Annotated in this window: 57 protein-coding genes and 2 pseudogenes (2 of these 59 running past the window's edge); 26 read left to right on the top strand and 33 right to left on the bottom strand. The window is 70.5% G+C overall.

Annotated features, from left to right (window positions below; genetic code table 11):
- The 3 genes from JW613_RS23950 to JW613_RS35985 all read left to right on the top strand — a co-directional run.
- Nucleotides 1–152, top strand: partial view of an amino acid permease gene (locus JW613_RS23950; RefSeq protein WP_209213010.1) — the end only. It extends 1,405 nt beyond the left edge of the window; 152 of the gene's 1,557 nt are visible here — the last part of the coding sequence; its start codon lies beyond the left edge, outside the window; its stop codon occupies nt 150–152.
- Entirely contained in the window at nt 133–777 is a 645-nt protein-coding gene (locus tag JW613_RS23945) for a DUF1266 domain-containing protein (RefSeq protein ID WP_372447991.1), read from the top strand. Before JW613_RS23950 ends, JW613_RS23945 begins: the two co-directional genes overlap by 20 nt.
- A 213-nt stretch (nt 778–990) precedes the next feature.
- Nucleotides 991–1,122: a DUF6408 family protein gene (locus tag JW613_RS35985; protein WP_245226182.1), complete on the top strand. Its 132-nt coding sequence runs from the start codon at nt 991–993 to the stop codon at nt 1,120–1,122.
- Between the two features lie 71 nt (nt 1,123–1,193).
- Here JW613_RS35985 and JW613_RS23940 read toward each other — a convergent pair whose 3' ends face one another.
- Nucleotides 1,194–3,272, bottom strand: a complete 2,079-nt coding sequence (locus JW613_RS23940; protein WP_245226181.1) for a DUF2075 domain-containing protein — start codon at nt 3,270–3,272, stop codon at nt 1,194–1,196.
- A gap of 133 nt (nt 3,273–3,405) precedes the next feature.
- Nucleotides 3,406–5,295: a DUF2075 domain-containing protein gene (locus JW613_RS23935; protein ID WP_209213008.1), complete on the bottom strand. Its 1,890-nt coding sequence runs from the start codon at nt 5,293–5,295 to the stop codon at nt 3,406–3,408.
- Between the two features lie 279 nt (nt 5,296–5,574).
- Between JW613_RS23935 and JW613_RS23930 the strand changes: the two are divergent.
- From JW613_RS23930 to JW613_RS23915, 4 genes and pseudogenes are all read left to right on the top strand, one after another.
- A pseudogene (locus JW613_RS23930) lies at nt 5,575–5,792 on the top strand (NERD domain-containing protein); the annotation flags it as partial.
- 179 nt (nt 5,793–5,971) lie between these two features.
- Complete coding sequence (locus tag JW613_RS23925) at nt 5,972–6,736, top strand: response regulator transcription factor (RefSeq protein ID WP_280635221.1); 765 nt, start codon at nt 5,972–5,974, stop codon at nt 6,734–6,736.
- 23 nt (nt 6,737–6,759) lie between these two features.
- Nucleotides 6,760–8,316 (top strand): sensor histidine kinase, encoded by a 1,557-nt coding sequence (locus tag JW613_RS23920; RefSeq protein WP_209213006.1) that lies wholly within the window; start codon nt 6,760–6,762, stop codon nt 8,314–8,316.
- 26 nt (nt 8,317–8,342) lie between these two features.
- Nucleotides 8,343–9,608: a bifunctional glycosyltransferase family 2/GtrA family protein gene (locus JW613_RS23915; protein ID WP_209213005.1), complete on the top strand. Its 1,266-nt coding sequence runs from the start codon at nt 8,343–8,345 to the stop codon at nt 9,606–9,608.
- 276 nt (nt 9,609–9,884) lie between these two features.
- On the opposite strand, the gene JW613_RS23910 is transcribed toward JW613_RS23915, so the two are convergent.
- Nucleotides 9,885–10,376, bottom strand: a complete 492-nt coding sequence (locus tag JW613_RS23910; RefSeq protein ID WP_209213070.1) for a phospholipase — start codon at nt 10,374–10,376, stop codon at nt 9,885–9,887.
- A gap of 106 nt (nt 10,377–10,482) precedes the next feature.
- Nucleotides 10,483–11,766, bottom strand: a complete 1,284-nt coding sequence (locus tag JW613_RS23905; protein WP_280635223.1) for an acyltransferase family protein — start codon at nt 11,764–11,766, stop codon at nt 10,483–10,485.
- A gap of 722 nt (nt 11,767–12,488) precedes the next feature.
- Here JW613_RS23905 and JW613_RS23900 point away from each other — a divergent pair.
- Nucleotides 12,489–13,475: a sulfotransferase domain-containing protein gene (locus JW613_RS23900; protein ID WP_209213003.1), complete on the top strand. Its 987-nt coding sequence runs from the start codon at nt 12,489–12,491 to the stop codon at nt 13,473–13,475.
- Between the two features lie 170 nt (nt 13,476–13,645).
- On the opposite strand, the gene JW613_RS23895 is transcribed toward JW613_RS23900, so the two are convergent.
- Together JW613_RS23895 and JW613_RS23890 are read right to left on the bottom strand one after the other, a co-directional pair.
- On the bottom strand, nt 13,646–14,539 hold the full coding sequence (locus JW613_RS23895) for a maleylpyruvate isomerase family mycothiol-dependent enzyme (protein WP_209213002.1): 894 nt from the start codon (nt 14,537–14,539) through the stop codon (nt 13,646–13,648).
- Nucleotides 14,540–14,683: 144 nt separating this feature from the next.
- Complete coding sequence (locus JW613_RS23890; protein WP_209213001.1) at nt 14,684–15,334, bottom strand: TetR/AcrR family transcriptional regulator; 651 nt, start codon at nt 15,332–15,334, stop codon at nt 14,684–14,686.
- A 121-nt stretch (nt 15,335–15,455) separates the two neighbouring features.
- Between JW613_RS23890 and JW613_RS23885 the strand changes: the two genes are divergently transcribed.
- Both JW613_RS23885 and JW613_RS23880 read left to right on the top strand, forming a co-directional pair.
- A complete protein-coding gene (locus JW613_RS23885) occupies nt 15,456–16,481 on the top strand; it encodes a glycoside hydrolase family 113 protein (RefSeq protein WP_209213000.1) in 1,026 nt (341 codons plus the stop codon).
- Between the two features lie 200 nt (nt 16,482–16,681).
- Nucleotides 16,682–16,981, top strand: a complete 300-nt coding sequence (locus tag JW613_RS23880; protein ID WP_185018314.1) for a DUF6506 family protein — start codon at nt 16,682–16,684, stop codon at nt 16,979–16,981.
- Here JW613_RS23880 and JW613_RS23875 read toward each other — a convergent pair.
- Nucleotides 16,957–17,268 carry a hypothetical protein gene (locus tag JW613_RS23875; protein WP_209212999.1) on the bottom strand — a complete coding sequence of 104 codons (312 nt, stop codon included), beginning with the start codon at nt 17,266–17,268 and terminating at the stop codon, nt 16,957–16,959. The genes JW613_RS23880 and JW613_RS23875 overlap by 25 nt on opposite strands.
- A 410-nt stretch (nt 17,269–17,678) precedes the next feature.
- Here JW613_RS23875 and JW613_RS23870 point away from each other — a divergent pair, with 410 nt between their 5' ends.
- A complete protein-coding gene (locus JW613_RS23870) occupies nt 17,679–18,026 on the top strand; it encodes an ArsR/SmtB family transcription factor (RefSeq protein WP_209212998.1) in 348 nt (115 codons plus the stop codon).
- Complete coding sequence (locus JW613_RS23865; RefSeq protein ID WP_209212997.1) at nt 18,023–19,288, top strand: MFS transporter; 1,266 nt, start codon at nt 18,023–18,025, stop codon at nt 19,286–19,288. The genes JW613_RS23870 and JW613_RS23865 overlap by 4 nt, the downstream gene beginning before the upstream one ends.
- A 9-nt stretch (nt 19,289–19,297) precedes the next feature.
- Here the strand turns inward: JW613_RS23865 and JW613_RS23860 are convergent, their stop codons facing one another.
- Entirely contained in the window at nt 19,298–19,702 is a 405-nt protein-coding gene (locus tag JW613_RS23860) for a hypothetical protein (protein ID WP_209212996.1), read from the bottom strand.
- 423 nt (nt 19,703–20,125) lie between these two features.
- Between JW613_RS23860 and JW613_RS23855 the strand changes: the two genes are divergently transcribed.
- From JW613_RS23855 to JW613_RS35975, 3 genes are all read left to right on the top strand, one after another.
- Nucleotides 20,126–20,473: a VOC family protein gene (locus JW613_RS23855; protein WP_209212995.1), complete on the top strand. Its 348-nt coding sequence runs from the start codon at nt 20,126–20,128 to the stop codon at nt 20,471–20,473.
- An 88-nt stretch (nt 20,474–20,561) separates the two neighbouring features.
- Entirely contained in the window at nt 20,562–20,891 is a 330-nt protein-coding gene (locus JW613_RS23850; protein ID WP_245226206.1) for a TetR family transcriptional regulator C-terminal domain-containing protein, read from the top strand.
- Nucleotides 20,892–21,001: 110 nt separating this feature from the next.
- On the top strand, nt 21,002–21,133 hold the full coding sequence (locus tag JW613_RS35975) for a GAP family protein (RefSeq protein ID WP_245226180.1): 132 nt from the start codon (nt 21,002–21,004) through the stop codon (nt 21,131–21,133).
- A gap of 195 nt (nt 21,134–21,328) precedes the next feature.
- Here the strand turns inward: JW613_RS35975 and JW613_RS23845 are convergent, their stop codons facing one another.
- Both JW613_RS23845 and JW613_RS23840 read right to left on the bottom strand, forming a co-directional pair.
- Nucleotides 21,329–21,769, bottom strand: coding sequence for a nuclear transport factor 2 family protein (locus JW613_RS23845; RefSeq protein WP_209212994.1), 441 nt, complete (start codon nt 21,767–21,769; stop codon nt 21,329–21,331).
- Nucleotides 21,770–21,929: 160 nt separating this feature from the next.
- Complete coding sequence (locus tag JW613_RS23840; RefSeq protein ID WP_307866014.1) at nt 21,930–22,766, bottom strand: class I SAM-dependent methyltransferase; 837 nt, start codon at nt 22,764–22,766, stop codon at nt 21,930–21,932.
- Nucleotides 22,767–22,827: 61 nt separating this feature from the next.
- Between JW613_RS23840 and JW613_RS23835 the strand changes: the two genes are divergently transcribed.
- Nucleotides 22,828–23,463, top strand: a complete 636-nt coding sequence (locus JW613_RS23835; protein WP_209212993.1) for a TetR/AcrR family transcriptional regulator — start codon at nt 22,828–22,830, stop codon at nt 23,461–23,463.
- Between the two features lie 104 nt (nt 23,464–23,567).
- Here JW613_RS23835 and JW613_RS23830 read toward each other — a convergent pair whose 3' ends face one another.
- The 3 genes from JW613_RS23830 to JW613_RS23820 all read right to left on the bottom strand — a co-directional run bounded on the left by JW613_RS23830 (nt 23,568) and on the right by JW613_RS23820 (nt 25,775).
- The gene (locus JW613_RS23830) at nt 23,568–23,819 is read right to left on the bottom strand and encodes a helix-turn-helix domain-containing protein (protein ID WP_209212992.1); all 252 of its coding nucleotides are present in this window, start codon (nt 23,817–23,819) and stop codon (nt 23,568–23,570) included.
- Entirely contained in the window at nt 23,819–24,319 is a 501-nt protein-coding gene (locus tag JW613_RS23825; RefSeq protein ID WP_209212991.1) for a DUF2975 domain-containing protein, read from the bottom strand. The genes JW613_RS23830 and JW613_RS23825 overlap by 1 nt, the downstream gene beginning before the upstream one ends.
- Nucleotides 24,320–24,773: 454 nt before the next feature.
- Complete coding sequence (locus tag JW613_RS23820) at nt 24,774–25,775, bottom strand: GlxA family transcriptional regulator (protein WP_443742844.1); 1,002 nt, start codon at nt 25,773–25,775, stop codon at nt 24,774–24,776.
- A gap of 177 nt (nt 25,776–25,952) precedes the next feature.
- Here JW613_RS23820 and JW613_RS23815 point away from each other — a divergent pair, with 177 nt between their 5' ends.
- The 3 genes from JW613_RS23815 to JW613_RS23805 all read left to right on the top strand — a co-directional run bounded on the left by JW613_RS23815 (nt 25,953) and on the right by JW613_RS23805 (nt 28,045).
- A complete protein-coding gene (locus tag JW613_RS23815) occupies nt 25,953–26,837 on the top strand; it encodes an NAD(P)-dependent oxidoreductase (protein ID WP_209212989.1) in 885 nt (294 codons plus the stop codon).
- Nucleotides 26,834–27,460 (top strand): maleylpyruvate isomerase N-terminal domain-containing protein, encoded by a 627-nt coding sequence (locus JW613_RS23810; RefSeq protein ID WP_307866013.1) that lies wholly within the window; start codon nt 26,834–26,836, stop codon nt 27,458–27,460. The genes JW613_RS23815 and JW613_RS23810 overlap by 4 nt, the downstream gene beginning before the upstream one ends.
- 222 nt (nt 27,461–27,682) lie before the next feature.
- Complete coding sequence (locus JW613_RS23805) at nt 27,683–28,045, top strand: SH3 domain-containing protein (RefSeq protein WP_209212988.1); 363 nt, start codon at nt 27,683–27,685, stop codon at nt 28,043–28,045.
- 150 nt (nt 28,046–28,195) lie between these two features.
- Here JW613_RS23805 and JW613_RS23800 read toward each other — a convergent pair whose 3' ends face one another.
- From JW613_RS23800 to JW613_RS23785, 4 genes and pseudogenes are all read right to left on the bottom strand, one after another.
- Nucleotides 28,196–28,765 (bottom strand): GNAT family N-acetyltransferase, encoded by a 570-nt coding sequence (locus JW613_RS23800; RefSeq protein WP_209212987.1) that lies wholly within the window; start codon nt 28,763–28,765, stop codon nt 28,196–28,198.
- A 71-nt stretch (nt 28,766–28,836) separates the two neighbouring features.
- Nucleotides 28,837–29,736: pseudogene (locus JW613_RS23795) on the bottom strand (MerR family transcriptional regulator); the annotation flags it as partial.
- A 176-nt stretch (nt 29,737–29,912) separates the two neighbouring features.
- Entirely contained in the window at nt 29,913–31,280 is a 1,368-nt protein-coding gene (locus JW613_RS23790) for a class I SAM-dependent RNA methyltransferase (protein ID WP_209212986.1), read from the bottom strand.
- Nucleotides 31,281–31,508: 228 nt separating this feature from the next.
- A complete protein-coding gene (locus JW613_RS23785; protein WP_307866012.1) occupies nt 31,509–33,653 on the bottom strand; it encodes an APC family permease in 2,145 nt (714 codons plus the stop codon).
- Nucleotides 33,654–33,722: 69 nt separating this feature from the next.
- Between JW613_RS23785 and JW613_RS23780 the strand changes: the two genes are divergently transcribed.
- Together JW613_RS23780 and JW613_RS23775 are read left to right on the top strand one after the other, a co-directional pair.
- Nucleotides 33,723–34,382 (top strand): potassium channel family protein, encoded by a 660-nt coding sequence (locus JW613_RS23780; protein ID WP_099884840.1) that lies wholly within the window; start codon nt 33,723–33,725, stop codon nt 34,380–34,382.
- A gap of 169 nt (nt 34,383–34,551) precedes the next feature.
- Entirely contained in the window at nt 34,552–35,214 is a 663-nt protein-coding gene (locus JW613_RS23775; RefSeq protein ID WP_099884839.1) for a potassium channel family protein, read from the top strand.
- Between the two features lie 82 nt (nt 35,215–35,296).
- On the opposite strand, the gene JW613_RS23770 is transcribed toward JW613_RS23775, so the two are convergent.
- The 8 genes from JW613_RS23770 to JW613_RS23735 all read right to left on the bottom strand — a co-directional run bounded on the left by JW613_RS23770 (nt 35,297) and on the right by JW613_RS23735 (nt 43,095).
- Nucleotides 35,297–36,292 carry a DUF3048 domain-containing protein gene (locus JW613_RS23770; RefSeq protein ID WP_209212985.1) on the bottom strand — a complete coding sequence of 332 codons (996 nt, stop codon included), beginning with the start codon at nt 36,290–36,292 and terminating at the stop codon, nt 35,297–35,299.
- A 23-nt stretch (nt 36,293–36,315) separates the two neighbouring features.
- Nucleotides 36,316–37,062 (bottom strand): DUF3159 domain-containing protein, encoded by a 747-nt coding sequence (locus JW613_RS23765; RefSeq protein WP_185018308.1) that lies wholly within the window; start codon nt 37,060–37,062, stop codon nt 36,316–36,318.
- A gap of 3 nt (nt 37,063–37,065) precedes the next feature.
- Nucleotides 37,066–37,470, bottom strand: coding sequence for an OB-fold nucleic acid binding domain-containing protein (locus JW613_RS23760; protein ID WP_209212984.1), 405 nt, complete (start codon nt 37,468–37,470; stop codon nt 37,066–37,068).
- An 83-nt stretch (nt 37,471–37,553) separates the two neighbouring features.
- A complete protein-coding gene (locus JW613_RS23755; RefSeq protein WP_099884836.1) occupies nt 37,554–38,240 on the bottom strand; it encodes a response regulator in 687 nt (228 codons plus the stop codon).
- Nucleotides 38,241–38,271: 31 nt separating this feature from the next.
- A complete protein-coding gene (locus tag JW613_RS23750; protein WP_209212983.1) occupies nt 38,272–40,935 on the bottom strand; it encodes an ATP-binding protein in 2,664 nt (887 codons plus the stop codon).
- 198 nt (nt 40,936–41,133) lie between these two features.
- Nucleotides 41,134–41,922 (bottom strand): DUF3710 domain-containing protein, encoded by a 789-nt coding sequence (locus JW613_RS23745; RefSeq protein WP_209212982.1) that lies wholly within the window; start codon nt 41,920–41,922, stop codon nt 41,134–41,136.
- A gap of 1 nt (nt 41,923) precedes the next feature.
- Nucleotides 41,924–42,496, bottom strand: a complete 573-nt coding sequence (gene dut, locus JW613_RS23740) for a dUTP diphosphatase (protein ID WP_209212981.1) — start codon at nt 42,494–42,496, stop codon at nt 41,924–41,926.
- A complete protein-coding gene (locus JW613_RS23735) occupies nt 42,493–43,095 on the bottom strand; it encodes a PaaI family thioesterase (RefSeq protein ID WP_209212980.1) in 603 nt (200 codons plus the stop codon). The genes dut and JW613_RS23735 overlap by 4 nt, the downstream gene beginning before the upstream one ends.
- A 57-nt stretch (nt 43,096–43,152) precedes the next feature.
- Here JW613_RS23735 and JW613_RS23730 point away from each other — a divergent pair, with 57 nt between their 5' ends.
- A complete protein-coding gene (locus tag JW613_RS23730; protein ID WP_209212979.1) occupies nt 43,153–43,620 on the top strand; it encodes a DUF3093 domain-containing protein in 468 nt (155 codons plus the stop codon).
- On the opposite strand, the gene JW613_RS23725 is transcribed toward JW613_RS23730, so the two are convergent.
- From JW613_RS23725 to JW613_RS23710, 4 genes are all read right to left on the bottom strand, one after another.
- Entirely contained in the window at nt 43,617–44,261 is a 645-nt protein-coding gene (locus tag JW613_RS23725; protein WP_307866020.1) for a hypothetical protein, read from the bottom strand. The two genes, JW613_RS23730 and JW613_RS23725, sit on opposite strands and share 4 nt — an antisense overlap.
- Before the next feature lie 182 nt (nt 44,262–44,443).
- Nucleotides 44,444–44,743: a DUF4193 domain-containing protein gene (locus JW613_RS23720; protein ID WP_016470291.1), complete on the bottom strand. Its 300-nt coding sequence runs from the start codon at nt 44,741–44,743 to the stop codon at nt 44,444–44,446.
- A gap of 480 nt (nt 44,744–45,223) precedes the next feature.
- The gene (locus tag JW613_RS23715; RefSeq protein WP_245226179.1) at nt 45,224–46,513 is read right to left on the bottom strand and encodes a sensor histidine kinase; all 1,290 of its coding nucleotides are present in this window, start codon (nt 46,511–46,513) and stop codon (nt 45,224–45,226) included.
- A gap of 5 nt (nt 46,514–46,518) precedes the next feature.
- Entirely contained in the window at nt 46,519–47,172 is a 654-nt protein-coding gene (locus JW613_RS23710) for a response regulator transcription factor (RefSeq protein WP_099884829.1), read from the bottom strand.
- A 335-nt stretch (nt 47,173–47,507) separates the two neighbouring features.
- On the opposite strand from JW613_RS23710, the gene JW613_RS23705 reads away from it, so the two are divergent.
- Nucleotides 47,508–47,669, top strand: a complete 162-nt coding sequence (locus JW613_RS23705; protein WP_019359798.1) for a hypothetical protein — start codon at nt 47,508–47,510, stop codon at nt 47,667–47,669.
- A 121-nt stretch (nt 47,670–47,790) separates the two neighbouring features.
- Here the strand turns inward: JW613_RS23705 and JW613_RS23700 are convergent, their stop codons facing one another.
- Together JW613_RS23700 and JW613_RS23695 are read right to left on the bottom strand one after the other, a co-directional pair.
- On the bottom strand, nt 47,791–48,624 hold the full coding sequence (locus JW613_RS23700) for an inositol monophosphatase family protein (RefSeq protein WP_209212977.1): 834 nt from the start codon (nt 48,622–48,624) through the stop codon (nt 47,791–47,793).
- Between the two features lie 139 nt (nt 48,625–48,763).
- The gene (locus tag JW613_RS23695; RefSeq protein ID WP_209212976.1) at nt 48,764–49,924 is read right to left on the bottom strand and encodes a ferrochelatase; all 1,161 of its coding nucleotides are present in this window, start codon (nt 49,922–49,924) and stop codon (nt 48,764–48,766) included.
- Between the two features lie 205 nt (nt 49,925–50,129).
- Here JW613_RS23695 and JW613_RS23690 point away from each other — a divergent pair, with 205 nt between their 5' ends.
- The gene (locus JW613_RS23690; protein ID WP_209212975.1) at nt 50,130–51,476 is read left to right on the top strand and encodes a D-arabinono-1,4-lactone oxidase; all 1,347 of its coding nucleotides are present in this window, start codon (nt 50,130–50,132) and stop codon (nt 51,474–51,476) included.
- A 105-nt stretch (nt 51,477–51,581) separates the two neighbouring features.
- Here JW613_RS23690 and JW613_RS23685 read toward each other — a convergent pair whose 3' ends face one another.
- A complete protein-coding gene (locus JW613_RS23685) occupies nt 51,582–52,862 on the bottom strand; it encodes a hypothetical protein (protein ID WP_245226178.1) in 1,281 nt (426 codons plus the stop codon).
- Nucleotides 52,863–53,322: 460 nt separating this feature from the next.
- Between JW613_RS23685 and sepH the strand changes: the two genes are divergently transcribed.
- Nucleotides 53,323–54,435, top strand: a complete 1,113-nt coding sequence (sepH, locus tag JW613_RS23680; RefSeq protein WP_209212974.1) for a septation protein SepH — start codon at nt 53,323–53,325, stop codon at nt 54,433–54,435.
- A gap of 141 nt (nt 54,436–54,576) precedes the next feature.
- Here the strand turns inward: sepH and JW613_RS23675 are convergent, their stop codons facing one another.
- The gene (locus tag JW613_RS23675) at nt 54,577–55,473 is read right to left on the bottom strand and encodes a sulfurtransferase (protein ID WP_209212973.1); all 897 of its coding nucleotides are present in this window, start codon (nt 55,471–55,473) and stop codon (nt 54,577–54,579) included.
- A gap of 226 nt (nt 55,474–55,699) precedes the next feature.
- Here JW613_RS23675 and JW613_RS23670 point away from each other — a divergent pair, with 226 nt between their 5' ends.
- Nucleotides 55,700–55,953: the start of a VOC family protein gene (locus tag JW613_RS23670; RefSeq protein ID WP_209212972.1), read on the top strand. 541 nt of this gene lie beyond the right edge of the window; only the first 254 of its 795 coding nucleotides appear in the window; it begins with the start codon at nt 55,700–55,702; its stop codon lies beyond the right edge, outside the window.

The raw sequence follows: 55,953 nt of genomic DNA, 5'->3' as shown, positions 1-55,953 counted from the left end.
GCCTCCCCCTGATCGCCGCCGCCCTGTGGGCGGGCTGGCACGCCGTACGACACCGGGTGACGGCACTGGCTGCGGAACGCCACCGGGCGGCGGACGAACAGGGGGAAACCCCCGAACCGGACGACCCCACAGGTGCGGGGCCCCACCCGTGACCACTCCGGCTACGCTCCAACGGTCGCGGCACGGTTCGGTTTCACACGGGGCCCAGGGTGTTCGGTTTTCTGCGCAGGTCGCCGATCCTTCCTGGGTGGGCAACCGGTTGCGGACGTCCCGCTCGGGCGGCGAGACGGACCCGCAGGTCTCCACCCCGCTGTGGGACATGGCCATGGGCGCGCGGGCAGCCCTCCTGGTACGGCAGGAGGGCGCCCCGGTCACCGAGCAGGCGTGGCGCGACGCCATCGGCCGCCTGCTGGTGGACCAACTGGGCCCCCACCACCCCGAACTGTCCGGCGCCGTCGCTGCGGCGCACGAGGTCCTCGCCCGCATACCGCGCTACGAGGCCCGCTTCCGCGAGGACGGCCTCCTCGCCCCGCACGCCCACGTCCGTCGCACCCTGGCCGCCCCGAGGAGGCCCGCGAAGCACTCCGCGCCATCGGCGCCGCAGCCGCCGAGGAGTACGACACCTGGACCGACTTCTCCCTCGGCTACGTCCTGGGCCGCTGCCTCCACTTCGACGAGGACACTCTCGGCTCCTGGTACCGCGAGGTCCGCGCCTCCCACCGCCTGCTGACGACCCACCGGAAGAGCTCTTGGACGACGGTGCCGCTGCGAGGGTGACGTTCGGCGAGAGCCTCAGGACCCCGAGCCCAACGCCCTTATGGGCTAGGATGTTTACGCTGCGCACCTTCCCGGAAGGTACGAGGCCCGAGTTCTGATCCACTGCACTGAGTGCGAGCGAATGGTCCGCCGTGCTGAACAGTACGGCACCACTGCAGTTGCCCGGTGGGGCAACTGCTTCACCATTCCGCCGACTCATCTGTGGAGTGGTATATGAACCCGGTCGAGTACAAGTCTGCGCGTCGTGTGTGGATCCGCAAGGTCCTCCTCGACGTCGCCACCAAGACCGTCACCAATGTGCTGGCGACGGCACTGGCGGCGGCAGTCTCCCGCCTCCTCTTCTGAGGCGGCACGTGGCGGGTCCGGGAACCCGCCACGTCTCTTCGCTCTCCCGAGGTGCCGTAGTCGGACAGACCTCAAAAGAGAGGGTCCTGGCCCTCCGGGGCTTGGGGCTTCTTCTTACCGGGGCGTCGATGTTCCGGTCGCTTCTGGTGCGGGACCCGCAGCGCCGGTGGGAGTTCCTGCCAGGAAGGCCGCAACCCATGGATCTGAACCTCGCCGACCAGCTCCTTCAGGTACGCTCGCGTCTCTTCGTCCGTTGAATAGAGCACCGTGGCCCGGCTGGCTCGGGTCAGCAGCACGTGGTAGGCGTTGCGGACGCACTGACGAAACTCCTCATCACTGAGGTTGCTGTTCCGGACTTCATCGTCCAGCGAACCCGGTACGGCTACGCGCCTGTACCCGGTCTCCTTGTCCGTCCTCCGCTTTCCCCGCTGGAACACCCACTGACCGTCCCGCCTCACCATGTCGTCGCCCATGATGACGCCGCACCAGTCCCACTCGAGCCCCTGCGCGGTATATACGCATCCGATCTGACCGATGCCCCCTTCGTGGACGGACCACAGCGTGCCCGGAGGAACAGCGCCGTTCTCACAGTAGCTGTCGCCCTTCGCGTTCCACGGGCGGTGCCAGTCGCCGATGCGTACATCGGCCACGAGGCGTTTCTCCTTACCCTGCGGTGGGTTCCAGGGCCAGCAGAACCCGGCAACCATGCGGGCAGTTGCCCCGGCACGGGCTTCCGCGTGGACGATCCTTTCCATTTCTTCCGGTGAATCGGCGACCTCGATATGCATCAGCCCGTCGGGGACCCATTTCCCCGGTTCCTTGCCCGAGAGGCCGAGGAGGTCATGGACCCAGTTCACGTAGGCATCGCTGCCTCCGCACCGGTACTGTGCCCGCAGGTCGAGAGGAACGACCGGGGCTCCGTACTTTTCGGCGGCGTCCACGATGAACTGTTGGGTGCCGACTTCGTTCGGCCGTACCGACTGCCCCTCATCGAGGAAGAACACGGCGACTCGAGAAGCGTCCAGGATTTCTTCGACTTGTGGCTTTGCACCCTTCTCGCCTGATCGGGTCTCGGAGATCTCCCTGAGCCGATGCGCTTCATCGCAGATCAGGACGTCCAGAGGCTCCTCGGGAGGGTTCATGAAGCTACTGAAGTAGGTGAAGCTCTCCTGGAACTCGCGGTCACCGTAACCCACGTGCCGCTGCATCGCACCGTTGAAGGCTCTGGACCCGCTCGCATAGCGGACCTCCAATCCTGCTGCTTCGAACTCAGCCTTGAGTTGCAGACCGATGGCGCTCTTTCCGGTGCCCGCACCGCCCGTGACGACGAACACCGCCCGCTCGAGGTCCGTGGCGTTTTCGCCCAGCACCTTCGCGGCCCTGTCCTTGACATGGTCCGCCACCCTCCGCTGCTCCCGCCGCAGGGTGAAGACGGTGTCTTCGCCTCTCGACATGATCATCGCGTCGAGCAGCGGTGTGTTCCGGACACCCATCCGGCGAAGCAGGATCTCGGCGTAGGAGTACCCGCTGTCCCCGCCGAAGTGCTTCCGCAGGTCCTTCATCAGTTGCTCACGCCTGTCCCGCGTGTAGACGGCGGAGTACGCGCCCATCGGCGCATTGATGCCCAGCAGCGGCTGAATCGATTCCTCCGTCGCGTTGTGCAGGTAGGTGAAGCCTCCGCACTCGAATGACAGCTTGCGCAAAGGGCCGGTCTCGCCCACGAAGCGTTGGTAGTTCGCCTCGAGTTGCAGTGCAGGGTGCGGCTTCTTACCCATCCCCGGCACGACGACTTCCGTGGCAGTGGCGGAGTCCACCTGCGTCACCGACGACCACCGCTTCAGCTCGACAAGCTGCACCGAGAGACCCTCGGTCTCGGGATGGCTACCGAGGAGCACCACATCGATGGTGGGCACGCTCTTGGGGCTCTGTCCGATGGTGGCGGCGCACTCGACGACCATCTCGACATGTCCACGGCCGGCGTCCACCATGACGCGGGCCAGTTCCACCAGGCTCTCCGCCCAGGCGGCGCGCTCCCCGTCGGAGGCGTCATTCTTCCGGAAGCGCTTCCACCGCTCGGCGAGGTGCGGCACCATGCGATGCCGTTCGTCCAGGGTGAGCAGGTCTTCCGCCGAGAGCTTCAGCAGGAGCATGGACACGGATTCTGTTCCCCCCAGGGCACGAGTGACTCGTGCGGGTGGGGGCATGTCCTGCTGGAAGCCCGTCGGGCCGCAACCGTTCCCGACGATCCTAATGAACACCGGCGCCGGCTCGCGTCGATCGGCGTCAGCCGACAGCGACCTCGCGTTGGGCGCCCACCAATGCACGCAGCTTCTCCTGCGTCTCCGGATCGGTCGAATAGACCACCGTGCCGACCATGCCGCGTGTCAGCAGAACCTTGTAGGTGTTGCGGATGAGCCGGTCGACGTCGTCGTCGGACGTCGACTTGTTGAAGGCCGGATCCTTCGACGCCGCACGATCAGTGATCCAACGGTCACCGCGCCAGACAAGATCAGGACCGATGATGACGCCCGACCAGTCGTATTCGAAGCCCTGGGCTGTGTAGACACAGCCGACCTGCCCGAAGCCCGCCGGATCGGTGGCCCAGAGCGCGGACGGTGGCGCGCCGGACACGCCCCGCTCCCCCTTCAGGTTCCACGGCCGTGCCCAGTCCCCGATCACCACATCGGCGGGCAACGGGTCCCCCGGCTTCGGCTCCTTCGACCATTTCCAACAGTAGCCAGCTGTGATGCGGGCTCCGAATCCCTGAGCACGGCGGTCATCGAGGAACCGCTCCATCTCCTCCGGGCTGTCAGCGACGCGGAGCTCCATCCGATCGTCGGGTTCCCAGAGCGCGGGCCCGCCCGGCTCCAGCTCGAGGAGCCGGAGGACCCAGCGAAGGTAGGCGTCACTGCCTCCGCAGCGGAACTGACTGTCCAAATGGACGACGGTGCAGGCCAGATTCCGCTTCTGGGCGGCGGCCTCGATCTCTTTCACCGTGCCCATCTCGCCGGGGCGCACCACCTGGTGCTGGTCGAGGAGGAAAACAGGAACGCGGGCGGCGTCGATCAGCTCTTCCACCTGAGGCTTGTCGGTGCGGAGCCTGGCCGGGGTGTAGCGGTTGGCGGATGTCTTCCGCATCCGGTGCGCCTCGTCGCAGATGAGCACGTCGAGGGCGTTCTTCTCCGCGGCCATGAAGCTGTTGAAGTACTTGAACAGGTCCTGCACGTCACGCTTCCGGGCGCCGGCGACCTTCCGCATCGTTTTGGTGAATGCCTGTGAGCCGGTCGCGTGCAGCGCGGTGTCGCCTTGCCGGTAGAGCTCGCCGAGCAGCGAGAGCGCGATCACGCTCTTTCCCGTGCCAGGACCGCCTTCGACAATCACGACTTCCTTGTGATCTGCCTGCTTGGCCCTGCGTACGGCATTGAGCACGATGCGGTAGGCGACCTGCTGCTCGTCCAGGAGGACGAACTGCTCGCGTTCGCGCACCTCCTGGGCAGCAACCGACATGAGCTGTTTGGAAGGGACCTGCTTCCCGCTGAGAAGCTCATCCGCCATGGGAACCCCGGGGACCGCACGGCTCAGCTTGGCACGCAGGTATTCCAGAAACCCGCCCCGATGCTGCCCCGTGAACAGCTGGCCCCACTCATCCGACTCGACTGCGCGCAGCCCTGCGACACCGAACTCTGTCGCGTTGTGCAGATAGGCCACACCGCTCACCCGGTGCCCGTGCTCGGCCAATGCGCCGTTGAAGTTGACGAGGTACTCGCAGTATCGGCGGACCTGCTCGATCGGGTTGAGCTTCGGTCGGGAGCGGTCGTTGCCGTGGACGTGGCAGAGCTCCGGGTCCTCCTCGTCCGGTTCGGCCTGGCCCCACTGCTTCAGTTCGACCACCACGTAGGAAGGCTCGCCCGTCGTGGGATGTCGGCCGGCGAGTACCGCGTCGGCGCGCCTGCTGTTCAACGGCAACGCGTACTCCAACAGCACCTCTACGTCCCCGAGGCCCGCCTCGTTCAGCGCGTTCACCAGAGCCGGGATACTCCGCTCCCAGGACTGGGCTTCCGCCGGGCCGACCCGGTACCCGTGATGGTGGGCGAACTGTTCGTTCAGGTGGAGGAAAAGCGAACCGTCAAGAACCATGGCGGCAACCGTCTTGGCGGACGCGCGGAACAACAAGAAATGCCCCCAGGCAGCACGACGAGACTCGTGCGGGTGGGGGCGTGTCCATGTGTCTCCGGTCAGGGAGAGCGGAAGCCCGGCGGGCCGCGGATGACGAGGGATCAAGGATACCTGTGCAAGACAGCCATGTCGCTGACAGCCTGTGCACAGGAGAGAAGCGGCTCCACCAGTCCGCTGTCACGACTTTCACCTCGTTGGTGATCGTCTTGTCGGGGCGGCGGAGGGCGGCGATCGTCAACCACCCGCAGTGAACGTGAGGAAGCGGGGACGCGACCGATACGGCAAGACCGGTGGATGTCAGTCACCGACCCTGGGCCAACCATGAACGTCGCGGGCTGGAGACGATTCGCGCGAAGCTGCCGTACGCCGATCCGTGGCGGGCCTGGTCGAACTTCACGTTCACCGCGAATTCTGGCTACGTATACGAGGTCGACCTGCTCGTCGTCCTGCCAAACGGTGCGGGGGTGATCGAGCTGAAGGACGGGCACGGCTCGCCGTCGCCACGGTCGCCGCTCGGCTGACCGACTTCGACTCCACAGCCGCCTCCCAGCGGGTGCCCATGCACTTTCACGTTCCCGCTTAGGCCCGAGGCCAGAAAACGCCACCACAGTTCTCAGCCGGTCCCCAGCCCTTTCACAGCTTTTTCTCAGGTTCGGCGTGCAGGCTGCCGTGCATGGCGGAGAAGGCGGTGTCCGGTGCGCGTGCCGGGGCGCTGGGGCAGGAGACGTTGCGGCGGCCCGACGGCAGTCCGGTGCGCATTCTGGTGGTCGACGACGAGCCGTCGCTCACCGAGCTGCTGTCGATGGCTCTGCGGTACGAGGGGTGGCAGGTGCGGGCGGAGGGCGGTGGTGAGGCGGCGGTGCGTGCCGCGCGGGAGTGGCGGCCGGATGCGGTGGTGCTGGATGTGATGCTGCCCGACGTGGACGGGCTCACCGTGCTCGGGCGGCTGCATGCGGTGGTTCCGGGGATTCCGGTGCTGTTCCTGACCGCGCGGGACGCGGTGGAGGACCGGATCGCCGGGCTGACGGCGGGCGGCGACGACTATGTGACCAAGCCGTTCAGTCTGGAGGAGGTCATCGCCCGGCTCCGGGGGCTGCTGCGGCGCGCCGGGGCGACCGCGCCCGGACAGCCGTCGTCACTGCTGGTGGTCGGTGATCTGGCCTTGGACGAGGACACCCACGAGGTGACCCGGGGCGGTACGGAGATCCGGCTGACTGCCACCGAGTTCGAGCTGCTGCGCTATCTGATGCGCAACCCGCGGCGGGTGCTGAGCAAGGCGCAGATCCTGGACCGGGTGTGGTCGTACGACTTCGGCGGTCAGGGCAACGTCGTGGAGCTGTACATCTCGTATCTGCGGCGGAAGATCGACGCGGGGCGGGCCCCGATGATCCATACGCGGCGCGGGGCGGGCTATCTGCTCAAGCCGGCCGCGGAGTGAGGAAAGAGCGAGGGCCTGCCAGCATGTCCCGTCTCTTCGCCTGGCTGCGCGGTCGGCTGCGGCTGCGCCGTTCGCTGCGGGCCCGACTGGTGTTCTCGGCCGTCGCGATGATCGCGGTGGTGGCCGCGGTGATCGGTACGGTGACGACGATCGCCCTGCACACCTATCTGTACCAGCAACTCGACAGCCAGTTGAGGGACGTCACCTTCCGTGCGGCGGGGCCGGGGCCGCCCGGGCATCCGCGGCCGGAGGGGTTGGAGAAGCTGCGGTTCCTGGGGGTGGGCGGGCAGCCGGTGGGCACCGTCGGCGCCTTCGCCGAAGGGACGGAGGAGGGGTCCTTCAGCTCCGCGGCCCGCAGTGTGCAGCAAAAGCCGGCCGACGGGAGGCCCGGAGTCGACATCCAGCCGCTGACCAGCGCCCAGTCGGCGGCGCTGGCCTCGGTACCGCGAGACGGCAGGCCGCACACGGCCGAGCTGCCGCAGGTGGGCAGCTACCGGGTGACGTCCGTGCAGGTGGCGGACGGCACGCTGCTGGTGGGGCTGCCGACGGCTTCGGTCGACGACACGATCAGCACGCTCGTCCTGGTCGAGGTGTGTGTGGCCGGTGCCGGTCTGCTGGGCGCGGGGATCGCGGGCGCGGCGTCGGTACGGGTCGCGCTGCGGCCGTTGCGGCGGATGGCGCACACCGCCACCCGTGTCTCCGAACTGCCGCTGCACAGCGGCGAGGTACGGCTGCGCGAACGGGTACCGGTGCGGGACACCGATCCGGGGACGGAGGTCGGCCAGGTCGGAGCGGCGCTGAACCGCATGCTCGGGCACGTCGGCTCGGCGCTGGCGGCCCGGCACGACAGCGAACAGCGGCTGCGCCGCTTCATCGCGGACGCCAGCCACGAGTTGCGTACGCCGCTGGCGTCGATCCGCGGGTACGCGGAGCTCTCGCGTCGCAAGCAGACGGGCTCGGACACGGACAACGGCTACGCGCTGGAGCGGATCGAGTCCGAAGCCGTCCGCATGAGCGGCCTGGTGGCGGACCTGTTGCTGCTGGCCAGGCTCGACGCCGGACGGCCGCTGGAGCGGCGTCCGGTGGATGTCTCGGCGCTGGTCGTCGACGCGGTCAGCGATGCCCGGGTGGCCGGGCCCGCGCACAGATGGCGTCTGGAGTTGCCCTCGTCGCCGCTGCTGGTGACCGGTGACGAGGGGCGACTGCGCCAGGTGCTGGTCAATCTGCTGGCCAACGCCCGCACCCACACCCCGCCGGGAACCACCGTGTGCGCCGGGCTGGCGCCGCGTGGTGACGGCGACCATGTGGAGGTGCGGGTCGTGGACGACGGCCCCGGTATCCCCGCGGACGTCCAGGAGCGGGTGTTCGAACGCTTCGCGCGGGGCGACGCCTCACGCTCCCGGCACCACGGCAGCACCGGACTCGGACTGGCCATCGTGGCGGCGGTGGTCTCCGCTCACGAGGGCGATGTGCGGGTCGACAGCCGCCCGGGCAGGACGGTGTTCACCGTGTGCCTGCCGGTGGGTGGCGCCGGATCCGGCACCTCACAGCTGCCTCACAGCCTGGCCACACCGGGCTGACAGGCCGGCCCGGGACGGTCGGCTGCATGAACGTACGAACCCGTCTCGCCGACCCCGGCGACCTCGCCGCGAGTGCGACCCTGCCGGCCCGTCACCATCTGCCGTCCCAGCTGCGCACGGCCACCGTTTTGGACGTGGTGGTGCCCGTCCACAACGAGGAGACGGCCCTCGGTCCCTGCGTCCGACAGCTGCACGCCTTCTTGACCCGCCACTTCCCCTACGGCTTCCGCATCACCATCGCGGACAACGCCAGCCGGGACCGCACCCAGGAGGTCGCCCGCGAACTCGCGGAGAAGTTCGACGAGGTGACGCCGGTGCGCCTGGAGGAGAAGGGGCGGGGGCGCGCCCTGCGCACCGTATGGGCCGCCTCCGACGCTCCGGTACGCGCCTACATGGACGTCGATCTGTCCACCGACCTCAACGCGGTCCTGCCGCTTGTCGCACCGCTGATCTCGGGGCACTCGGACGTGGCCACCGGCACCCGGCTGGCCTCCGGTTCACGCGTGGTGCGCGGACCGAAGCGGGAGGTCCTCTCACGCGGCTACAACCTGCTGCTGCGCGGCTCACTGGCCGCCCGGTTCTCCGACGCACAGTGCGGCTTCAAGGCCGTACGCGGCGAAGTGGCCGATCAGTTGCTGCCCTTGGTGCAGGACGACGGCTGGTTCTTCGACACCGAACTGCTGGTCCTGGCCGAACGGGCCGGGCTGCGCGTCCACGAGGTCCCCGTGGACTGGGTGGACGACCCCGACTCGCGGGTCGACATCCTGCGCACGGTCACCGACGACCTCAAGGGCGTCTGGCGGGTCGGGCGAGCGCTGGCGAGCGGCGCGCTGCCCCTGGACCGGCTGCGCCGCCCGTTCGGCGACGACCCGCGCGACCGCCACCTGGCCGACGTACCCGGCGGCCTGCCGCGCCAGCTCATCGGCTTCTGCCTGGTCGGCGCGTTGAGCACCCTGCTGTACCTGGGGCTCTACTCCCTGCTGCGGCAAGGCATGGGCGCCCAGGCTGCCAACGCGCTCGCCCTGCTGCTGTCCGCGCTGGGCAACACCGCCGCGAACCGACGGCTGACGTTCGGCGTACGCGGCCGCGAGCGCGCCGTGCGGCACCAGGCCCAGGGGCTGCTCGTCTTCGCCGTCGGCCTGGCGCTCACCAGCGGCTCGCTCGCCGCCTTGGACACCGCCGCCACCGACGCGCCGCACAGCGCCGAACTGGCCGTCCTGGTCTGCGCCAACCTCGCCGCCACGGTCCTGCGCTTCGTCCTGTTCCGCGCCTGGGTCTTCACCCGCCGCTGAGTGCCTTCTCCAAGTTCTCCAAGAGGGCGCGCCCCCAAGGGACGCGGGGAACTGCGCGCCCGACCACAACACACCTGCACGCGCTGCACACCGCGCACCGCGCCACCCGCAGGCGGATTCCCGCCGCACCGGCACCATCAGGGGAGACGAACCCCGGTGACTGCTCACCACTGCGGCGGGAAGGGGTGTGCGCGGCACAGCCTGTTCAGGCACTCACATCGTCAGGCTTCCGAGCCGTCACGCCTGACGGCTTGCAAGCCGGCAGGCCGGCAACCGTCAGGCGACCTTGTCGGCGGCAGCCTTGTCCGCGCCCTTGAGGCCGAAGATGTCGACGGCGTGGTAGTACGTCCACGCCGTCGAGTTGCAAGCGGTCTTCGTCGCCCCCGAGTAGCGGCTGCAGACCCGCTTGAGGTCCTCGTAGAACGCGGAGTCGATGCGGGCCTTGTTCGCGGAGAAGGCGCCGACCGCCTTGTAGTTGCGGTAGCCGAAGTCGTGGCGGGCACAGGCGTTCTGGAAAGGGAAGCCGAACGGGTTGTCGGGCGAGGAACTGCAGTAGTCCGTCGACCAGTCGAACCCGTAGGCCGCCCACTGCCCCTGGTTCTGCCGGGCGGCGTACCAGGCGTTGTAGCTCGACGCGCTGGTCTGCGTCCATGAGCTGAGGACCTGCAGTTTGTCGGCGGGAGCGGCCGAAGCCGAGCCGGCCGGAACGAGTACGGCGGGAAGCGCCAGAGCGGCGACGGTGAGGGGGACGGCGTAACGGCGGCGCATTCTCATGAAGACCTCCGAGAGGACGAGCCAGAGATGCCCAGGCCAGGTGGGGTTCGCCGGGGCACGCCAAGCTTGCCAGCCGCGTGCACGTCCTGAACAGATGCGTTCAACTAGCAATTGAGCGCGCCTCGTTGGCGCCCCGGCGCGGACTCGGACTCCGCATCCCGAACAGGAAGCGCGTCACCCTCGTCCGGCGGACCAGCAGTTCGTACGCGGCGAGGGTGAGGGTGAGGGAGATCGCGACAAGGGCGGCGTACTCGACCGGGATCGGCGCCGACCAGCCGGTCACGAGGTAGGCGACGCCCACCACGATCGGCTGGTGCAGAAGGTAGAGCGGCAGCACAGCGGTGGCGAGGTAGCCGTATCCGCGTTCGATTGCTGATCGACGTGGCCGTCCCGGCCGTTCTGGCCGTTCTGGCCGTTCTGGCCGTTCTGGCCGTTCTGGCCGTTCTGGCCGTTCTGATTCTCCCCGTCGTCGAAGCCGCCGTAGCCGTCGCAGCCGTCGTCGGTCGAGAAGGCCCGGGATGGCGACCACCAGGCACCATCCGGCGGCTCCGAACAGCGTCCGGGAGGCGATGGCCGACGCGGTCATCTCGGTGAAGGGCTCGTCGGCCAGCGCGAAGCCGGGGCCGGCCGCGGCGAACAGCACGACACCGATCCAGGCCGCGACACCGGCGTCCCGTCGCATCGCGGTACGGAAGCGGTCGTCGGCGGCGAGCGCGAAGCCGGCGAGGAAGAAGAGCAGATACGACCAGCGGTGCCAGCCGGCGAAGTCCTCCTCCATCCGCGCACCGGCGCAGATCACCGCGAAGGCGACGGCCGGAAGGAGCACCAGCCCGCGCCGGCACACAGCTGCCTCCGCCACCCGGTCACCGATACGGCGCACCGGCTCGCGCGGCAGCAGCCACAGATGGAGCGGCACCAGCAGGAGGGAGAAGGTCAGCAGGAGCACGACGAACCAGAGGTGCCCGGTCTCGAAGTGCTCACCCTGGAGGAGGAAGGGGAACTCGGCCGGTTCCGGACGAACGTCGTAGAAGCGGGGCAGGAAGGCGAGGTACGACTCGTGGTGGTCGGCGTCGGCCGAGCGCAGCCGCAGCCACTGGGGCAGCGGGTTGAGCGCGAGGGTCACGAAGACCAGCGGTACGCCGAGCCGCAGCAGTCGTTCCGCGGTGAAGCGCCTCGCGCCGCGCCGTCGCAGCGAGTGCCGGGCGCCGAGGCCGGAGATGAGGAACAGCAGCGGCATGGCCCACACGACACCGAACCCGGCGACGATCAGAATGGCTCCGGTCGTCTCGTCGTTCTTGACGTAGAAGTCGTCGTCGGTGGCGTACACCAGCGCGGAGTGGAAGAAGACCAGTCCGATCACGACGAGCATCCGCACGGCGTCCAGTTCCGCTCGCCGCTCCGGTTCTGGCGCCGGGCGTGTTCCCTGCTTGTCCCCAGGCCCCTGTTCGGGCCCCCTCCCCGGTTGGTGCTCCGGCCCCGGTTCCTGCTCCCGGCCCGGTTCGCGTTCCCGTACCGGTTCATGCTCCCGGCCCGGTTCGGGTAACGCCGCCTGTCCTTGCTGCCCCGCGTTCGACATCACGCTGTGCCCTCCCCCGTCCGCGCCCGCCGTCCCCCAGTCCGCCGTCCCCCGTCCGCCGTCCGTTGCGCACGGCCTGAGTGCTGCCTGCCTGCCGCACGGGCAGGCGGTCCGGATGGGCGGGATCGCGATGCCGTCCACCGCTGGGACGATGCGGTCTCCTGTACCAGGCCGCCGCCCACGACGGCTGGGGACGACGTGCTCCGCCTCCCGGTCGACCTCCTGCGGGCCGTCGGGACTCGACCGGGCCTCATCGAGCCCGTCGACGAGCAGCGTAGCGAGCCCGTGCACGGCTGCCCAGACGACGAGTCCGGCTCCGCCGCCGGGGCGGACCGCAGCCGGCGGCCACCGAGCCCGAGTTGCCGCTTCCACCGCCGGAGCCGGGCGTGCCATGCCGGCCGGCGGCTTGATCGGGGGTCGGGGTGCATGGGAAGGGGCATGGGTACGGTCAGCAGCAGAGCGTCCGCGGGCAGCGCGGTGCGGGCGCCGTACCAGGGTCATGGGTCGCTGAACGAGGAGGAGTTGATCCGGTGGTGGAGACAGCGGCCGACGGCCGCCCCTTGGTGCGGTACCGCTCCCCGGTCCTCGACAGCGCGCGGTGGGAGGGGTTTCCGTTCCGCGGCGACGACATCGTGATCAGTACTCCGCCCAAGTGCGGCACCACATGGACGCAGATGATCTGCGCCCTGCTCATCCATGGCACCACCGACCTCCCGCAGCCCTTGAACAGCATGTCGCCCTGGCTGGACGCGCTCTACCGGGACCGGGACGACGTGGTGGCCGCCCTGCGGGCGCAGCCCCACCGCCGATTCATCAAGTCGCACACCCCGCTGGACGGTCTGCCGTACGACGAGCGCGTCACGTACATCTGTGTGGGCCGCGATCCGCGCGACGTGGGCCTGTCGACGCAGCACCACATGGCCAACATGGACCCGGCCGCCGTCGCGCGCGCCCGCGCACGGGCCGTCGGGGAGAAGGCCGACACGAAGGTGGCCGAAGAGATGGCCGAGAGGGCGGCACGGCGGGTGCAGGAGGGCGCCGAGCCGGGCTCATCCGGCTTCCTGCACTGGGTCGAGAACCGCGCCCCGGTGACCGAGGCACCGGCGAGTCTGCGCTTCACGCTGCACCATCTGGGAACGTTCTGGGATGCCCGGCACCTCGACAACGTGGTGCTGCTGCACTACGACGACCTCAAATCCGACCTGGCGGGAAACATGCTCCGCCTGGCGCAGCAGCTCGGCATCACGGTGGCGAAGGAGAGGCTCCCCGACCTGGTGCGGGCGGCGACCTTCGAGGCCATGCGCGGCCGGGCCGACCAACTCGTCCCCGAGGCCGACATGGACGTCTGGCGCAGCCCCCGCGACTTCTTCCACCGGGGCTCGTCCGGGCAGTGGCAGGAGGTCCTGACCGAACAGGACCTGCGCCGGTACGCGGAGGTCACCGCCCGCTGCGCCACCCCCGACCTGGCAGCCTGGCTGCACCCCACCCACCCGCTCCCAGCCGCACCGGAGCGCTGAACGGACTCGTAGGCGGGACGGAGCGGACTAGGCCGGACGGAGTCCGACCGGCATGGTCCGAGGCGCCGAACCGAGCGGCGCAGGGGCCGACGCCGTACGCCGTAACGCGGGCGAACCGCCAAACCAGCACATACCGGGTCCCGGCACCGATCCCGATCCCCGATCCTCGGTCAGTAGATGATCGACACGATCCGGCAGGCGGCTTCCGCCAGTCGACGGTCGCCCTCGATGCGGGCGCGGGCCAGGGCGGTGTCCGGCTGGACGCCGCGGGTACACAGTCGCCAGGCGGTCTCCGGGTCCAGACCGACGGTCGCGGCCGGGTGCCCGGTCTCCGGCTCGGCCAAAGACCACCGGTCCACCGTGGCAGTGGCGGTTGCAGCGGCAGTGGCAGTGGCAGTGGCAGTGGCAGTCCATGTTCCGCCGGCCGGACCTTCGATCCGCACCTGGACCTGGGTGCCGACGCGGGCATCGACCCGGCGCAGGGTGTGGGGCAGGGCCCGCATGAAGGTGTCCAGGACCACGGAAAGGAACCGCACATCGGGATCGGTGCCGTGGCCGGTGGCGTGGCGGATCTGCTGGCGGTGGGTCCAGAACTCGGTGAGGTCGCGGGCGCTGTCCAGCCACATCGGCGCCGGATCGACACCGGCCCAGGACACCCCCAGAGAGGGAGCGTCGGGGTCGGCCGTCTCGAAGAAGCGGGCCACCTGGGCGCCGACCAGGTCCAGGGTGTCGACGAGGGCCGCGGGGCTCACCCTGCGGTGGGCGTCGACCCACTCCTGATTGATGCGGTGGATGAACGCCTCCAAGGTCTCCCCCGGCGCGAAGCGGGGACCTTCCTGCTGGCCGTCGCGGTCTCGGGCGAGGCGGCCGTAGAAGTCGCCGAGGAGGTGGGCGACCAGATCCCGCACCGTCCAGCCCGGCACCGCCTCCCTGCGCCAGTCGGCGGGCGTCAGACCGCGCAGGGTCGCCATCAGGGCGGCCTGTTCAGGACCGAAGAGCGGACGGGCGTCGATCGGGGCACCGAGCCAGGAATGCCCCGGCACGTCACTGAGCGGTGAGTCCATACCGAGATCCTGCCAACCGGACCCCCCGACGCCCACCGGATTCCGTTCCGCCCGTCGGGCCGCCGACCCGCGAGCTGTTGAGCACGACCCCGCCGGAGGTGGGCGGAGCGTTGACGCGCCGACGCAGATCAAGCGCCTGTGCTGTCAATGCTCGGCGCGCCGTGGTCGCACCTCGGCGGCGTCGAGGGCGGGGGTGAGGGGTGCCAGCGCGGTGCGGAGCAGGTCGGGCAGGGAGCCGGCCGGGACGACGAGCCCGCCGCCGGCCGGGGATGTGGCGGCCTGCTGCAGCCACCGTTCGAGCGCGACATGGACAGCGGCGGCGACGCTCGCCGCGAGCACTCGGGCGGTGAACGGGTCGGTGCCGCCGAGGCGGTCATCGATCGCGTCGGCGAGGGGGTGCTCGATCGCAGCGGTGGCGTCGAGGAACGCGTTGCGCAGCGCCGGGCTGGTGGTGATCAGCAACAGTGCGTCGCGGCCGGGCTCTCCCGGGGCGGTGTACTGCTCCACGATCGCATCGAGGACGCCGTCCGCGAGGCGTACGTCGGCGGGGCGGGCGGCTACTGCCGCCGCCACCCGGGATCCCCGCTCGGCGGTGACGGCCGCGACGATCGCCTCCTCGCGGCTGGAGAAGTAGTTGTTGTAGGTGCGGGGCGAGACGCCGGCGGCCTCCGCGATGTCGTCGACGCGGACGTTGTCCGGCCCGCGCTCCAGGGCCAACCGCAGTGCCGCCTCGCGTAACGCCTCTCGTGTGGCCTGCTTCTTCCGCTCGCGCAGACCGGCCCGTCGTGTCGTCACCGCACCAGCATCCCGCTAAGACTGCGTGTGCGCAAATTCGTAGCCCCTCCAAACTTGCGTGTGCGCATATTTCGCCTCTAGCGTCAGACCTCCGACACCCCCGGCAGGAAGGACCAGCACCATGCGGGCCAAGGGCATCAGCTACGACACCGGCTTCCTCCGCGGTGGAACGCGCTCCCGTGAGCGTTTCGACCCGGACGTCGTCAGGCGGGAGCTGTCCGTCATCCGTGACGACCTGCACTGCACCGCCGTCCGCGTCATCGGCGGTGATCCGGAACGACTGGAACTGGCCGCGGCCGCCGCCGTCGACCTGGGCCTGGAGGTCTGGTTCTCGCCCTACCCCTTGGAACTGACCCGCAGGGAAATGCTCGACCTGTTCGCCGACTGCGCCGCGCGCACGGAGCGGCTGCGGCAGCGGGGAGCCGAGGTCGTCTTCGTCACCGGCGCCGAGTTGAGCTTGATGAACAAGGGGTTCCTGCCCGGCGCCACCCAGGAGGACCGGCTTCGGTTGCTGCTGGACCAGCGGGACCGCCTGCACGAGCGGGTGGGCGAAATCAGCGCACACGTCAACAGCTTCCTCGCCGAGGCCGTGGCGGTCGTCCGCGAGCACTTCGCCGGGAAGATCACCTACGCCTCCATACCGCTCGAACGCATCGACTGGGCGCCGTTCGACTTCGTCAGCGTGGACCTGTACCGGTCGGCGGAGGTCGCCGACCAGTTCCCCGAGGGCGTGCGCACCCTCGTCGCCCAGGGAAAGCCGGTCGCCATCACCGAGTTCGGCACCGCGACCTATCACGGCGCCGGTGACCTGGGCGGTCGCTGCATGGAGATCGCCGAGTACGACAGCCGGACCGGTGCTCCGGTCCGGCTGAACGACACGTTCACCCGGGACGAAGCCGGGCAAGCCGCCTACCTGCGCGAACTGTTGGAGGTGTTCGACACCCACGGTGTCGACAGCACATTCGCGTTCCTCTTCGCCCTCCACAACTTCCCCCACCGCCCCGACGGCGACCCCCGAGACGATCTCGACCTCGCCAGCCCCGGCATCGTCAAAGTCCTTGAGCACGGCCCGGGCAGCACCTATCCCGACATGCCCTGGGAGCCCAAGGCCGCGTTCACCGCACTCGCCGACTCCTACAGCGCCTGACCACATGGCACGGCCGGCTCGTAGCGACCCCGCACCCGCGACGTACGGCGTGCGACGCACGGCGCGCGACACACGGCGTACGGTGTCGATGCGACGGCAGGTGAGGCGCGGATCACTCGGCGATCGCCCGCAATGCCGGGCGGCGCCGAGCCCGGCCCTGCTTGGCTGGTGGCCTCAAGGATCACTGGAGGTCCACGCTCATGGCACTCACACACTGGGGATTCATCTACACGGCTGCCGGCAGCGCCGCAGGCGGCGATGTCAGCGTGACGGACACGGGCAAGTGCCGCACTGTCCTCGTGGGGGTGGAGAAGCCCGAGGAAGGCGTCGAGGTCGCACGCCGGCTGGTGGACGAAGGTGTGCAACTGATCGAGCTGTGCGGAGGCTTCGGGCCGGTGTGGGCCGGACGCATCATCGAGGCGATCGATGGCGCGGTCCCCGTGGGCACCGTCGGCTACGGCCCCGAGGCCGTCGATCAGGTGCACGCAATCTTCTCCTGACCGCCGGACGCGCCCCTCCCGGAGGGACCGATCCAGGAGTCACCCGTCTCCACCGGTGGGAGGCCCACTCCCTCGTACACGTCGACGGTGTCGCACAGCAGCACGACGTCACCCGAGTCCACCGCACATACCGCGACCTGCACTCTCGTCTCCGGCAGGTGTTCGGTTGCGGTGGCTCGGTAGCTGAAGTGCACGGCACGACCCCGTTCGGGGACCTGCGGGTGCCGCCCTGTCCCCCAGTCCGTGACTTCGATGGTCAGCGGGTACGTCACATCGTCGCGGACCACGGTGACAGCGGTTGCCGCGGGGCCGGGAGCACGCTCGGCCCGACCGCTTTCCCCCGCGATACAGCCGGCGAGAGCCGCAGCCGCGCAGGCACCCGTCACCGCCCGCACTGCGGCAGCGCGACACCACCCCTTCGAGGCCACCGCTCCACCTTCGGTCCTGCCTGTGCCGTTTCCACTTCCAAGCTCGGGACGTGGGCCGTCGCTGTTCCGGTTCCCGACCGAACGTCCCGTAACTGCTGGTCACGGGAACGGCCATCAGCAGCGCCCGGTGCCACCAGGCACCTTCCAGGCACCACCAGCCCCCCAACGCACCCCCACGCACCACGGCGAACGGTTGCTGCTGCAGGGTTGATCGTTCGACAATTCTCGCACTATATTCGTTCGAGAATTCCCGAACGATTGGCGATGCAATGGCGGCGATCCGCACCTACCACCACCCTGATGTCGAAGAAATCGCGCTCCCGCGCGTCCTGTTCGCGCTCAGTGAGCCCCTGCGCCTGACGATGGTGCGGATCCTCAGCGAGCGCGGGGAGGTCGACAGCCTGGAGCTCGGCCCCGACCTGCCGCGCTCCACACTGACCCACCACACCAGCCTGCTGCGCGAATCCGGCGTCGTCTTCGTCCGCGCCGAAGGACGTAAGTGCCTGATCCGGCTACGCACCGAGGACCTCGATGCCCGGTTCCCCGGCCTGCTGAGGACCGTGCTGGCCGGGTACGAGGACGAGGGCACGACCGGGGCCGCCGGCGGTGCCGCGTGATCCGGAAGATCTGGCCGCTGGTCGTCGCCGCGGTCTCCCTGGGTATCGACGCCTACGTACTTGCCGGCGTCCTGCCGGACATGGCCGACTCCCTGGCCACGACAGCCGGAGCGATCGGACTCGGCGTCACCGCGTTCACCGCCGCCTACGCTGCCGCGGGCCCCTCCCTCTCCCGCGTCCTGGTGGGCAGATCGACCCGTACGGCACTGCTGGTCGCGCTGGGTACGTTCAACCTCGGCAACCTCGCCACCGCGCTGGCACCGACGTTCGGCGTCTTCCTGACCTCCCGCGTCGTAGCGGGCGCAGGGGCCGGTGTACTCACCGCGGTCGCCACGGCGACGGCCGGGGCGCTCGTGGCGGACCACGAACGCGGACGCGCCATGGCCCTGGTGACCTTCGGCCTCTCCACCGGGACCGTCGCCGGGGTACCGCTCGGCATGCTGATCAGCCAGCACATGGGGTGGCGGGGGACGATGGGCTTCGTCGTGCTCATCGGCGTACTGAGCATGCTCGCCCTCGCCCTGCGCTCCGGCACGCTGCCGCAGCTCCCCGCCTCCCGCCGCTCCGGCCACGGCGCCGTTCTCAGGAGCCCGCGCGTCGCCTTCGGCGTCACGCTGTCCTTCGTCCTCGGGATGGCCAGCCTCGGTCTGTACACCTACCTGCTGCCGATGGCGGACGAACGCGGCCTGAACGGCTGGGGCTTCGCACTCGTCTGGGCCTGGGGCATCGGAGGCGTACTCGGCTCGGGCCTGATCGGCAAACCCCTCGACGCTCTGGGACCCCGACGGCTGATGCCCGTCGTCCCGGCATTCCTCCTCACCTCCTTCCTCGTCATCCAGCTTGTCGACACTCCCGTGGCATGGCTGGTCGCCACCGCGGCGTGGGGGGCGAGCGGCTGGATCAGCGTGCCGGTCCTGCAACAGGCGCTCACCCGGGACCGTACGGAGCAGGCCATGCCCATCGTCGCCTTCCAGATGGCCGCGATGTACCTCGGATCCGCCGCGGGATCGGCCGGGGGCAGCGCCCTGCTCGCCGGGGGCGTCACCGCGGACGCACTGCCGGGATGGGCCGCACTCGCCACCGCGGGCGGGCTTGTACTCGCCGTCCTGATCACCCGGCTGACGCCTCGTTCCGTAAGCGCCGTCACCATCGGGGGCAACAGCCGCCGCAACAGACCCCGGGCCGTGGCCACGCGTTGCGAGGAGTCGGCCGTGCACCACGAAGCGGACCGTGCTGGTAGCCGCGGCGACGAACGGTTGTGACCCGCGGCGTCAGGTCATACTGCGGCGCGCGACAGCGAGAAACTCCGCCTTGTACGGTTCCAGGCGCTCAGCCAGGCTGCTCCCGTCGTGCGCCTGCCAGACCGCTTGATTGAGGGCGCGGGCATAGGCGGTCGTCGGTGCATGGAGAAGGGAGGAGCACAACAGCAAGACGCCGTTCTCGGCTATTCGAAGGCCGTCCATCGCCGGCCTGGCTGTCCGGTACCACTCATCACCGACCTCCCACTGGGGCGGCCGCGCATGAGCCACGCCCTCGGCCTCCAGCGAGAACCGGATGAACTCCAGCACCGTCCTGATCTGCTCAGCGCGACGCTCCTCTGCCAGCGCCGCAGCCCGTCTTTGCTCCTCGGCCCGGTCGGCCGCCCGCTGTGTCGTACGTTGCGTCAGAAACGTCAACGCACCTCCCACGGCCACAGCAACTATCGAAATCACGGGGGTCCACAGTTCTCCAGCCATGGCCGACTACTACCAGCGTCCGCCCACGACCGCCGCCGATCTTGCGGAACGGGCTTGCCCCCACCGCCACAGCCGCCAGGGCGTCCACATCCCCGTGCCACGGCGGCGGTTCACGTTCACGCCGCCCGATGCCGCCCGGGAGCCGTGGGTCACCAGGGAGCCGTGGGCCGCCAAGAGCCGCAGATCGTGGGCAGCTCGGGAATCAGCCTCCGCTGCTCAGCCTCCCGTCATGAACCTGAGCGTGCGCGGGGTGGTGGCGGGTGTTTCGAGGCGGGATTTGAAAGCGTGCTGCGATGAGTTCCGTACTCGCTCGCTGTCTGTAGAGGAAGACGCACCGGATCGAGCAGGGAGCAGGTGATCTCCATGGATGTCGCCCGAGTTCTGATGGTCGCGCCCGTGAGGGACGTGGAGGCGGCGGTCGCCTGGTACGAACGGCTGCTGGGCCGCCCGGCGGACACGCGGCCGATGCCGTCGCTGGCCGACTGGCACCTCACCCCGGGCGGCTGGCTCCAGGTCTTCCAGGATCCGCAGCGTGCTGGTTCCACCCTGCTCAACCTGGAGGTGCCGGAGCTGGACCGGGCCTTGGCCGAGCTCGCGGAGCGCGGCCAGAACGCAGGGCCGGTGCAGACCGGCGGCGAACGCACCCGCTTCGCCCAGCTGCAGGATCCCGACGGCAACCTGGTCACCCTGATGGAGAACCCGGTGGCCTGACGCGCATGTGGCGGGCGGTCAGAGTCGAAGTGGCTCTGCCGCCGCCATCCCGGTCGAGCCGCCGATCCGCGGGTTCGTCGTGCGGCTGATGGAGACGTCCCTGCCGCTGACGGCCGAGCGCCGCGCCGAGCTCCGGGTCTGGCTCGGCTTTGTGCAGGCGTCGCTCACCGACGCCGACATGGCTGCGAGTCACCGCGACGCTACCGTGCGGTTCCTGCTGGGCGTCGAGGAGGCATTGTGCGGCGCGCAACGGGCCCGCGAACTCGCCGCGGATGTCGGCACCGAGGCGGAGGCGGCGGCTCTGGTCGCGTTCGTGGACGGACGGTGCCTGCACCACGCGGCGACCGGGGACGGGTTCGACGCGTCCCGCATCAGCGCCGCTATGAACGCTTACGTCGACCGGCCGTTCGACCGATGAGCGCGACACTGGCGCTGGCACTGGCAGGGCTGGGCTGGGCTGGGCTGCTGAGCAGCACAAGCTTCGGCACCCTGCTGAATCCGATCTGGCTGTTGCTCACCCCGGGGTGAGTGCGCGCCGTCCGGATCGCCGCGCACGACCGCGCCGAGCCGGTGCTGCAGCGGATCAACGACTGGTTCACCCGCAACAGCGCCAAGGCGCTCGGCTGGACCGTCGGGGGATCGGCATCGGAACGGCCCTGAACGCCGTGGTCGCCCTTCTCGCCCAGCCCGCCCGAATCCGCGTCAGACTCCACGGTCTCCGTCACTCCAACTCCCGGAACTCCCTGGAAGACCCAGGAGTGGGCGGTGCGACTGCTGCCGCGCACGGCAGGAGCCACCTACAACGGTCACAGGTCGCGTGCTGAGGGCATGGCTACTCGTCGCCCCCGTGGCCCTTCACTTCTCCGCCTCGAACGCCTGGGCGACGGCGAGGCTGTCCTCGTACACATGGTGCCGGGTGACAAGGCCGTCTTCGACGGTGAGATGCAGAGCGAACCGCGCCTGATAGGCACGCCCGGTGGGCCGGGCGGTCTGACGGATCTCGCCGAGCACGACCGCGTCGCTTCCGTCGACAAGGATGCGCTCGACCTCGGTCGCCACCAATTCCGGCACGTGGTACTCGGCAAGCTCGCGATAGTGGGCGGCCGCGTCGGCCCGGGTGGACCGGTGACGGATCCACGGCGTGGCAGTACGGCCGTGTTCGGCCTCCGGCCAGTCGAGCTTCCAATCGCTCTGGTCGGCATACAGCTCGGCGATGCGCTCGGGATCGCCCTCGCCGATTCTGCGCAGCAACTCCTCGACCACAGTGCGCATGTCGGTAGATGCGGCTATGGACATGACTGACCTTCCGTCCTGGTCCGCGTCCTTCGACGCGGAGAGATCACCGATCCTGCCTGCGGGGGCACGTCGAGGCGATTACCACTGAGGTAAGGCAAGCGGTCCGCCATGATCCGCTTCCGATACGCGCCTGGAACGATGTGTCGCTCGCTCGAACGGATCACGCACGCCTCGCTGTGACGATCCAGACCGCCCCGGGGATGCAGACACCGTCGGCAGTCTCGAACTCCGTCAGCGCGTCGTGCACTTCGGCACGGACACGGGCGATGGTTGCCGGGTCGACATTGCGCAGGTTGTAGCGCGTCGGGCCCATGGAGAAGAGGAAGTCGGCGGCCTCCTCAGCGTCGGCGCCGAAGGTCATGGGCGCCTCGACCGGAGCCACCTCGATGTCGGTGAACCCGCCGGCGGCGAGCACGTGGCGGATGCGGGCTGGGTCGAGAAGCGATCCCATGCCCCTGGAGGCGGGGGATGCCTCGCGCAGGAACGGCGAGAGTGCGGCGGTTGCGCGGGCGTAGGCGCTGTCCGGGCCCGCGGGCTGAGGGCCGAGGAACGCGAGTCGGCCGGCTGGCACCAGCGCATGCCTGAGATGGGTGAAGGCTGCGATGTGGTCGGCGAAGAACATGACACCGCCGCGGCTGATGAGGACATCGAACCCGCGGTCGGGGAACGGGTGCACCTGTGCGTCGCCCTGCTCGAAGGTGACGTTGTCGAGACCTTCCGCGGCTGCGTCACGGCGGGCGCGTTCCAGCATCGGCGCGGACAGATCGACACCCAGGACGTTTCCTTCGTACGCCCGTTGCGCTGCGAGGCGCGTCGTCTGGCCGGTGCCGCAGCCGACGTCGAGGACCCGGTCCTGGGCTGTGACGTCCGCAGCGGCGAAGAGAGGTGCGTTGAAGGCACCCATCATCCCGTTGTAACGCTCGGGTTGTTCGGCCCAGAGGACGCCCTCCCAGTCGTTCCATGCCTCTGCCTGCTGACGATTGGCGAACGTGTGCACGGCTTGCCTCCCATGACTAGAGTCAACCTCTAGAGCTTAACTCTAGATATAGACTCCAGACATGGGTAAGGGCAAGGGGAAGCAGGGCGGCAAAGCTCAGGAGACACGGCGACGGATCATCGAGGCGGCCGGCGCACTCTTCGTCGAGCAGGGCTACGGGGCGACGAAACTGCAGGAGATCGCCGACCGGGCAGGGGTGGCGGTGCAGACGATCTACTTCGTCTTTCGGAACAAGCCCTCACTGCTCAAGGAACTTGTCGATGTCGCGATCGCGGGCGACGACGAACCCGTGCCGACGATGGATCGACCCTGGTTCACGGAGGTCACGACCGCACCCACCGCCGAGTCCGCACTGGCCGCACTGGTCACCGGCACCCGCGGGACACTCGAACGCGTCGCGGCCATCAACGAGATGGTCCGCGCCGCGGCGGCGACCAACCCGGAGATCCGAGAGTTGTGGCCGGATCAGGCAGACCCGCGGTACACAGTGATCTCCACCGCGGCGAAGTCCCTGACCGAGAAGCCAGGCGCCCGCCCCGCCATCCCCGTAGGCGAAGCGGCGGACATCCTCTACGCCATCCTCAGCCCAGAGCTCTTCCTGGTCCTCACCCGAGACCGCGGGTGGCCACCGGCCAAGTGGGAGCAATGGGCGTACGACACCCTCGGCTCTCAACTGTTGACCGACAACGGGCGCTGACCAACTCGGCCCCTGAGGGCGACATGGTCCACAGTTGGCCGGCGGCGCCGACGCACCGGCGGGGGCTTCGGTCGTGATCGAAGAGCATGATCGAGGAGAAGAGCCTAGTCGGCGACCTGTGCATCCCGGACGGACACGCTGCCCGACCCGTCTGCGGCCTCCCAGCGCAGCAGGTCTCCCGGCTGGCAGTCGAGCACTTCGCAGAGCGCGGCGAGCGTCGAGAAGCGCACGGCCTTGGCGCGGCCGTTCTTGAGGACGGCCAGATTTGCCGGGGTGATCCCGACACGTTCGGCGAGTTCACCCACGGTCATCTTCCGCTTGGCCAGCATCACGTCGATGTCGACGGCGATCGGCATCAGATCACCTCGTCCAACTCTGCCTGCATTTGCGACGCCTCGATGTCGCGCGCGACGGCCTGGGCGAGCAGCATCCGCAGCACGAGGACGATGAGCGCGACCCCGAGCACCGCCAGGCCGGCCCCGCCGATCAGGAGGACGATACCCGGCGCTACGGCCTCGCCCGGCGCGAGGACGGCACCGAGCGCCCACAGGAGGAGTGCGGCTCCCGCGAAGGCTCCGGTCACCAGGTCCACGTACCGGAAGGCGGAGTAGGAGAACACCGTTCGGCGTCGAACCATCGTCACCAGCCGCCATACGCAGACCAGGACGAGCTCGGCACACACGAACCCCAGGACAACGATCAGCAGGATCGGAACGCGGGGCAGGTCCGCGACGCCCTCGCCCGATCCCCCCAGATCGCGGGCCAGCAGCGGCACCATCACCGCCTGTACGAACACGGAGCCGGCGAGCAACGCCACGATCACGGCGCGCAGCGCGAACACTGTCAGCTTTCCCATAGCCTCTCCCTCTATCGAAGAACGATAGTAACCTATCGTATTTCGATAGGCGACATTGACGGGTGAGATGGTTCCACGACGCGTCGAACCCCTCCCCGCAGCGCCGTGGGCATGCCGGCACCTGGGCACCGCTTCGGCGCGGCGCCGTGGGCCACAAGCAGCAGGTGACATACCGGCCCGTCGGCGACTTCTGGGCCCTTCAACGGGCCGAGACGGGGCTGCACCTCGGCCTCGCCCTGGTCCTGGCCGGGTTCTGTGCCTGGTGGTTCCGCCGCCGAGCGACCTGCAGGCACCAGCCCGCCAGGGGGTATCCGGGGGTCAGCCGGGTCCCGGCTGCCCCCCCGGCAGCAGCGCCGAACCCACCCCGCCCAACGGGCCCCCACGCCTGTGCGACGGGGCTCCGGCTCCAGCGCGGCAGGCGCACGGTTTTGCACGGTGGCCTGGCGGCCCTTGTCTAGGTCCCGTGCGGGCGCTCGCCGCCCGCGGCGGGAAAGGTCCGCCGGTAGTCCGTCGGTGAGACGCCGACCTGCTTGAGGAAGTGGTGGCGCAGGTTGTTGGCCGTGCCCAGTCCGCTGCGTTCGGCGACTTTCTCCAGCGGCAGCGAGGTGGACTCCAGCAGGCCCTGCGCCTGGCCGATGCGCTGGTTGAGCAGCCACTGCAGCGGCGTCACCCCGGTCGCCTCGCGCAACCGCCGGTAGAAGGTGCGCGGGCTCAGTGCGGCGCGCCGGGCCAGGTCCTCCACGGTCAGCGGCCGGTGCAGGTTTTCCAGGGCCCAGGCCAGTACGGGTCCCAGACCGCGGGGGTCCGTCGCGGGCACGGAGTGGTCGATGAACTGCGCCTGCCCGCCCGGCCGGTGCGCGGGAACCACCATCCGGCGGGCCAGTTGGTTGGCGACATGTGCGCCCAGGTCGCGACGGACCAGGTGCAGGCACAGGTCAAGTCCGGCGGTCAGTCCGGCGCTGGTGAGCACATCGCCGTCGTCCACGTACAGCACCGAGTCGTCCACCCGCACCTTCGGATGCCGTTCCGCCAGTTGTGCGGTGTGCATCCAGTGAGCGGTGGCGCGCCGCCCGTCCAGCAGCCCCGCCGCGGCGAGCGCGAAGGCGCCGGTGCACAGCGAGACCATGCGGGAGCCTCCGTCGTAGGCGTGCCGCAGGGCGTCGACCAACTCCCCGGGCACGGGCGCGCCGTCCTCGACACAGGCGTCGGGCACCGACGTCACGATGACGGTGTCCGCGCCCGCCAGGTCCGCCAGCCCGTAGCGACTGCGCAGCTGGAGCCCGGACCCGGCCGGCTCGTCGCCCTGTCGGCCTTCCACCGAGGTGCCGTCCCCGCACATCCGCAGGTCGTACCAGGGTTCGGCCAGATCGGGCTGCGGCTTGCCGAAGACCGTGCACGGGATGCTCACCTCGTACAGATCCCACGAAGGGATCCTGATGTCCTCGGGCACGACCAGGGCGACGGAACCAGCGCTCATGCCGGCAGCGTACGCCGCCGGCCTGGCAGGAATTTGGTGAAGGTGGTCACTCCTGTCACTGTTCCGGCCTGTCGCCCGCTGCGAATGTGGTGCCTACGTGATCAACCACCGCCATGCGGAACCACCAGGCGGATCCGGCTCACAGGGAGAAAGCACATGAACCGCGTACGCGAGGCAGTGACCGTTGTCGGACTGGGCTCGATGGGCTCGGCACTGGCCGCCGCGCTCCTGGACCAGGGTCACCCGACCACCGTCTGGAACCGCTCCCCGGGCAGGGCCGACGCACTCCTGGCCAAGGGCGCCACGCTCGCGGCCGACCCCGCCGAGGCCGTCGCGGCGAGCGGGCTGACCATCGTCTGCGTCCTGGACTACGACGTCATGTACGGCGTCCTCGACCCGGCCGCCGCCGCTCTGGAGGGCAAGACCCTGGTCAACCTCACCTCGGGCTCCCCGGAGCAGGCCCAGGAGGCCACCGCGTGGGCCGAACGGCACGGCGCCGCCTACCTCGACGGTGCGGTCATGACCACCCCGCCCGGCGTCGGCAATCCCGAGATGATGTTCCTCTACAGCGGAGAGGCCGCCCTCCTGGAGGCCCACCGCCCCGTACTCGCCGCCCTCGGCGACCCCGTCCACCTGGGCACCGACCCGGGCCTGGCCTCGTTGTACGACGTCGCCCTGCTCGGTCTGATGTGGTCGACCTTCACCGGCTGGCTGCACGGCACCTCCGTGGTCACGGCACAGGGAACGGACGCCACGGCCTTCACCCGCGTCGCACTGCGCTGGCTCACCGCCGTGGCCGGCTTCATGACCACCTACGCCCCCCAGGTGGACGCCGGCCACTACCCGGGCGACGACGCCACCGTCGACATCCAGATCGCGACCATCGACCACCTCATCCACGCCGCTGCGGCCCGCGGAGTCGACAACTCACTGCCACAGCTCCTGAAGGCCACCATGGTGCGCGCTCGCGCGGCGGGCCACGGCTCCGACAGCTACGCGAGTGTCATCGAGGTACTGAAGAAGCCGGAGAGCACCAAGTGATCAGCCAGGCAACCGGGCCCGAGTCTCCTGCCCCGGTACAACCCCAACCCCCATGGGACGAACTGCTCGCCGCCACCGGACAGGAGTGTCTGTCCGGGCTGAAGGAAGCGGCAGAGCGGGACTGGACCGTCCCGGCGGGGGGCCTGGAGTGGAGCTGCCGCGCGGCCCTCGATCACCTCGCGCTCGGCCTGATCGGCTACGCGGGCCTGCTCATCGCCCGACCCACCGACCGCTACATCACCCTGTTCGCCTCGCTCGACGCCCAAGCCCCCGTGGCCCACTGCCTGGAGGGCCTGCACATCGCCACGGTCGTGCTGCGCTCGGCGGTCCGCGAGGCCCCCGCCACAGTGCGGGCCTGGCACCCTTGGGGCCACTCCGACGCATCTGGCTTCGCCGCCATGGGCCTCGCCGAACTGACCGTCCACACCTTCGACATCGGCCGCGGCCTGGGCCTGGAGCTGCGTCCGTCGAACGAGGTGAGCGCGGTGATTCTGGACCGTCTCTTCCCCGACGCGCCCGTCGGTCATGCCGCGTCGGACACCCTGCTGTGGTGCACGGGCCGCACCGAGCTGCCGGGCCTGCCCCACCGAACGTCCTGGCAGTGGGACGGCACCGTGCGCTGAACCCTGGCCCAGGCACTGTCCGGGACCGGCCAGGCCCCCGCCGCCCACCGTCCTGCTCCTCGCGGACCACGACGGCCCACTGCCCGCTCTGCGCGTCGCGCCGACACGACGCCGTCGCCGCGCCGGAGGCGGCAAGGCGGCACGAACGGCACGCCGTCCGCAAGGCGGGAGGGCTTCCGAATGAACCTTGCAGGGTGAGACGGCTGATGCCACTGTCGCCCCATGAGCAGACAGATCGTTGCCGTAACTCCACATGAAATCCCGGAGCGCCCACCTGTTCGTCTCACTGTCGGAGAACTCGTCGAAGCAGGTGAGCGCGACGGCGAGTGGCCCGAGTTCGTGTTCGTGACCGCACCCCACGGCTCCGGCTGGGTCCCGGCACGGCACCTTTCCGGACCGTCCGGAAAGGTGCGGGTCGAGGAGCCCTACGACACGACGGAGCTCCCCACCGCGAAGGGCGATGTCCTCCACGTCCTGGCGGAGGATTTGCAGAGCGGCTGGCTGTGGTGCCGCAACGGTGACGGCCGCGAGGGCTGGGTGCCGCTGAAGACCCTGTCGCAGGAGTCCGCGGAACGCGCGCAGTAGCGCTGCCGAGGTAACGCCATCCCTGCCCGTCCGCCCCTGAAAGGGGACGGGCGGGGCCGGGGGCCGGGTGATGCTCGCTGTGGCGCTCGCTGAGGCGAGCGGCCTCAGCCGATGGGTGGAAGACGCCGGTCCGTGGAAGACGCAGGGGTCTCAGTCGCTCGTGCGCCTGCGTATGTGCAGATGGCCATCGCGGGGGAAGGAGGGCGGCGCCGCGGGCAGGATGGTGTCGAAGCCGTAGCGGCTCTTCTGCGCAACCCTGCACGATGCCAGGTTGTCCACCTGGTGCAGGAGTTCGAGGCGCTCCAGCCCGTCGGCTCCGAAGGTGTCGAAGGCCCAGTTGGTGAGTGCTTCCAGAGCGCGGGGGGCCACTCCCCGGCCGCGCGCGTGCGCCGCGGTCCAGTAGCCCACCTCGGCGGCCGGTTTGCCCGAGGCGACCTCCTTGAGGACCACGCTGCCCACCAACTGCTCGCACACCGGGCCGGGTCGAGCCTCAAGGACGGCGAAGCCGAACCGCTCGCCCGTCGCCCAGTCGCGCTGCTGGGCCTGCACCCACCGGGCTCCGTCAGCTTCGTCGTCCACGACAGAGCTCGCCCACTGGCGGGTTGCGGGATCCCCGCTCGCCTCGACCAACGCAGCAGCGTCCGCCATGCGCCAGGGACGAAGAACGAGAGCGGGAGAGGCCGGCGTAGCGGCCGTCTGAAGTACGACAGCGGAACTCATCGACCGAGCGTATGCGTCGGAGTTCTCGTCCGGCGCCGACCGCATGTGGCCCGTGCCGCCTTGCGGCCCCGTCATTGCCGTGTCCGGACGCGCAGAGCCTCGACGGACCAGTCGAGCACCGGAGCCAGACTCTCCGGGGCCGGCCAGCCGTTGACCACGGCGAGCAGTTGGAGGTACCGCTCCCTGCGGGGGTCGCTCACGCTCTCCAGCCGAGTCGCCAGTCGGCGGCGAAGCTCGGTGTCGTCGGGGCGGCCGAGGAGATGCGCGTAGTGCGCCGTGAACGCCTCGACGATCGGATCGGCCCAGGGCGAGTCCGGGTCGATGCCGGCGGTCAGGGCAGGGACCGACTGGTCATGGACGGCTGCGGCAATGTCGCGGCGCGGGCCCGTCGTCCCGCTTGTGGCCTGCTCGGCTGCCTGTTGCTCGGCCAGCCGCCGCAGGAGGGCGCGGAAATCCGGGTCCAGCGACAACTCCGCCAGTTCCACCCACGCCCGGACCTGCTCCGGCTCCGGGTTGTCGGGCAACTCGGGGGTCATCGAGCGCATGACCCCCGCGAACGCGGGGGCGGCGTCAAGACCGCCGAAGACGGCGTCGAGGAATTCGCCGGTCAGCCGTCGGCGTTCGTCCTCGGAAAGCCGAGCCAGCCGGTGCATGCGTTCCGTCTCCTCGGGTGTGGACCCGCGCTCGGCCACCGCCGTCAGTACCGCGCGCCGCAGGCGCAGGACGCGGATCTGCACTGCCAGTGCTTCGGCGTGCGCCGCGGCGACCTCGGGAAGCGCGAGCTCACGGTCCACGACCCTGCGGATCGTGGGGAGGTCCAGCCCCAGCTCGCGCAGGGTGCGCACGAGGTCCAGTCGTGCGGCGGCGTCGATGTCGTACAGGCGATAGCCGGCCGGGCTGCGGTCCGTCGGCGCCACGATTCCACGATCGGAGTAGAACCGAATGGTCTTGACCGTGAGACCGGTCCGTCGACCACGGCTGCAACACGCGGACCCCGGCTGGGCCTGAGCAGCAGCGACAGCGACCTGGCCCGCCGCCAGGACGAGCGTCGAGCGGGCGTCACGACACCCCTCGAAGCGTCATACCAGCGTCGGGAATCAGTCCGTGACGCCCACAGCGTAGTAACGCACACCGACGAAACCGCAGGTCAGGAGCGCTTCTCCGTCGGCTCCAGGATCGCCACGCACTCCATGTGGTGGGTCATCGGGAAGAGGTCGAAGGCGCGGAGGAAGCGGGGGCGGTAGCCGGCGGAGGCGAAGTAGGAGAGGTCACGGGCGAGGGCGGCGGGGTCGCAGGCGACGTAGGCGATGCGGCGGGGGCCCAAGTCGGTGATCTGCTCGACGATGCGCTTGCCGGCGCCGGCGCGGGGTGGGTCGAGGACGACCAGGTCGGCCTCGGTGATGCCGGTGCGCGGCAGCACCTTCTCGACCTTGCCGTGCTCGATACGGACGCGCGGGAAGTCCTGGAGGTTCTTGCGTGCGTCCGCTACCGCGCGCTTGCCCGCCTCGATGCCGAGCACCGCGCCCTTCTCGCCGAGGCGGTCGGCGAGCGCGCCGGCGAACAGCCCGACGCCGCAGTACAGATCGAGCGCCATCTCGCCCTTGCGCGGGGTCAGTCCGCGCATCACGGCGTCCACCAGTACCTCGGCGGCACGGGGGTGGACCTGCCAGAAGCCGCCCTCGCCGACGCGCCAGGTACGGTCGTCGGCGCGTTCGCGGACGAAGTCGCGGCCGTGTACACGGTGGACGGCGCGGTCCTTCTCACCGATCCGGAGAACGGAGACCTCCCGGTTCAGCTCCACGATGGGGAGGCGTCCGCCCGGGCGGGGAGTGAGGACGACCTGCCGGTCGGCGGAGCCGGTGGCCGCGATGGCGTCGACGGCGGCGATTTGCGGCCACTCGCGGTCCTCGATGCCCAGCTCGTCGACGCCGGGTGCGGCGATCAGGCAGTGGTCGATGCGCTGGACCTCGTGCGAGCGGTGCTTGAGCAGTCCGGCGTGGCCCTCGGCGTCGATGGTGTAGTGGACGCGGGTACGCCAGGCGGGGACCTCGCCGGGGGCGACCTTGTCGCCGGGCGCGGGCTCGACGGTGCCGTCCCAGGAGACGTCCTCAGGCGTCATCCCGGCGAGCCGCTGCAGCTGCTCGGTGAGCACCTCGGCCTTGAGGCGGCGCTGCGCTCCGGGCTTGACGTGCTGCCAGTCGCAGCCGCCGCAGCGTCCGGGGCCGGAGAAGGGGCACGGCGCTTCGATGCGGTCCTTGGCGGGCTCCAGCACCCGCACCGCGTCGGCGCGCAGGAACCGGGAGTCGGCCCGGCCCTCGGTCACCCGCGCGACGACCCGCTCGCCGGGCAGCGTGTGCCGTACGAAGAGCACCTGGCCGCTCTCGGTGCGGGCGACGCAGTGACCGCCGTGGGCCACCGGACCGACCTCGACCTCGTGCTCCTCCCCCACCAGGGAGGGAGCGAGCTCTTCGGACGCGCCGGCGGACGCATGGGCGGACGCACTGGCTTCGGGCATCAGAGGGTGACTCCAAGAAGAGGGGGATGCTGGGACTGGGCCGAGGTGGGCCGAGCGCGACATGGCCGCAACCGCCGAGTCTACTTCCCGTGCGGGCTGATCCACTTCCCGCACGGGCTGATCCACTTACCCGTGCGGTCCGATCCCCGGCGTCACCGGTCCCGCCCCCGGCAAGGCCCGGGCGGCGCGCGCACCCCCATGGGGCGCTCCCGGCGCCGTCCGTCCGCTCTACTTTCCGCGCTGCCGGGTCACGCTTCCCGCCGGGCCCGGTCCGTCGCCGGGGCCCTTGCCGCCCTTGGCCTGCTTGCCGCCCTTGGCCTGCTTGCCGCTCTTGCCGTCCTTCTCGGACTTGCGGGGCTGGATGACGGGGCCGCGGCGTACGGAGCCGGGGGCGTTCCACTGTTCGCGCCGCCTGGCGCGCTTCTTCGCCAGCTCGGAGGACTCCAGCTGGTAGGGGACCGAGGTCACCATGACGCCGGGGGTGAACAGCAGCCGGCCCTTGAGCCGTAGCGCGCTCTGGTTGTGCAGCAGGTGCTCGTACCAGTGGCCGACCACGTACTCCGGGATGAAGACGCTCACCACGTCGCGGGGCTGCTCCTGGCGAAGGCGCTTCACATAGTCGATGACCGGTCGGGAGATCTCCCGGTAGGGCGAGTCGAGGATGGTGAGCGGGATGTCGATGCCGCTCTCGTCCCACTCCCGGCGCAGCTGTTCCGTCTCGTCCTGGTCCATGTTGACGGTGACGGCCTCGAGGGTGTCGCTCCGCATCAGCTTGGCGTAGCGCAGGGCGCGCAGGGTCGGCTTGTGGATCTTGGATACGAGTACGAACGAGTGCACCCGTGAGGGGCGCAGCTTCGCCTCGCCCGGGTCCTCGGCCGCCAGTTCCTCGGCGACTCCGTCGTAGTGCCGGCGGATGCCGGTCATGACGGCGTAGAAGAGGGCCATGCCCACCAGGGAGACCCAGGCACCGTGGGTGAACTTCGTCACCAGCACCACCACGAGCACCAGCCCGGTGAAGAAGGCTCCGAAGGTGTTGATGGCACGCGAGCGGTACATGTGACGGCGGCGCGCCCGGTCGGTCTCGGTGGTCAGCAGCCGGTTCCAGTGCCGGACCATGCCCGTCTGGCTGAGCGTGAAGGAGACGAACACGCCCACGATGTAGAGCTGGATCAGACGGGTGGAGTCGGCTCCGTAGACCACCACGAGTATCGCCGCTGCTCCGGCCAGCAGCACGATGCCGTTGGAGAAGGCGAGCCGGTCGCCGCGGGTGTGCAGCTGGCGCGGCAGATAGCGGTCCTGCGCCAGGATCGAGCCGAGCAGCGGGAAGCCGTTGTAGGCGGTGTTGGCCGCCAGGAACAGCACCAGCGCGGTGGCCGCCGCCAGGTAGACGAACGGGAACGTCCCGTCACCGAACACCGCGGCCGCCACCTGCGAGATGACCGGGTTCTGGGTGTAGTCGGCGCCCGCCGGGTGGCCGTCGATCAGCAGGTCCGTGGCCGGGTTCTCGGCCATTCGCACATGGGTGGTGAGCGCGAGCGCGATGATGCCGCAGAACATGGTGACCGCCAGCACGCCCATCATCGCCAGCGTGTTGGCAGCGTTCCTCGACTTGGGCTTGCGGAAGGCGGGCACGCCATTGCTGATCGCCTCGACGCCGGTCAGCGCCGCACAGCCGGAGGAGAAGGCGCGCAGCAGCAGGAAGGCCAGCGCGAAGCCCGCGATGCCGGACTGCTCGGTGTGGATCTCGTAGTCCGCGGTGGGGGCGCGCATCTCGTCGCCCAGGACGACCCCGCGCACCAGACCCCAGACGATCAGTCCGAAGACGCCGACGACGAAGCAGTAGGTCGGCACGGCGAACAGCTTGCCGGACTCACGCACGCCCCGCAGGTTCATCAGCGTCAGCAGCACGATCACCGCGACCGCGCAGAACGTCTTGTGCTCGACGACGAAGGGGATGGCCGAGCCGAGGTTCTCCACGCCGGAGGAGATCGAGACGGCCACCGTCAGTACGTAGTCGACCAGCAGTGCGCTGGCGACGGTGAGCCCCGCCCTGCGGCCGAGGTTGGTGGTCGCGACCTCGTAGTCGCCGCCGCCGCTCGGGTAGGCCCGGACGTTCTGCCGGTAGGAGGCCACCACGGTGAACATCAGTACGACGACCGCGACGGCGATCCACGGGCTGAAGCTGTAGGCGGAGACCCCCGCGACCGAGAGGACCAGCAGTACCTCGCCCGGCGCGTACGCGACCGAGGACAGCGGGTCCGAGGCGAAGACGGGGAGGGCGAGACGCTTGGGAAGGAGCGTCTCGGCGAGCCTGTCGCTGCGTAGAGCCCTCCCCAGGAGAAGTCGTTTCGGTACGTCGGTCATCCTGGACACGCAGAGGATCGTATGCGGTCAGTCGTGCGATGCTGAGACGGCCCGCTGTACGGGACGAAGGGACGGGCGTTGCACATTGTGATCATGGGCTGCGGACGAGTAGGAGCGGAACTCGCGCAGACCCTGGAGCGACAGGGCCATACGGTCGCGGTCATCGACCGGGACCCCACCGCATTCCGGCGCCTTGGCTCGGGCTTCGGCGGCCGCCGGGTCACAGGCATCGGCTTCGACCAGGACACCTTGCGCGAGGCCGGCATAGAGGAGGCGGGGGCGTTCGCCGCGGTCAGCAGCGGTGACAACTCGAACATCATCGCGGCCCGGGTGGCACGTGAGATGTTCGGCACAAAGCATGTGGCCGCGCGTATCTACGACCCGCGGCGCGCGGAGGTCTACCAGCGGCTCGGCATCCCCACGGTGGCGACCGTGCGCTGGACCGCGGACCAGATGCTGCGCAGGCTGCTGCCGTCCGGCTCCGAGCCGCTGTGGCGGGACCCGAGCGGCGCCGTACAACTCGCCGAGGTGCACACCTCGGCAGCGTGGGTCGGCGAGCGCGTCAGCAAGCTCCAGGAGGAGGCGGGCGTGCGCATCGCCTTCCTCACCCGGCTGGGCGAGGCCATACTGCCCACGTCCCAGACGGTGCTGCAGGAAGGCGACCTGGTGCATGTGATGATGCGCTGCGACGAGGTCGCGCGGGTGGAGGAAGTTTTCGCTGTGGGGCCGGAGTCGTGACCACGGAAAGCGCGCCCAGCCACGCAGGCGAACAGACGCCCGGCCGCGTGGGCGGAGAAGCGAACGAGAAGGACGCCGTGAGCGACGCACACGCGGCCACCGAGCAACACCTGACCACCGAACCCGCACCTGGCCGCGTGGGCGGAGAAGCGAATGAGAAGGACGCAGCATGAGGGTGGCGATTGCCGGGGCGGGCGCCGTGGGTCGCTCCATCGCGGGCGAACTGCTGGAGAACGGGCACGAGGTGCTGCTCATCGACAAGGCACCGACGGCCATCTCGGTCGAGCGGGTGCCGCAGGCGGAGTGGCTGCTGGCCGACGCGTGTGAGATCACCTCGCTCGACGAGGCGGCGCTGGAGCGCTGCCATGTGGTGATCGCGGCGACGGGGGACGACAAGGTCAATCTGGTTGTCTCCCTGTTGGCCAAGACGGAGTACGGGGTGCCGCGGGTCGTGGCCCGGGTCAACAACCCGAAGAACGAGTGGCTGTTCAACGAGTCGTGGGGCGTGGATGTCGCCGTCTCGACGCCGCGTCTGATGTCGGCGCTGGTGGAGGAGGCCGTCAGCGTCGGTGATCTGGTGCGGCTGCTGCGCTTCTCGCAGGGCGAAGCGAACCTGGTCGAGCTGACGCTGCCGCCGGAGTCCACCCTGGCGGGCACCCGCGTGGGCGATGTGAGCTGGCCGGAGGACACCTCGTTGGTGACGATCATCCGCGGTTCCCGGGTGCTGACACCGGACCCGGACGACGCCCTGGAGGCCGGCGACGAGCTGCTCTTCGTCGCCGCGCCCGCACGGGAGGAACAGCTGGAGGAGCTTCTCTCGACCCGCGGGTGACCGACGGGCGCCACAGCTGGCTCGGCACCCTAGCCGGCTCGGCGCCCACAGTCGGCTGCGCCTGCGCTTCGGGCCGGCGCCGTCAGTCCTTCTTCACGAGCACGACCCACACCTGGCCGCGCGCGAAGGGCAGTCGGCGCCCCTCGCGGTCGCTGAAGGTGGTGCCGCCGTTCGCCGAGGTGCGCGACCAGTGGGCGTCGTAGGCCTTGCCGTCCCGCAGCACCAGCGCGTCGCCGGAGCCGACGGTCTCGGTGTACGGGGTCACACTGCCGGAGCTGTCGTGGAAACGGGACCGGCGCACGGTCACGTACTGGATCACGACGGTGGCGGGCGCGAGCCGTCCGGCGCTGCGGGAGCGTGCCGGGGCGCCGTCCATGGCCACCGGCCAGCCGCGCCGGTCCGGGGACCAGGTGAAGGTGAGGCGTGCCGCGGGGTAGCGCACGGTCTCCCGCTCCGTCCGGTGTCCGCCGCCGGGTGCCGCACCGAAGCGGAAGCCGATGTCCCGGGGCGCCGAGGCGTCGGGGGCCGCGCGTTCGGCGCGGCGGGCCTTGAGGTAGAGGTTGTGCGGGGCGCGACGGGCGGGGTCCCGGGTGTAGCCGTCGGTCAGCTCACCGGGCGGCAGCAGGTGCAGCGAGGTGGCTTCCAGGGTCGGCATGAGCGCGGACTGGACGCCGGAGAAGGCCAGTGCGGGCTCGCCGAACTGGCGCAGCAGTTCGATGTCGGACTCGCGGGCGCTGCGGACCGGCCCGACGGTGGTGGGGAGGTGGGAGGCGAAGACGGCCAGTATGCGGCTGAGGCCCGCCTCGACCTGTTCGATGTAGACGATGTCGGCGTGCTCCAGCCCGGTCTGCGGGCGAGCCGGTGCCACGTTGTCGACCTTCACGGCCAGTACGTGCTCACCCCGGCGCCGCTCGCCGGTGAAGGGGGATGCGTCCTGCTGCTGGTCACCGCCCGGGCCGCATGCCGCGAGGGCGCCGCCGGTGCCGACGGTGGTGGCCGCCGCCAGCGCGGTGCGCAGCAGCGTCCTGCGGTCGGCCGCTCCGGGGGCGGACCGTCCGGTTCGTGCGGGCTTCTCCATCGCCGCCCCGCCTCGTTCGGCTCTCAGGAATTGGCGGCCTTCGCCGCGGCCTTCTCGGCCTTGGCCGCTTCCTCCTCGGCCTCCATCTCCGCGATGACGTTGATCGGCGGCGGTGCCTTGGCCAGGAAGATCCAGGTGAGGTAGACCGCCAGCAGGAACGGCGGGATCTTGAGAATGACGGTCACCCAGCCGAACTGCGTGGTGTCGCCCCAGAAGTAGAGCGGAAAGAGCACGGCGGACTTGCCGAGCAGGATGAAGCCCCACGCGTAACTGGCCTTGGTGTAGGCCTTCTTACGGCCCGGATTGCGCTTGCGCCAGGACAGGTTCTCCTTGAACACCGGTCCGAGCACCAGTCCCAGGAGGGGGACGCCTGCCAGCGAGGTGACGATGTACGCGAGCGCCAGGCCGAGCGTGTAGAGCATGCCCGGCAGGTAGAAGTCCTTGGCGTTGCCGGTCATCATCGCGAAGAGCACGCCGAAGCCGACGCCGAAGATCCCGCTGAACGCGTGCTTGATGGTGTCCTTGCGCAGCAGCCGGACGACGACCATCGCGCCGGAGATCACCAGTGCGGTGATGGCGGCGGCGTGGATGTCCTTGTTCACCGTGTACATCCCGATGAACACCAGGCCGGGCACAGTCGTCTCGACCAGGCCGCGTACACCGCCGAACGCCTCGAACAGTGCCGCTTCGGTCACGGCGTGCGATCCGGTCTCACCGGTCGGCTGCCCGTCCGGCTCCTCCGCTTCGGTCCGCTTGTCGGGAGAGGTCACCCGCTACTCCTGTCCGAGGGGTCGCAGCTCGTATTTGGGATTGAACATCACGGGGCGGCCGCGATTGGCGGTGATCCGCCCCCAGGCGATCAGCTTGCGGCCCGGCTCGATCCCCGCGATGGAGCGGCGGCCCAGCCAGACGATGTCCAGCGAGGCCGAGCCGTCGAACAGTTCGGCCTCCAGGGTGGGCACTCCCGCGCGTGGCCGCAGAGTCACGGTGCGCAGCGTACCGGTTACCCGCACCATCTCGCGGTCGGTGCACTCGGAGATGCGGGCACAGCCGGTGTCCTCGGCCTCCTCACGCAGCTCGGCCGACCGCAGGTCCTCCTCGGAGGAGGAGAGCCGTTCCAGGAACCGTCGGAACCGCCCGCTTCCCGTGCCCCGCTGCTCTCGGGTGGTGCCAGTCATAACCGCCAGGGTACCGCCGGACCGCGGCCCGTCTCCCCTGCCGGTCGCACCCGGTCCGCACTCGTCGACGGACCGGAACCAGGTCACTTCTCGAAGCGGTACCCCATCCCCGCCTCCGTCACGAAGTGCCGGGGGTGGGAGGGGTCGGACTCCAGCTTGCGGCGGAGCTGGGCCATGTAGACGCGCAGATAGTTGGTCTCGGTGCCGTACGAGGGGCCCCAGACCTCCTTCAGCAGCTGCTTCTGGCTCACCAGTCGGCCGGGGTTGCGCACCAGCACCTCCAGCAGGTGCCACTCGGTGGGGGTGAGCCGTACGTCCCCGCCGTTCCGGTGCACCTTCTTGGCCGCCAGGTCCACGGTGAAGGTGTCGGTCTCGATGACGCCGGCGCCGTCCGGGACGCCCGCCGGGGGCTCGGCGCGGCGTACGGCGGCACGCAGCCGGGCCAGCAGTTCGTCCATGCCGAACGGCTTGGTGACGTAGTCGTCAGCGCCCGCGTCCAGCGCCTCCACCTTCTCGTCCGAGGTCTGCCGGGCCGAGAGCACCAGGATCGGGACCCGGGTCCAGCCGCGGATGCCGCGGATGACGTCGACCCCGTCCATGTCGGGCAGGCCCAGGTCCAGGACGATGGCGTCGGGGTGCCGGTCGGCGGCCATGCGCAGCGCGGTGGCGCCGTCGTGCGCTGCGTCCACCTCGTACTTGCGTGCCTTGAGATTGATCACGAGGGCGCGGACGATCTGCGGTTCGTCGTCGACCACGAGCACCCGGTGCATGCTTGTTTCCTCTCGATTCCGTTGTGGCCGCTCAGCCGCCGGAGCGCTGCGGCTCTGGTTGCGGCTGCGGCTGCGGCTGTGGTTGGTCCGGTGCGCCGGTCCGGCCGGCGGGCCGGGGGCGTGCGGGCCCGCGGCTGTGCGCCGCACGCAGGGTGAGCACCATGGTCATCCCGCCGCCCGGGGTGTCCTCGGCCTCCAGGGTGCCGCCCATCGCCTCGGCGAAGCCGCGGGCGACGGCGAGTCCGAGCCCGACGCCGGCACCTCCGGGGGCGTCGCCGTAGCGCTGGAAGGGCTCGAAGATGCGGTCCTTGTCGCTGTCGGGAACGCCGGGACCGCGGTCGGTGACGCGGACCTCCACCCGGTCGGCCAGCGCGCTGGCCCGCACCAGCACCTTCTTGCCGTCGGGGCTGTACTTGACCGCGTTCTCCACCAGGTTGGCCACGGTGCGCTCCAGCAGCCCGGGATCGACGGCGACCAGCGGCAGCGCCTCGGCGACGGCCAGCCGCACGCTGCCCTCCGGCACCCCGCCCAGGGCCTTGGGCACGACCTCTTCCAGGCTGATGTCCTTGATGAGCGGCTTGACGGTGCCGGTCTGCAGGCGGGACATGTCCAGCAGGTTGCCGACGAGGTTGTCGAGTTTGTCGGCGCCCTCCTCGATCGCGCCCAGCAACTCCGCCTCGTCCTCCGCCGACCACTGCACGTCGTCGGAGCGCAGCGAGGAGACGGACGCCTTGATGGCGGCCAGCGGGGTGCGCAGGTCGTGCGAGACGGCCGCCAGCAGCGCGGTGCGGATGCGGTTGCCCTCGGCCAGTTCGCGGGCCTGCTCGGCCTCGCCCAGCAGCCGCTGCCGGTCGAGCACCCCGGCGGCCTGTGCGGCGAAGGCGGCGAGTACCCGGCGGTCCTCGGCGGGCAGCACCCGGCCCGCCAGCACCAGCATCATGTTGTCCCCGACGGGCATGTCCGTGTCGCCGTCCTCCGGGGTGGCCAGCGGCTTGTCCGAGCCGGTGGTGCCCACGCTGCCCGCGCAGGTCCAGGCGGCCCGTTCGTCGGCCCGCTCCAGCAGCGCCACGCGGTCCATGGCGAAGGTCTCCCGCACCCGCTCCAGCAGCGCGTCCAGGCTGGGTCCCGTGCCGGGGCCGCCGGTTCCGTGCCGCGCCTCGCCGCGCAGCACGCTGCCCGCCAGGGTGGAGAGGATCTCCGACTCGGCGCGCAGCCTGGCCGCCTGCTGGGTGCGGCGGGCCGCCAGATCCACCACCGAGGCGACGGCGACGGCGACGCCGAAGAAGACGGCGAGCGAGACGATGTTGCGGCCGTCGCTGATGGTCCAGGTGCGGACGGGGTCGGTGAAGTAGTAGTTCATCAGCCCCGAGCACACGGCGGCCGAGGCCAGCGCGGGCAGCAGCCCGCCCACCAGCCCGGCGGCGACGGTCAGCACCAGGAACAGCAGGACGTCGTTGGTGAAGCCGATACCCGGGTCACCGGCCAGCATCAGGAACGTCAGCAGCGGCGGGGCGGCGAACGCGGTCAGCCAGCCCGCGACGACCCGTGCGGTGCCCAGCCGCGCCGCCCGCGCCCCGGGCAGCCCCCGCCCCTTGGCGACCTCTTCGTGGGTGACGATGTGGACGTCCAGGTCCGGCCCCGAGTCGCGGGCGACGGTGGCACCGACCCCCGGCCCGAACACGTACTGCCAGGTCTTGCGGCGCGAGGAGCCGAGCACGATCTGCGTCGCGTTGACGCCGCGCGCGAACTCCAGCAGGGCCTGCGGGATGTCGTCGCCGATGACGTGGTGGTAGGTGCCGCCCAGGTCCTCCACGAGGGTGCGCTGGAGGGCCAGTTCCTTGGGCGAGGCCGAGGTGAGGCCGTCGGCGCGGGAGATGTGGACGGCCAGGATCTCGCTGCCCGACCCTTTGGCCGCCATCCGGGACGCACGGCGGATGAGGGTGCGTCCCTCGGGCCCGCCGGTGAGGCCGACGACGATCCGTTCGCGGGCCTGCCAGGTGGTACGTATGCGGTGCTCGGAGCGGTACTGCTGGAGGTATTCGTCGACCCGGTCGGCCGTCCACAGCAGCGCCAGCTCCCGCAGGGCCGTCAGATTGCCGGGCCGGAAGTAGTTGGAGAGCGCCGCGTCCACCTTGTCCGGCGCGTAGATGTTGCCGTGCGCCATCCGGCGGCGCAGCGCCTGCGGTGACATGTCGACCAGTTCGATCTGGTCGGCGCGCCGCACCACCTCGTCCGGCACGGTCTCCCGCTGCCGCACACCCGTGATCGACTCCACCACGTCACCGAGCGACTCCAGATGCTGGATGTTGACCGTGGAGACGACATCGATCCCCGCGGCCAGCAGTTCCTCGACGTCCTGCCAGCGCTTGGCGTTCCGCGACCCGGGCACATTGGTGTGCGCCAACTCGTCCACCACGGTCACGGCGGGGCGGCGTGCGAGCACCGCCTCCGTGTCCATCTCGGTGAGCACGGCGCCGCGGTAGGTGACCTCGCGGCGCGGCACCTGTTCGAGACCGTGCAGCAGCACCTCGGTACGCGGCCGGTCGTGGTGCTCGACGAACCCGACGACCACATCGGTGCCCCGCTCGACCCGGCGGTGCGCCTCGGAGAGCACGGCGTAGGTCTTGCCGACACCGGGCGCCGCCCCGAGGAAGACCCGCAGCCGACCACGCCGCGGTTGCGCTCCAGATGACATGACCCCATTGTCCTCGCACTCCGGGCGGACCCGGCTGTGAGCGGGCCGGTCGGCCGTCAGGGTTCCGTATGGATCACGGCACTGCCCGCGGTCAGGGCGCCACCGAGCGGATCGGCAGGTGACGCACGGCGGCCGGGCCCCCGGTGGGGGCCCGGCCGTGTGCGTCTGCAGCCGAGGGGCGGCGCTTGCCGGTGACGGTCAGCGCACCTCGGTGATCTCCGGTCCGCGCTGCAGCTTGTCGAGGCCGCCCGCGAAGCGGGAGCCCTCCTCGACCGTCTCCTGCTGCACGCCGTCCGGCACCATCTGGGCGTCCTCGGGCAGCTTGAGGACGATGGGGTCGCGCGGCGCCATCGGCCCGTCGCCGCGCACCACGACCGTGTCCCGGAAGATCTGCTCCAGCACGCCGGCGGCCTGGGGCTGCACCGCGCCCTGGCCCGAGATCACGCCTCGCAGGAACCATCGGGGGCCGTCCACACCGACGAACCGTACGACCTGCACACCACCGGTGCCGTCGGGCAGCTGCACCGGCACCTGGGCCCGCAGTTCCCAGCCCAGCGGACCGTCCACCTCGTCGATGACACCGCCCTGCTGGGTGATGCCGGAGGCGATCTCCTCGCGCACCTCGTCCCAGATGCCCTCGCGCTTGGGTGCGGCGAAGGCCTGGAGCTGGATGGCGCTGTCCTGCAGTACGACGGTCGCGGCGACGATCGCGTCACCGGCGACCTCGACCCGCAGCTCCATGCCCTCGACACCGGGGATGAAGAGGCCGCCCAGGTCGACCCGTCCGGAGCTGGGTTCGGTGACCTCTTCGATGTCCCAGGGGCCGTCGGGACGGGGCGCCGGGGGCAGCTTGATCCGGGTCTCGCCGTTGTCCGCCGCGTCGGTTTCCGCGCTGTCCTGCGGCTCGTCCTGGCCGTCCTGTTCCGTCTCGAACTCGTCCGAGGTGCCCTCAGGCTTTTCGCTCTTCTTGCGACGACGTCCGAACACGTCACTGTCCTCTCAGGTCGGAAGCTCGATCGGCACCGACCGCAACGTAATCCTTCTGCTGTGCGGCTGTCTGCCCGGTGACGCCCGGCTCGTCGGCAGAGGCCGTCTGCCGGGCCGGGCGGCCTGCCGCGTGGCCGCCCGTGGAGCCGAACCCGCCCGTGTCACGTGCCGAGCCGGGCAGCTCCTCAACCTCGCGGAAACGCACCTTCTCCACCTGCTGGACGACGAGTTGGGCGATACGGTCGAACCGCTCGAACCGCACAGCCTCGCGCGGATCCAGATTGGCCACGATCACCTTGATCTCCCCACGGTACCCGGCATCCACCGTTCCCGGCGCATTCACCAGCGAGACGCCGCAGCGGGCCGCGAGACCTGAACGCGGGTGGACGAACGCGGCGTAGCCGTCCGGGAGGGCGAGGGAGATACCGGTCGGCAGTACGGCCCGCTCCCCCGGCGCCAGTTCCGCGCTGCGGGTGGTCACCAGATCGCAGCCCGCGTCACCGGGGTGCTGGTAGGAGGGCACCGGGACCTCGGGGTCCGTGCGCCGCAGCAGGATCTCGACGGGATCGCTCATGGGTTCACCTCGAAGGCACGTGCCCGCCTGACCTGATCGGGATCGTCCATGGCGGCCCGGATCTCCTCCTGGCGGCCGTTCTCGATGAAGTGCTCGACCTTCACCTCTATGAAAACGGCGTCGGCGCGTACGGCGACCGGCCCGTCCGGGCCGCCGATCCTGCCGGTGGCGGTGGCGTAGATCTTGCGCCCGTGCACGGCGGTGGCCCGGGCCTCCAGGTGCAGCAGCGTGTCCACGGGGACGGGCTGCAGGAAGTCGGTCTCCAGCCGTCCCGTCACCGCGATCACATGCATCAGCCAGCTCAGCGAGCCCAGCGTCTCGTCGAGCGCGCTGGTCAGCACCCCGCCGTGGGCGAGCCCGGGAGCGCCCTGATGGGCGGTTCTCACGGTGAACTCGGCGGTGACGCTGACGCCTTCCCCGGCCCGAGCCGCCAGGTGCAGGCCGTGCGGCTGTCCCCCGCCGCAGCCGAAGCACATGTCGTAGTGGGCACCGAGCGGCTCACCGGGCGCGGGGGCCTCTGGATGGCGTACCGGATCGGTGGCGTCGGGCGGCGGCACCAACGGGGATTTCTGGGACGCGGGGGGATTGGCTGCACTCACGGGTGCAGACCTTACCGTCGTGCGAGGGGCGAGGGGACGCCGTGCCAAGCTGGACACATGGTTCCCGCGGTCCCGCCCTACGACGAACGCCTGACTGCTCCCCGCTCCTGGTGGCTGATCGCCGCCGGTATCGGGGTGGCCTGCGCGCTGGTGCTGTTCCCCTTCGGTCCGCTGCCGCTGCTGTGCGGTCTGGTGGGCGGCGCGGCGGTGGCGGCCGTGTGCGTGAGCACGTACGGCAGCGTCCGGGTACGCGTGGTGGCCGGTTCGCTGGTGGCGGGTGACGCCCGGATCCCGGTGACGGCGCTGGGCGAGGCGGAGCCGCTCGACGCCGAGGCGGCGCGCGCCTGGCGCACGTACAAGGCGGACACCCGCGCGCACATGGTGCTGCGCGGCTACATCCCGACAGCGGTGCGGGTCGAGGTCACCGACCCGGAGGATCCGACGCCGTACGTGTACGTCTCCACCCGGCACCCTCAGCAGCTGGCGGCGGCGCTGCGCGCGGCCCGGGAGTCGACCCCGTCCTAGCCGGCCTGACCGTTCCGGCCCTTGCCGCGCCGCCCCTTGTCCTGTCCTTGGGCGGTGCCGCGCAGGTCGGCGCGGACGCGCTCGGCGAGCCGCGCGGTGTCCCGGTGGTTGGCGAAGGCGCCGACGGCGGCGCCGATCAGGAACGGGGTGAGGTTCGGCAGATTGCGCAGTGTGCGCTTCATGATCTGCTGCCGGAGCCGGTTGCGCAGCTCCCCGCCCATCGCCGTGCTGAGGGTGACGGGCCGGGTGAGCTCTATGCCCCGCTCGGAGGCCCAGGCCTCCAGATAGGCGGTGGCCCGCTCGCGGGCGTTGCCGGGCGCGCGGCGGCCGTAGACCTCGTGCAGCTCGGCGATCAGCTTGAGCTCGACGCCGGCGACGCCGACGATCTCGGCGGCCAACTCGGCCGGCATGGCGGGCGGCACCGGCAGCATGGCCGCGGCGCCGACGCCGGCGCCCACGGTCGCGGAGCCTCTGGTGGCTCCGGCGACCAGCTTGTCCGCCAGTTCCTCGGTGCCCAGCCCTGGGAACTGCGTGCGAAGGGTCTCCAGATCCCGCACCGGCACACGCGGCGCGGTCTCGATGATGCGCTCGGCGACAGTGCGCAGGAAGGTCTGGGCGCGGCGCCCCCGTGCGCGCCACACGCCCTTGCCGCGCCGGTCGCTCCCGGAGCCGTACTGGTCGCTCCCGGGCAGCGTGGACGGCGCTGTGCCGCCTTCGTGCGGCACCAGGCCGCCCTCGTACGGCACGAGCGAGGCCGACCGGTCATGAGGGCCCCGCTCGTCGTCACGTGCGCCTTCGACCGCCACGAGCAGTCGGTCCGCTCTCAGGCCGCGCAGTCGCGGCAGATCGGCTGACCGTTCTTCTCCGCGGCGAGCTGCGAGCGGTGGTGCACCAGGAAGCAGCTCATGCAGGTGAACTCGTCCGCCTGGCGGGGCAGCACCCGCACGGACAGCTCTTCGTTGGAGAGGTCGGCGCCGGGCAGTTCGAGGCCTTCGGCCTGCTCGAACTCGTCCACGTCGACATTGGACGCGGACTTGTCGTTCCGCCGGGCCTTCAGCTCCTCGATGCTGTCTTCATTGACGTCGTCGTCGGTCTTGCGTGGAGTGTCGTAATCCGTAGCCATGTCGCTCTCCCCCTCTGGGTGTCTGTGGTGTCTCCAGCGCACGTAACGCGTGAGAGGCCGGACTTGTGCCCGGCCCGAGGCGGAGATTTTGCCTCACATCAAGGTCTGTTACTCAATCGACACCCAACGGCACCCCTGAAGAGGTGATCATGTCGGTTGTCGAGGAGGACCATAAACGGTCCCCGGTAGCGCTCCGCACACGCCATCCCGGGTACTGCCCACGATCTCCACCTGCGGAAACCTGGATTTTCCGGGATTTCTTCCCGCCTGGCGACCACGCTGCGCGCCCAACTGAGAATTCGCGTGTGTGATCGATCACAGCCCGGTCGTAAGCGGCGAGAAGGCCGTAAATTCCGCATATAGCGAACGGCGCTCCGGTTACGTAGAGCTATTTCCAGTCACTTTTCGTCACCTCCACGCCTCTCGCCCTTGCCGCGGAACTCTCCGGCCTCCGCGGCCTCTCCCGACTTCCGCCTTCTCTCACAGCGGCAGCGTCACCCGCATCACCAGGCCGCCGTCCTCGCGCGGTACGGCCGAGACCGCACCGCCGTGCGCCCGCGCCACCGAGCGCACGATCGACAACCCGAGCCCGACACCCTTGTCACTGCCCGTCCGCTCCGTGCGAAGACGCCGGAACGGCTCGAAGAGGTTGTCCACCTCGTAGGCCGGTACGACGGGCCCGGTGTTCTCGACGACCAGCACCGCCTGCCCTGGCTGCGCCTCGGTACTCACCGAGACCCATCCGCCCTCACGCACGTTGTAGCGCACGGCATTCTGCACCAGATTCAGGGCGACGCGCTCCAGGAGTACCCCATTGCCCTGCACATATGTGGGCTGACGTACTCCTCGCAACGCGACACCCTTGTTGTCGGCCTCGCCGCGCGCCTGCTCGACGGCCTGCGAGGCCACCTCCGCCAGGTCCACGGGTTTGCGGTCCACCAGCTCGTTCTCGCTCCGCGCCAGCAGCAGCAGACCCTCCACCAGCTGCTCGCTGCGCTCATTGGTGGCCAGCAGCGTCTTGGCCAGCTGCTGCAGCTCGGGCGACGCGTCCGGATCGGCCAGCTGCACCTCCAGCAGCGTGCGGTTGATCGCCAGCGGGGTGCGCAGCTCGTGCGAGGCGTTGCCCACGAACCGCTGCTGTGCGGTGAAGGCGCGCTCCAGGCGGTCCAGCATGTCGTCGAAGGTGTCCGACAGCTCCTTGAGCTCGTCGTCCGGGCCCTCCAGCTCGATCCGCTTGTGCAGATCCGAACCGGCCACCTGGCGCGCCGTGCGGGTGATGCGACCGAGCGGCGAGAGCACCCGGCCCGCCATCACATAACCGAAGGCGAACGCCGCCACCGCCAGTCCCAGCAGCGCCAGCAGCGAGCGGCGCAGCAGCCCGTCCAGCGCCATCCTGCGCTGCGCCTCCGCACAGGCCGACAGGCGCTGCATGAACACATCGCTGGGCAGCGTCCCGGTCAGCCCGGGGCAGCGGTCCGAGGTGGGCTGGGCGTTGCCGTTGAGGATGCGGAACGGCAGCTGGCTGGCGTCGTCCAACGCCTGTGCCGCCAGCAGGTAGATGATCGTCAGCAGCAGCATGCCCGCGATCAGGAACATGCCGCCGTACAGCAGCGTGAGCCTTATCCGGATGGTGGGCCGCAGCCAGGGTGAGGAGCGGGGCGTCTCGCGGGGGTCCCAGCTCGGTTTGGGGGGCACGTGACCGTCGCGCGCGCCGTCGCCGGCGCCGTTCGCGCCGGGGCCGGCCCCGGTGGGGGAGGTGGAGGAGGCCATCGGCGTCAGATCCGGTACCCCGCGCCGGGCACGGTCACGATCACCGGCGGCTCACCGAGCTTGCGGCGCAGCGTCATCACCGTCACCCGCACCACGTTGGTGAACGGGTCGGTGTTCTCGTCCCACGCCTTCTCCAGCAGCTGCTCGGCGGAGACCACGGTCCCCTCCCCGCGCATCAGCACCTCCAGCACGGCGAACTCCTTGGGGGCCAGCTGGATCTCCCGGCCGTCCCGGAAGACCTCGCGGCGGCCCGGGTCCAGCCGGATTCCGGCCCGCTCCAGCACGGGCGGCAGGGCCGTGGTCGTACGCCGCCCCAGGGCGCGCACCCGGGCCGTCAGCTCCGAGAAGGCGAAGGGCTTGGGCAGGTAGTCGTCGGCGCCCAGCTCCAGGCCCTCCACCCGGTCGCTGACGTCCCCGGAGGCGGTGAGCATCAGCACCCGGGTGGGCAGCCCGAGCTCGACGATCCGGCGGCAGACGTCGTCACCGTGGACGATCGGCAGGTCGCGGTCGAGCACGACGACGTCGTAGTCGTTGATGTCGATGCGCTCCTGCGCCGCCGCGCCGTCGTAGACCACATCGACGGCCATGGCCTCCCTGCGGAGGCCCGTCGCCACGGCATCGGCGAGCAGTTGCTCGTCCTCGACGACGAGTACGCGCACAGCGCTGTCCTTCCTCGGATACGAATGGGGATCCCCGGACATACCGGGGGATCGTGCTGTCCATCGTGCCTCGGACCCCGGTAAATCGACGGTAAGAGCCGAGGTGAGAGGGTGGGCACCGACTACGGCACGGGACCCTGGCACTTTTTCAGGGCGTTTGAGGTTTCTCTGAGGTTCCCGTTGGGGAGGACCTGAGAACCACCCACGATCACGCCCTGTGCGCAGCGTGCCACGATGCACCGCTGAAGCAGCCCCGGGGACCACGCCGTGATCGGGGAAGCACCACAAACCCTCGGCACACCCCGTGCCACCGACCCGCGACGAGGGGGCACACCATGGACGCATTCACCGCAGGCATCCTGCAGCGTATACGGACCACCGAGTCCGACCTGCACCGCGCACGTGAATCGGGCGACGACTTCCTCGTGGACGTCGAGCAGTCGGAACTGGAAGACCTCCGCCGCCTCGCTGCCGAACACGGCGTACAGGTCGCCTGACGGCGCGCTGATCCGACACCGATGGTGCGGCCCCCGAACGGGGGCCGCACCCTTTTTTTCGTCTTTCGTCTTTTTCGTCCGCCAGTCGTCGCGTCCCCAGTCGCTTCGTTCCCCAGCCGTCCTAGTCGTGCCAGGCGCCGAGCCGCTCCAGCAGCGGCTGCAGCGCCTCGAAGACGCCCGGGGAGGCGCACAGGGTCAGCTCGCCGTCCGCCGGCCGGCCGGGGCGGCCCCCCGTGAGCGCACCGGCCTCGCGGGCGATGAGCTCCCCCGCGGCCAGGTCCCAGGGGTTGAGGCCGCGCTCGTAGAAACCGTCGAGCCGTCCGGTGCCGACATCGCACAGGTCGATGGCGGCCGAACCGCCACGGCGGATGTCACGTACGCGCGGGATCAGTTCCTGTGCGACGGCGGCCTGGGCCACCCGCCGCTCGGTGATGTAGCCGAACCCGGTGCCGATCAGCGCCTGGTCGAGCGGCGGCGACGGGCGGCACCGCAGCCGGTGTCCGTCCAGGAAGGCACCCTGTCCGACGACCGCGTGCCAGGTCTCTCCGCGCACGGGGGCCGCCACGACGCCCACGACGCGCTCACCGTGGTACTCGGCGGCGATGGAGACGGCCCAGTCGGGACGTCCGTACAGGTAGTTGACGGTGCCGTCGACCGGGTCGATCACCCAGCGGACGCCGGAGGTGCCGTCGCTGGAGGCGCCCTCTTCGCCGAGGAAGCCGTCGTGCGGCCGGTGCTCGGTCAGATAGCCGGTGATCAGCTTCTCGGAGGCCAGATCCATCTCGGTGACCACGTCGATGGGGCTGGTCTTGGTCGCGGCGACGCCCAGGTCGGCGGGGCGGCCGTCCCGCAGCAGGGTGCCCGCCCGGACGGCGGCCTCCTGTGCGAGGGCGAGCAGTTCGGCCTTGAGCGCGTCGTCGGCGCGCTCGGGTGCGGACTGCGGGGTGTCAGTCACTTTGTCGCTGCTCCAGTCGTACGTATGTCGCAGGCGGCCGGACGGTCGAAGGCCCGCAGGGCGCGACGGCCGGTCACCCGCATGAGTGAATGGACGGGCGGGTGGACAGGCGCGGGGCGGCCGACGGGCGCGCTCGGCCTCACAGGGCCGGTGCGTCGGCGCCGGCCGCCGCCGGCTTCGGCGTCCGCGCCGGACAGCAGCCGACCGGGCACACGTCGTGGCTCGCACCCAGCGCCCCCAGCGCGCACCGGGCCGGCGCCGCGCCCCGCTCGGCGGCGGCTCTCTCCAGCACCAGTTCCCGTACGGCCGCGGCGAACCGCGGGTCGGCACCGACCGTGGGCGAGCGGCGTGCGGGCAGGTTCAGTTCGGAGGCCTTGGCCATGGCCTCGGTGTCCAGGTCGTAGCGGACCTCCATGTGGTCCGAGACGAAGCCGATCGGCACCATCACCACGCCGGGCACGCCCTTGCCGTGCAGCTCCTCCAGGTGGTCGCAGATGTCCGGCTCCAGCCAGGGCACCGAGGGCGGTCCGCTGCGCGACTGGTAGACGAGGCTCCAGGGGTGCTGCGTGCCGGTGCGCTCCCGGACCGCGTCGCTGATCAGCGCGGCGACATCGCGGTGCTGTGCCACATAGGCACCGCCGTCGCCGTGCGCCTCGACGGGGCCGGAGGTGTCGGCCGCGGCGGTGGGGATGGAGTGGGTGGTGAAGGCGAGGTGGGCACTGGCGCGCACCTCGGCGGGGAGGTCGTCCAGGCAGGCGAGGACTCCGTCGACGACGGGCTCGATGAAGCCGGGGTGGTTGAAGTAGTGCCGCAGCTTGTCCACCCGCGGCACCGGCAGCCCCTCCTCCCGCAGCGCCGCCAGCGACTCGGCGAGGTTCTCGCGGTACTGGCGGCAGCCCGAGTAGGAGGCGTACGCGCTCGTCGCCAGCACGAGAACCCGCTGGTGTCCGTCGCGGACCAGCTCCCGCAGGGTGTCGGTGAGGTAGGGCGCCCAGTTGCGGTTCCCCCAGTAGACGGGCAGGTCGAGGCCGTGTGCGGCGAAGTCCTCCCGGAGCGCCGTCAGCAGCGCCCGGTTCTGCTCGTTGATGGGGCTGACGCCGCCGAAGAGGTAGTAGTGCTGACCCACCTCCTCCAGACGCTCCGTGGGGATGCCTCGTCCCCGGGTGACGTTCTGGAGGAACGGGACGACGTCGTCCATCCCCTCGGGGCCCCCGAAGGAGAGCAGCAGGAGTGCGTCGTAGGGGGCCGGGGAGGAGTCCGGCTCGAAGCCGGAGGGTTCGGTGGGCAGCGCATCGGACATGTCTCCGATCCTGCCATCCGGCCCGCGGGAGAAGTGGCCGCCCTCGGCGTCAACACGGCCGGGTCGCCGTCGGGACCCGTGAGTATGATCCCTCTCCAACTGGTGGGGGCCCGCTGGGGCGGGGGCGCCGGCGGTCGTGGTGCGTTCCTCGGCCACCGCCGGCCGAGCTCTCGGCCGGCGCCGCGGCGAGAGGGGACGGTCACAGATGAGCGTGCGGTCGGGCATACGGGCGGCGAAGGACGGTCGGGCGGCGACGTGGCGCAACTGGGCGGGCAATGTGACGGCCGCGCCGCAGCGGACGGTCTCGCCCTCCACCACGCAGGCCCTCGCCGAAGTGGTGCGCCGGGCGGCGGCGGACGGACTGCGGGTGAAGGCCGCGGGCACCGGTCACTCGTTCACCGCCGCCGCCCTCACGGACGGGGTGCTGATACGGCCCGAACGGCTGACCGGAATACGTGCCGTGGACCGGGCCGCGGGCACGGTCACCGTCGCCGCGGGCACACCGCTGAAGGAGCTGAACGCCGCGCTGGCGGCGCGGGGTCTGTCGCTGACGAACATGGGCGACATCATGGAGCAGACCGTCTCCGGCGCCGTCAGCACCGGCACACACGGCACGGGCCGCGACTCGGCCTCGGTGGCCGCGCAGCTCAAGGGCCTGGAACTGGTGCTCGCCGACGGCTCCGTGCTGCGCTGCTCGGCGGAGGGGACCGAGGAGGAGCAGGCCGTCTTCGCCGCCGCCCGGGTGGGGCTCGGGGCGCTGGGCGTCGTCACCGAGCTCACCTTCGGGGTGGAGCCGGAGTTCCTGCTGACGGCTCGCGAGGAGCCGATGCCGTTCGACCGGGTCACCGAAGAGTTCGATCAACTGGTGGCCGAGAACGAACATTTCGAGTTCTATTGGTTTCCGCACACCAACAGCTGCAACACCAAGCGCAACAACCGCAGCGCGGGTCCCGCGGCCCCGCTCCCCCGGGTGCGGGGCTGGGTCGACGACGAACTGCTGTCCAACGGCGTCTTCCAGGCGGCCTGCGCACTCGGCAAGGCCGTGCCCGCCACCGTGCCCGGCGTCGCCCGTGTCTCCAGCCGCGCCCTGTCGGCACGCAGCTACACCGACATCCCTTACAAGGTCTTCACCAGCCCGCGCAGGGTGCGCTTCGTGGAGATGGAGTACGCGATACCGCGCACGGCGCTGGTGGAGGCGCTGCGGGAGCTGAAGGCGCTGATGGAGAGGTCCCACTTCCGGGTGAGCTTCCCCGTCGAGGTGCGCACGGCGCCTGCGGACGACATACCGCTGTCGACGGCGAGCGGGCGCGAGACGGCTTACGTGGCGGTGCACATGTACCGGGGCACGCCCCATGAGGGGTACTTCAGCGCCGTCGAGCGGATCATGACTGCGCACGCCGGGCGCCCGCACTGGGGGAAGCTGCACAGCAGGGACGCGGAGTACCTCGCGGGGGTGTATCCGCGGTTCGCGGAGTTCACGGCGCTGCGCGACCGCCTGGACCCGAACCGGGTCTTCGGCAACGACTATCTGCGGCGGGTGCTGGGCGACTGACCCGGGCAGCGGACAAGGCAGCAGTCAGGGCCGTGCCGTGCACCCGTTCGGATGCGCGGCACGGCCCTGTCGTACGGAGCAGGCGGTGAGCCGCCCCGCCGGGGGCTACCCCTGCGAGGAGGCTCCGGGCTGCTGGCCCTGCGGGAGCTGAGCACCGCTGCCCGCGCCACCGGTCTCCCCGGAGCCGGCTGCGCCGTCCCCGTCCTGCCGGCTGCCCTCGCCGCTGGAGTCGTCGGTGCTGCTGTCACCGCTGTCGGTGTTTCCGGAACCTTCCGTTCCGTCCGACTGGGACCGGGACGGGTCGGGGGTGGGGCTCGTCTTCTGGTCCGTCTCGCCCGTGCCGGTCCGCCCCTTGTCACCGCTGCCGTTGTCACTCGGATCGGTGGACTGCCCGGACTCCTTCGGGTCGGGGGTCGGGCTCTCGCCATTCCCCGTTCCGTCCGGGTCCGTGCTCGCGGGAGGCGCGTCAGGGGAGTCCCCGGTCGACGAGCCGTGGCTCGGCCGGAAGACATCGCTGATGGACGTGCCCTTCCCGCCGGAGACGCTGTGCCCGGAGATCGCCTCGTACAGCGTGATGCCGCCGATCGCGATCACGAACACCACGACGGCGGGCAGCAGCGTACGCCGCCACCCCCGCCACTTGGTGCCATGGGTGGTGGCCCCGGTGAACTCGCCGTTGCCCGGCAGTTCCTCGGCGTCCACCGGGCCGGCGGGCCGCTTGACGGTCCCCAGCACCTGGGTCGCGTCGTCACGGCGGAGCATCCGTGTCGCGTCCTCGCTGCGCAGCGCCTGGGTGGCGTCGGTGCCCGCGGGCGCCCGGGTCGCGGCGTCGGGCCGCAGCGCCCTGGTGATGTCGTCGCGGCTCAGCGCACGGGCGTCGTCCTCACCGGCCGCGGCGCCACCGACCGCACCGGCCGCCTTCGTGGTGCCCTGGGCGTCGTCTGCCGTGCCGCTGCCCGGCTCCCGGCCCCACGAAGTGGTGGGAAGCAGTTGCGTGGCAGCGGCCCGGGGGTCGTGCAGCGCGTCGGCGTTGTGGACGGCCTGGCTGGTGTGATGGCCCTCGTCGTCCTTCCAGCCGGCGATGGGATCCCGTACCGGGGCCTGCCGTGCCTTGGGCGGCACGGTGACCTCCTTGAGCTGCTCACCGGTCCTGCTGAAGAAGTGCTGGAAGATCGGACCGCCGCTGGTGGCGACGAGGCTCATGACACCGGCACCCAGGAAGGTGCCGTAGACCCCGAGTTGCCCCGCGGCGAACGCGGCGACCACCGCTGCGACCGCACTGCCCAGCACCTGGGCCACGCTCAGATCGAGCTTTTTGGCACTCTTGCTCTCTCCCTGTTTGTCAGTGTCAGCACTGGATATGGATTCCTTGTCGCTCTTGTCCATCTACCGCCCTTGATCGCACACTCCAACCACTGTGCACGAATAGGGGACTTTCGAGCGAAGGCGAAGGTTCCATTTCGGGTGGTTCTGTGACGCTTCCCACCCCCGTATCCAGGCCAAATGGACTCTTGGGGCGTCAACTCCCTTACTCCGGAGCAACTTCGGTGGCGCGGCGGTCCACCCGGGTGGCCCTAATGGAGTAGTGTGACGAGCCCTGGTCTCGGTTCTGACCCGGCGCTGGCTGCACACGGTGACCACCTCGGTCACTGTGCGTTGTGAGGAGGTAACCGTGCCATAGCGGCGGTTCTGGGCAGTTCCATATGATTCGAACAACGATCTGGACACAGCCTCGGACCCCGAGGAAGTCGGCAAGGTTGTGGCAGGCTGCACCCGGGCAGGCCACACTCGTCTAGCGGGAGCAGCGACGCACGTGACGTCGGCAGGCACCACCCGGGAGGTCCCCATGCCCGAACTGCGTGTCGTGGCCGTCAGCAACGACGGCACACGACTGGTGCTCAAAGCTGCCGACAGCACGGAGTACACGCTTCCCATCGATGAGCGGCTGCGCGCCGCCGTCCGGAACGACCGGGCGCGGCTGGGCCAGATCGAGATCGAGGTGGAGAGCCACCTGCGGCCTCGGGACATCCAGGCCCGTATACGAGCCGGTGCCTCCGCTGAGGAGGTCGCGTCCCTCGCGGGCATCCCCGTCGACCGGGTACGCCGCTTCGAGGGCCCCGTGCTCGCCGAGCGCGCTTTCATGGCCGAGCGCGCCCGCAAGACTCCCGTGCGCCGCCCCGGTGAGAACGTCGGGCCGCAGCTCGGCGAGGCCGTCGCCGAACGGCTGCTGCTGCGCGGCGCCGACAAGGACTCGGTCCACTGGGACTCCTGGCGGCGTGACGACGGCACCTGGGAGGTCCTGCTCGCCTACCGCGTCGCCGCCCAGCCCCACTCGGCGACCTGGACCTACGACCCGCCGCGCCGACTGGTGCAGGCGGTGGACGACGAGGCCAGGGCGCTCATCGGCGAGACCGACGACACCCCGGAGCCCAGCTTCCCGTTCGTGCCCCGGATCGCCCGGCTGCCCCGGGAGCGCACGGACCGGGGCGAGCGCTCCGGCCGCCACGAGCTGGAGCCCGCCGGACTGTCGCCCGCACCCGGTGACGAGGACGACCAGCCGCTGTCCGGCGCGGAGGACGGCAGCGGTACCCCGGACTCGCTGACCAGCCTGCTGGAGGCGGTGCCCAGCTTCCGGGGCGACCTGGTCGTACCCGAGTCGAAGCCCACCGTGCCCGGCGACGAGGACGGCGAGGGCGCCGCCGCCGAGGCCGCGGAGACCGCCGAGGACGAGCGGGAGCACGAGGAGGAGCAGGAGGCCGTGGAGCCGCCCGCCCCCGCCGCGAGCGCCGGTTCCGCCTATGCGGACGTGCTGATGCCGCGCTCGGTGGGCGCCCACCGCGACCGCCTCAAGGGCAACACCGACCGCCAGGCCGAGGCGGACGGGGTCCGCCCGGGCCGTCGGGCCGCCGTACCCAGCTGGGACGAGATCGTCTTCGGCACCCGCCGCAAGAAGGAGTAGCCGTAAAGGGTTCGGCGCCGTCGCGGCGGACCCGGACCCGTCTGGGGCTGTCTGTACGAGGGGGCGCCGCACCCGAGGGTGCGGCGCCCCCTCGTGCTCCCCCGGCCGACGGTCCGGGGAGCGCAAGGGAGAGCGACGGCCTCAGCCGCGTTCGGGACCGGTGGCCACCGGGCGCCGGCCGTCGGACGTCCACTCGCTCCAGGAGCCCACATAAAGGGCCGCGTCGATGCCCGCGAGGTGCAGCGCCAGCACCTCCTGGGCGGCCGAGACGCCGGAGCCGCAGTAGACGCCGACCTCGGTGTCGGGCCCCGCGCCCAGCGCCTCGAACCGCTCAGCGAGGGCCTTCGGGGAGCGGAACGTACCCGCGTCGGTGAGGTTCTCCGTGGTGGGGGCCGAGACGGCACCCGGGACATGGCCGGCCACGGGGTCGATCGGCTCGACCTCTCCGCGGTAACGCTCCGCGGCGCGCGCGTCCAGCAGCACCCCGCGCCGGGCCAGCGCAGCGGCCTCGTCCGCGTCGAGGGTGGGCATGCCGCCCGGGGCCGGAACGAAGTCGCCGGGTGCCGGGTCCGGGGTCTCGGTGCTGACCGGCAGCGGTCCCCCGCCCTCGGGGTCGCGGTAGCTGCCCCAGGCCTCCAGACCGCCGTCCAGGACCCGCACATCGGGGTGGCCCGCCCAGCGCAGCAGCCACCAGCAGCGGGCCGCCGCCCAGCCGCCGCCGAGGCCGCCGGCGTCGTAGACCACCACAGGCCGGTCGGCGGTGACGCCCGCACGGCGCATGGCGGCACCGAACACGTCCAGCGCGGGCAGCGGGTGGCGGCCGCCTCCGGACCCCCGGGGCACGTCCTGGCCCGCGACCGCGGGAGGGGCCGCGAGCTCGCTCTCCAGGTCGATGTAGACGGCGCCGGGCAGGTGCCCCTTCTGGTACTCGGGCAGGCCCGGAGGGTCACCGGGCCGGTAGCGCACGTCGAGCAGCACGGGCGCGGCTGAGGCTGCGAGGTCGCTCGCGAGCTCCGCTACGGAGATGATGGCTGTCATGGCGCCCATCTTCGCGCAGCCTTCCGTCCGCGAGGGCCGGGGTCCGACGACGGCACACGGATCGGGGATTCTCGCCCGGAAGCGGAAAAAAGCGGCGCGGCCGGGGAGCGCGGCACGACAGGTGGTGACAGCATCTGCACTGGCGAGCAGTCACGGAGCCCCGACAAGGACGCCGGGGCACTTCCACCCGCACGACCGCATCGATGATGGTCAAGGAGCGAAGCAGATGACCGAGGCAGCGACTCGGCTACGGCACACGCCTGGCGCGCCCGCATGGGCGAGCTTGATGGTGCACGGGCTGGATGTCGGCAAGGAGTTCTACCAGGGCCTGTTCGGCTGGGAGTTCCGTGCCGGGCCCCAGCAGCTGGGCCCGTATGTGCGGGCAGTCGCGGGCGGGCACGAGGTCGCGGGGCTGGGGAAGAAGGCGGCCGGCCGGCAGCTGCCGATCGCGTGGCTGCCGTATCTGGCGACCGCCGACGC

The organism is Streptomyces smyrnaeus (assembly GCF_017676345.1).
Lineage (GTDB): Bacteria > Actinomycetota > Actinomycetes > Streptomycetales > Streptomycetaceae > Streptomyces > Streptomyces smyrnaeus.
Note: the sequence above shows the minus strand (reverse complement) of the source record. Positions and strands in the feature narration are given on the sequence as shown.

Coding starts and splice junctions, on each gene's coding strand:
- JW613_RS23910 (WP_209213070.1), bottom strand. CDS start 10,376: ATGCGCCGCCGTTACGCCGTCCCCCTCACCGTCGCCGCTCTGGCGCTT.
- JW613_RS23920 (WP_209213006.1), top strand. CDS start 6,760: ATGTCCCGTCTCTTCGCCTGGCTGCGCGGTCGGCTGCGGCTGCGCCGT.
- JW613_RS23685 (WP_245226178.1), bottom strand. CDS start 52,862: ATGGACAAGAGCGACAAGGAATCCATATCCAGTGCTGACACTGACAAA.
- JW613_RS23750 (WP_209212983.1), bottom strand. CDS start 40,935: ATGTCATCTGGAGCGCAACCGCGGCGTGGTCGGCTGCGGGTCTTCCTC.
- JW613_RS23855 (WP_209212995.1), top strand. CDS start 20,126: ATGGATGTCGCCCGAGTTCTGATGGTCGCGCCCGTGAGGGACGTGGAG.
- JW613_RS23715 (WP_245226179.1), bottom strand. CDS start 46,513: ATGGCCTCCTCCACCTCCCCCACCGGGGCCGGCCCCGGCGCGAACGGC.
- JW613_RS23730 (WP_209212979.1), top strand. CDS start 43,153: ATGGTTCCCGCGGTCCCGCCCTACGACGAACGCCTGACTGCTCCCCGC.
- JW613_RS23845 (WP_209212994.1), bottom strand. CDS start 21,769: ATGTCCATAGCCGCATCTACCGACATGCGCACTGTGGTCGAGGAGTTG.
- JW613_RS23835 (WP_209212993.1), top strand. CDS start 22,828: ATGGGTAAGGGCAAGGGGAAGCAGGGCGGCAAAGCTCAGGAGACACGG.
- JW613_RS23755 (WP_099884836.1), bottom strand. CDS start 38,240: ATGCACCGGGTGCTCGTGGTCGACGACGAACCGCAGATCGTCCGCGCC.
- JW613_RS23815 (WP_209212989.1), top strand. CDS start 25,953: ATGAACCGCGTACGCGAGGCAGTGACCGTTGTCGGACTGGGCTCGATG.
- JW613_RS23925 (WP_280635221.1), top strand. CDS start 5,972: ATGGCGGAGAAGGCGGTGTCCGGTGCGCGTGCCGGGGCGCTGGGGCAG.
- JW613_RS35985 (WP_245226182.1), top strand. CDS start 991: ATGAACCCGGTCGAGTACAAGTCTGCGCGTCGTGTGTGGATCCGCAAG.
- JW613_RS23870 (WP_209212998.1), top strand. CDS start 17,679: ATGGCGGCGATCCGCACCTACCACCACCCTGATGTCGAAGAAATCGCG.
- JW613_RS23895 (WP_209213002.1), bottom strand. CDS start 14,539: ATGGACTCACCGCTCAGTGACGTGCCGGGGCATTCCTGGCTCGGTGCC.
- JW613_RS23690 (WP_209212975.1), top strand. CDS start 50,130: ATGAGCGTGCGGTCGGGCATACGGGCGGCGAAGGACGGTCGGGCGGCG.
- dut (WP_209212981.1), bottom strand. CDS start 42,496: ATGAGCGATCCCGTCGAGATCCTGCTGCGGCGCACGGACCCCGAGGTC.
- JW613_RS23825 (WP_209212991.1), bottom strand. CDS start 24,319: ATGGGAAAGCTGACAGTGTTCGCGCTGCGCGCCGTGATCGTGGCGTTG.
- JW613_RS23770 (WP_209212985.1), bottom strand. CDS start 36,292: ATGGAGAAGCCCGCACGAACCGGACGGTCCGCCCCCGGAGCGGCCGAC.
- sepH (WP_209212974.1), top strand. CDS start 53,323: ATGCCCGAACTGCGTGTCGTGGCCGTCAGCAACGACGGCACACGACTG.
- JW613_RS23885 (WP_209213000.1), top strand. CDS start 15,456: ATGCGGGCCAAGGGCATCAGCTACGACACCGGCTTCCTCCGCGGTGGA.
- JW613_RS23805 (WP_209212988.1), top strand. CDS start 27,683: ATGAGCAGACAGATCGTTGCCGTAACTCCACATGAAATCCCGGAGCGC.
- JW613_RS23790 (WP_209212986.1), bottom strand. CDS start 31,280: ATGCCCGAAGCCAGTGCGTCCGCCCATGCGTCCGCCGGCGCGTCCGAA.
- JW613_RS23675 (WP_209212973.1), bottom strand. CDS start 55,473: ATGACAGCCATCATCTCCGTAGCGGAGCTCGCGAGCGACCTCGCAGCC.
- JW613_RS23775 (WP_099884839.1), top strand. CDS start 34,552: ATGAGGGTGGCGATTGCCGGGGCGGGCGCCGTGGGTCGCTCCATCGCG.
- JW613_RS23800 (WP_209212987.1), bottom strand. CDS start 28,765: ATGAGTTCCGCTGTCGTACTTCAGACGGCCGCTACGCCGGCCTCTCCC.
- JW613_RS23695 (WP_209212976.1), bottom strand. CDS start 49,924: ATGTCCGATGCGCTGCCCACCGAACCCTCCGGCTTCGAGCCGGACTCC.
- JW613_RS23850 (WP_245226206.1), top strand. CDS start 20,562: ATGGAGACGTCCCTGCCGCTGACGGCCGAGCGCCGCGCCGAGCTCCGG.
- JW613_RS23915 (WP_209213005.1), top strand. CDS start 8,343: ATGAACGTACGAACCCGTCTCGCCGACCCCGGCGACCTCGCCGCGAGT.
- JW613_RS23720 (WP_016470291.1), bottom strand. CDS start 44,743: ATGGCTACGGATTACGACACTCCACGCAAGACCGACGACGACGTCAAT.
- JW613_RS23760 (WP_209212984.1), bottom strand. CDS start 37,470: ATGACTGGCACCACCCGAGAGCAGCGGGGCACGGGAAGCGGGCGGTTC.
- JW613_RS23940 (WP_245226181.1), bottom strand. CDS start 3,272: ATGCTCCTGCTGAAGCTCTCGGCGGAAGACCTGCTCACCCTGGACGAA.
- JW613_RS23705 (WP_019359798.1), top strand. CDS start 47,508: ATGGACGCATTCACCGCAGGCATCCTGCAGCGTATACGGACCACCGAG.
- JW613_RS23830 (WP_209212992.1), bottom strand. CDS start 23,819: ATGCCGATCGCCGTCGACATCGACGTGATGCTGGCCAAGCGGAAGATG.
- JW613_RS23880 (WP_185018314.1), top strand. CDS start 16,682: ATGGCACTCACACACTGGGGATTCATCTACACGGCTGCCGGCAGCGCC.